The organism is Pseudoalteromonas piscicida, assembly GCF_002208135.1.
Taxonomy (GTDB): Bacteria; Pseudomonadota; Gammaproteobacteria; order Enterobacterales; family Alteromonadaceae; genus Pseudoalteromonas; species Pseudoalteromonas piscicida_A.
This window is the reverse complement of the sequence record NZ_CP021646.1, coordinates 2,340,687-2,398,357: the sequence shown is the minus strand read 5'-3', so window position 1 is coordinate 2,398,357 and position 57,671 is coordinate 2,340,687. Positions and strand designations below refer to the sequence as shown.

Sequence of the window (57,671 nt, the reverse complement as noted above, 5' to 3'; positions counted from 1 at the left end):
GGCTTTATTTCTCAAGGTCAGATCTTGTCTCTCCCTATGGTGATTGCAGGCGCTATCCTTATGGTGTGGGCATATAAGCGAGAAGGTAGCAACCCATCTACCGGGCAAGTTAAAAGTTAAAGAGTAGCGAACAATGAAGCAATATTTAGAACTGATGCGCCATGTGCGTGATAATGGTACAAAAAAAGAAGACCGCACGGGCACCGGCACAGTGAGTGTTTTTGGATACCAGATGCGCTTCAATTTGCAAGAAGGCTTCCCGCTTGTAACGACGAAAAAGTGTCATCTACGCTCGATTATTCACGAGCTACTTTGGTTCTTGCAAGGCGATACTAACATCAAATACCTAAAGGAAAATGGTGTTAGTATTTGGGATGGCTGGGCAACGGATGAGGGGGACTTAGGCCCGGTTTATGGTAGCCAGTGGCGTTCTTGGACAGGGCCAAATGGTGAGGTGATTGACCAAATCAGCGATGTTGTTGAGCAAATCAAAACCAACCCTGACTCTCGCCGTTTAATTGTGAGTGCATGGAACCCTGCACTTTTGCCAGACACGAGCTATTCACCGAAAGAAAACGCAGCGATGGGCAAACAAGCGTTGCCACCTTGCCACACGTTATTCCAATTTTATGTACTAGATGGCAAGCTCTCTTGCCAGCTTTATCAACGAAGTGCGGATATTTTCTTGGGGGTACCCTTTAACATCGCAAGCTATGCGCTGTTAACAATGATGATTGCTCAAGTTTGCGACTTAGAAGTGGGTGATTTCGTGCATACCTTTGGCGATGCCCATTTGTACTTAAACCATATGGAACAAGTTGAAGAGCAGTTAAGCCGCGAGCCATTTGCTAAGCCGCAAATGCAGATCAATCCTCAAGTAAAAGACATCTTTGGTTTTAAGTTTGAAGACTTTGAGTTGGTGAATTATGAATGTCACCCGCATATCAAGGCACCAGTCGCTATTTAGGAGCAGTCATGAAAGCCGTTATTCCAGTGGCGGGTCTTGGCACTCGCATGTTACCCGCGACTAAGGCCATTCCAAAAGAAATGCTACCAATTGTCGATAAGCCTTTGATCCAGTATGTTGTAGATGAAGCTGCGGCGGCGGGCGTCAAAGAAATCGTGCTGGTTACCCATTCGAGTAAAAACTCAATTGAAAACCACTTCGATAAGAGCTTTGAGCTGGAAGCAACACTGGAAAAGCGGGTTAAGCGTCAGCTTCTTGAAGACGTGCAATCTATATGTCCCAAAGGGGTTACGCTGATCCATGTACGCCAAGGTGAGGCTCGTGGCCTTGGCCATGCCATCAATTGTGCAGCGCCTGTGATTGGTGATGAGCCCTTTGTGGTTATGTTGCCTGATGTGCTAGTCGATGAGGCCGCATGTGACTTAACAAAAGATAATCTTGCTGACATGATCGCGCGTTTTAAAGCTTCTGGTAATAGCCAAGTGATGGTAGAAGCGGTGGCACCTGAGCTAGTCTCTCAGTTTGGTATTGTGGATTTTGGGGGGGGCAGCACTCGCGCAAGGAGAATCAAGTGCGATGCGGTCTATCGTCGAAAAGCCAGAACAACAAAGTGCGCCTTCAAACTTAGCCGTTGTTGGTCGTTACGTGTTAAACAAATCTATTTGGCCACTTTTGGCAAAAACACCGCTAGGTGCTGGTGGCGAAATTCAATTGACTGATGCTATTGCGATGTTGATGGAGCGAGAGCAAGTGGATGCATACTCATTACGTGGAAAAAGTCATGATTGCGGGAGCAAAATCGGCTATTTAAAAGCGATAGTTGAACATGCGATGCGAAGAGAAGAATATTCGACTGAGCTTGCTTCCCTTATCGATTTAATTACTAAAAGGTAATTACATAAAGTTAAATGTACGGATATTTGCGGTAAAAGCATTTGGCTATTCGGCATGACTTATGTACCATAGCAGACAAATGGAATTTTTTTTAACTTATTGTGAATATTAAGCTTTTTTTACTTTTTGTGGTTGGCATCGTCATTGTTTTGAGTGGTTGTAGTCATTCAGCTCAGCAGCCCTCACAATTAACCGAGCAGCAGCTCGAAAGTATTGAGCGATTGAGCTTGTTAGAACAGGATCTCTCAAACCTGCTTACTTTGTTAGAGTCTCAAGCTAACGTCGATAATATTCAAGCAGTACCGAATACTGGTGTAGAGGTTAAGCGTTATTCCGCCAGTAAACAAAAAGCTAATCAAACGACTGGAATTCAACTGAAATTATTTCCAGTATCTATCAATTCCGGGCCTCAGGTCGAGCAGCATCAAGCGTTATTAGCGGCGGTAAAGCAAAGGTTTCCCACTATATTCTTAGGAGCTGAGTTTCAAATACAAGCGTTTGAAATGCGAGACTGGGCGACAGTTTCTGGATTAAGATCAATTCCAGAAGCAAAAATTTATTGTAGACTATTTTCTATCCAAAGCATTGATTGTAGAAGATTAATGCTTTAATTTTTACTAAAGTTTTCCCATTTGGGAACGATAAAGAATAAGTCACCAAAAAAACGGTATTGCGGTGATGATAAAAATGACTCCTAAAGGAATTTAAAGATGAAAACACTGATTAAATCTGCGCTTATCGCAAGTTCTATATCCGCTGCTTTACTTACCTCTTCAGTAATTGCTAAAGATACTGCTCGCCTTGAAGTAAAAGTTGAAGTTAAAAATTTATTTTCAGCTGAAGCCGGTGACCCACTTGATTTTGGTATCATTCGAGTACAGGGGGATGCAGCTGATGTCGCTACGATGAAAATTGAGGCGGATCCAACACTGACTGACCCTGAAATTAAGAATACTGGTGATGCAGTAATAAACCTCATTAGTACGGGGGGAGCTGGCTCTATCAATATCACAGATGCAGCGCCAAATACTGAGTTAACGATTACGGTTCCGGCTGCAACTACGGTGGATAGCGTAGGTAATGCTTCATTTGATTTAAAGGATTTTGAATTTTATGTGGTAAGCGGTGCACAACCCAATAGCGAAGTGACAAACAACAAGTTTAGAGTTGATGCAAATGGTGCTGCAACGCTTTCTGTTGGTGCAACACTAAGTACGAAAGCCCTTTCAGGGACAGATACGTACGGTGGCGGTGTATACACCAGCAAAGTTGATATCGAAATCGCATACTAAAACATGTGGCGCTACATTGTACTGGCATTACTTTTTGTCAGTCACTTTGTCAAAGCTCAAGACATATCAGTAGTCAAGAAACTGAGCTTTGGCACGATTGCGATTATTGATCAAAATAGTGCCGGTACAGTGACAATAGAGCCTAATGTTCGGCCACAAACGTCAAGCAATATTCTATTTGTAGAGTTTGGTCATGCGGCAGAAATCCTTTTGACCGATTTTCCCCACAACCGCCAAATTAGTGTCCAATCTACAGTGTACAACGACTGGTTTGGTTATTGGAATCTTGGCGCATCCGATGCGTTTCAATTGATAGAGCTGTATCACGAGAAGGCGATTTACACGGATAGTGTCGGGTCTGGTGAGTTTAAAGTCGGTGGTCAATTGCGTTTTGCTGGTAATGGTAAGTCCCTATCGGATGGGGTGCAAACTTTAAATGTTGAAATAACTTTGTCTTACTAAATTATGAATAAATTAATATTAACGCTGCTTTTGTTTTGTTGCTGTAAAGTAAGCGCCAACTTAATGATCACCCCAACACGCGTTGCTTTCGAAGAGCGTCAGAGAATTGAAAGAGTTACTATCATTAATAATGGTGATGTGACCAAATCTTATCGACTTGAATTTCAAGAGAAGCTAGCACTTAAAGAAGGTGGTTACGCCAATTTTGCCGAGCAAAATATGAACCCTATGGCAGCGAGTCATTTCATCCGTATTTCACCTAGACAAGTAACATTAGGGCCAGGTGAGCGTCAGGTGATAAAGCTGGCCGTGCGGAGAAAGGCAAATATGGAACAAGGAGAGTATCGCTCACACCTGCTCTTTAGGGAGCTGCCGAATAATAAAGGTAACCTGAAAGAAGGTATCAATATTGACGTGCTGATGAGCTATAGCATTCCGGTTATGCTGCGAGTTGGCGATGCGAACCCGCAAATACGGCTTGAAGATGTCACTGTACGCGACGCAAAAGGTGGTCGTCAGGCAATAACGGTACTACTTAATCGAACAGGGAAATATAGTAGTTTTGGCGAACTATCCGCTTATTGGCAGGGTAAAAATGACGCTAAACCAGTGCGGATCGGCGTGCTGAATAAGTTTGCTGTATATCCAGAGCTTAATCAAAGAAGTGTAGAGTTCTTGGTAGACCCAGCAATTAAACTTAGCCCATCAGGTAAGGTCCTAATAAAGTATGTGGGTGATGAGGAATACACTGACCGCACTTTTGTAGATGACTCGGTATCCTTGTAGTTTGGTGTAAGCGAACTTGATGAGAGCATCGGCTATTTGGCGCACGTTACTAATAGGAGCACTATGCCTTCAGCCCGCTTTGGCATTGCAGGCTGATGCATTACAACAGCTGTTAGAACGGGTTGAACGCGTTAAAGCAAAACTTGCTATACAGCAAAGAGGGCGGGTTGTATCTCGAGTTGATGTTGGTACAGAGCTATTCTTATCCGCCTATAAAGGAAATTTATACTTAGGTGAAGTAATCGCGGTGACGTCAGAACAAGGCGTCAATGTGGAACTCTTGAGCTTGTTTTCTGCCTTGGGATTTGTGGTGTCAGAAGATGTATCGGGGAACTTTGGCGGCTGGTTCTTCACGCCCGAAAACACCTTTAGTCTTAACGCCAAGTCGCATCTAGTTGAGAGCAAGGGGCAGCGAACGCAATTGAGTGATAGAGAAATTCAGGTCATTAATGGCGAGGTGTTTCTCGCCGATTATATCGTTGCGACTTTATTCGATGTTAGTCTGTTTACCGATATACAGGATTTATCGTTGACCGTTAAGAGTAAGCAAATTCTGCCAATAGAAGCACAGCAACAGCGATTAGGAAGGGAGGTTGTTAGGTTTGACCGTAATGCCAGCGCAACATTACCGTGGCGACCAAGTCCCTATCAAAGCATCGGTAAACCAGTGTTGGACGCTCAGATAAATACGCAAATGACTGAAGACAATCGTCAGACATCTTATTCTCTTATTGGCTCACAAGACATCGCCTATTGGCAAGCCCAGTACTTTATTGCGGGTAGAGAAGGAGATGTCATTAATCGCTCACGCATGTCCCTCAACCGTGCTTCAAAAAAGGCTGATGTTTTACCATTTGGGAATTTTACCAAGGTGTCGCTCGGTGATGTCCAGAGTGTTCAAGTTGGAGTCGATGCGCTAAATGAAGAAGGGCGAGGAGTGAGCTTCAGTAACGCGCCGTTAGATAAGCGCACTAATCGTCAGCGCATTGTCATCTCAGGTCCTGTTCAGGTAGGGTGGGACGTAGAACTTTATCGAAATGGGTTATTGATTGGACAAGAAAACAATCTCCAATCTGGGCGCTATGAGTTCGAAAATATTGATTTACTATTTGGTGAAAATACCTTTGAACTCGTGATGTATGGAGGGCAAGGTCAAGTATCAAAAGAAGTGCAAACCTATTATGTTGAACAGAGCACTGCAAATGAAGGTGAAGGGTTTTTTGCCGTATCAATTACTGATACGGGCAAAAGTATACTGGGCGACAAGACTGCATTGTCGGGGACGTCAAGCTGGCAAGTAAATGGCCGCTTTGACTACGGACTTACTAAAAATTTTGCGGTGTATGCAGGTTTGCAACATCGTCAAGGTTTGAAAAATAGCGCATCAGAACAATACTTTTCTACCGGGTTTAACACCAATATTAACAAACTACTACTACTGGATGTTGACTATAGTAAGAGCGACGCGGCCCAACATCTCTCTGCAAATACTCGAACCCGTCTACTTGGGCAACAGGTAGGTGCTAAAGTTGAGTTAAAGGAAGATCTAGAGCAGGATGAAAATGCGACCGAGATAAAATTAACGGCGGCAGGAGAGTGGTCTCTTTTTGACGTGGCTAAGGTTTACTATCGTGCTGAATACTTCCATCTTGACAAGGCTAATACTGATACTATAGAGCAAGCATCGTTACTTTTTAGCACGGGTAATTACTGGGGTACTTTCAGTAACCAATTTGTGTGGCAAGAGCCGACCAATCAAGCCAGCGACGTGAGTGGCTACTTGCGGTGGCAGCGCAGGGTTCTTGGTGTGTATAGTCGTTTTACTACTTGGTATGACATAAAACCTTCCAATGAAATTACAGCAGCAGAGCTTGAGTTGAGCAAAGAGCTAAGTCCTGAGCTTGATCTTGGCGTTACCTTATACAAAGACTTTGCTGCCGATTACTATAAAACCGAACTTGGATTGAGCTGGAACCATGATAAGTTTAGGTTGTTAACAGACTTGCAATACGATAACGATGATAACTGGCAAGTGGGTCTATCTGGCCAAGTGAGTATTGGAGCGGGCGAAACCGTAGATCAAATTTTCTTAACAGGAAAACGCTTGTCGCAGTTTGGCTCTTTGATGGTTCGTACTTTTATCGACCAGAATAACAATGGCTATCTTGATGATGGGGAGTTACCGCTAAAAGGGGTAACCATAAAAGCATTGCAAAACTTTGCACAAGGTAAAACTGACGACGATGGTGTAGCACTGCTACCCGCAATGGTAAATTACAAACGAACAGATATTATTGTTGACAAAGATACAATCCCCGAACCCTTTTTAGTTCCCGCTAACGATGGCTTTTCATTCACTCCAAGGCCCGGTTATATTGAATATGTTGAAATACCATTTGTAAACTCGTCGGAAATTGAAGGTGTTGTTGAAATCAATGAGGGTACTGAACACCGACCTGCAGGCTTCACAACAGTCAGTTTACTTGATGAAAAGGGTAACGAAGTCGCGCGCACTCAGACGGCATATGACGGCTACTATGTATTTACTGGTTTGAAGCCAGGGACTTATCGTACAGCGATAAGTGATGCGAAAAGGCTCGCGGTAGCCAGTACTCAGCAGATAGAAGTGGAGTTAAGTGCAGAGGGAGACTTGCTGCTTGATGTAAATCACGAATTACAGCGACAGCATGCAACCACGCAAGAGTTTGCTGTAGTTGGACGCTTCAATACGCTAACTATATTAAAAGTATACGCGGCGATTTTGGCTAAGCGTTATCCTACGTTATTACGCGACAGTTTTGGGTATGCGCAAAAAGAAGGCGACGCCACCTATTTACTTATCTTAAGAAATGACGCCACGCAAAATGCGGCAAATATTTGCCAAAACCTACTTCCCTTCAAAGTTTCTTGCGCGGTGGAAGCCTTAACTATTTATGAAAGAGAAAAAAATGCAATCAATTAAGTGGCACCTCACTATGCTCAGTTTCGTTGCGTTAAGTGGTTGCCAAGCAACTGCGAGCAAGAGTCAACTTGACACATTACAAATGAAGAAGCAGCTATCTTTACTGGAGCAACAGGTAAGTACCTTACAACAAGAAGTAGAGCAGCTAAGAGCGCTAAAACAGCAGGTTGCTAAGTTTGAAGAAGTGCAGGAAGATCTTGATGTTATTGCGATGCAGCTATCAAGTTCACTTGCAAAACAAAAGGACGCGGAGCTTTTAGCAAAGCAGCCCGAACAAGTAAAAGCGCGAGAAACAAAATTCGTAGAGGAACAAGATAAGCAGGAGGAAGTGGCTGAATTTGCAATTCAATTGGCCTCTACAACGGAGTATGTCAAGCTTAGGCAGACCTATGAACAGCTTAAGGATAAGCTACCGCTAGACTTTGCTAAAAGCGAAGTGAATATCGAACAAGTAGATATTCAAAGTACGAAATACTACCGACTAAAATTAGGTGCATTCACAGATAAAGCCTCTGCATATCAAGGCTGCCAGCAACTTAAGCGTGCAGGTTTAAGCTGCTTAGTTAGTCACTACACCAGTCATCGACTTTAAAACTTGGTGCGTATTTTGCATTTTATCCGATAAGTTTATCGTGGGCGTGGTGAAATGAAATATCTAGCACTCATAGTGATTGTGTTGTTGGTAGGGTGTACAAGCAGTCAACAGGTTGGGAAAAGAGAAGCGACCCAGCAGCAAGAAATCTTACCTGATTTAGATGGGTTTGGCGCTCAGTTAGCCGCGGAGCTCGGGCAGTATGTACGTCCCTTCAAGCCGAATTCAACGCTTGCTGTGACGAGTTTTTTTAAGGCTAATCAGCTGTATGATACCATTGATGGGCAAGGTTCTGGCTTGAGCGTGGCCTTGCAAGAATCCCTCATGACCCATTTAAGTCAAATGGGGGCCGATGTTGTGGAATATCGACTCAGGAACGCTTTATCTTTACAAAGTTCTGCCGATAGTATGTTAAGCCGGGAGTTAAATAAGCTGAATCAGCGCCAGAAAATTGACCTTGTGGTGGTCGGCACAATCGTAGAAAGTCGAGATACCTATTTGGTCAATGCGAGGCTGGTTGATACGTTACATAATCGCGCGGTTTCAGCTGCATCAATCAGTATTCCTAAAGCTGCGATGTGGGGGACGGAGCGTGTCACAAATCGCGACGGTCAAATTATACGAAGCCAATATTAGTGGAGATGAGAGTAATGAAAAAAGTATTAAGTTTGGTTTTGCCTCTTTCATTGATGGTTGGCTGTGCTCAGAGTCACTTTTTTGCGGTGGATAATGCTCAGGCTGAGCCCGTGCGCAATGGCTTTGAGAAATCTTCGATGTATCAAAGTAACCCAAACGGTATGAAGCAATTTTCTGTTTCTCAGCAAATGGCCGGTAAGAATGTCACTCACTATGTTCAAAGCATTATGCAAGACATGGTAGCAAACTTGAAACACGTGAATGAGAAAACACCGGTAGCGGTGACAAGTTTTGTATTTTTAGATAAAGAATTTGATAAAGGCTCCTTGCTGGGTAACCAATTGGCTGAAAGCTTTATCCATGAGCTTCATGCATTTGGGATCCCCGTTGTGGACTTTAAAACAACAGATTATATCCGGGTGACACCTGAAGGCGATTTTATTTTTAGCCGTGATTTTTTAGAGCTATCTGACAACCATCCTTTTTTATACGTGCTAGGTGGTACTTTGGTTAATCACCAAGGCGGAGTTATGGTCAATGCCAGAGTGGTTGGACTTAGAAGTAAAAGTGTCGTGGGCTCTGCTCAAGGCTTTTTGCCACAAAACGTAGTCAATGCCCTACAAGATGGTGCGGCATACGATGGCATTCGTATAGAGCGCGCGAACTAATTCGGAGGCGATGATGAAAAATGTAGTGCTATTCGCGACGACACTTGCATTACTCGGTGGCTGTGAAATGACAAAACAGACGGCTCCTGAATCTACAGAAACGCAGCAATCCGACATGGAAATATTATATGCCATGATGGAAGAGCAAGAACGTAATGAAGATTTACAAGCGGCGGTAACGCAAGATATTGGCTTCGTTAGCTATCGTCATCGCAAAGAAATTGCGAATTACGCCAATCAAATTGCGTTGGAATTGTCAGATACGGTATTGGGGCAAAAGCCGGAGTCGATAGCGGTCGCTAGTTTTGTTAACTTTAATGAATCGCTAAGGGATACTAATCAGCTAGGAAACCAATTGGCTGAGTCTTTAATGCATCAAATGCAAAAGCTGGGCTATCAAGCGCTAGACTTTAAAGCGCTAGGAAAAATAGAAGTGACATCCAGTGGCGATTTGACTTTTTCTCGTAACGCAAGTCGCTTGAAAAACGTGCAATCACCCAGCCATTTGCTGACAGGCACTATGGTTTACCGTCCACGAGGCGTGGAGGTGAATGCAAGGTTGCTAGAGTTTAACACCAATTTAGTGATCGCGAGCACGGTGGTGACCATCCCGTATTTTATTCTTGATGATCAGGCAACCGCTTCAAGGTAATACTTCAAATAGCACTTTTTAGAAGAGAATAGCGTTTAGATTTTATTAAAAGCGAAGCGCTATCCTATTTCTTACTCAAACCTCAAGCGAAGTAACTGATAGCGCAGTAGTGGGGCCTAACTGCTGCGTATTCGCCTACGGATTTACGCCATTTATTACCACAAATAATTTGACTATTAATCTTTAAAAGTTCATTAAGATCAGTATACTAAAGCGAAGTCACTGGGATGCAGTACGAAAGCGAACCAACAACTCCAGACTTAAGTTATGCAGACCCCGCTAACGAAGGCTAAAAAGGCGTTCGTAACTGACTTTAGAGATTGTCCCCATAGTTTAATGGATAAAACAAGGCCCTCCTAAGGCTTAGATGTAGGTTCGATTCCTACTGGGGACGCCATTTACATTCACCACAGCGTGGAATTACCAAAGTAAATGGGCGGCACAAGCATGGTTTAGAGTGCGTAGTCGTCGAAAACCTTGCCTTTACCACAGGCAGGCTCAGCACTTACAGTGCAAACTCATTTTCATTGTCTATTTGAATTTCAACCAAATCATTAATTTGCACATTGTGCAGTGGGCGATTGCTGATGTTTACCGCAATGGCATTTTGTGCATTCACCTGGATCACTTGCAGCTTATTAATAGTTTTAATTTGGTGCATAAATATTTTACCATCGACGTTAGTCAACGGATTACTATGCGCTACATTGAGGATCTGGCCATTCTTTAAGCCATGCATGCGACCCAAATTAATAACGACTTGTTCATCATTGATATGTAGGATTTTACCATTGGTTGGTAAGCAGGCGACCGCTGCGTTTAAATCTGTTGCGATTTGTGTCAGCGTGGTTTGGATCTCATCAGCATAATCTGTCTGCCAAAAGCGCTCACTGTACACATCAATTAATTTGGTCTTCTTAAAAGGCCAAACGCCTTGAGTTGCATACTGCTTTTGCCATACTCTTTCATGAGAAAGGGCATCAAATAGTGCAAAGTCTACCTTAAAGCTTCTTAAGTATTTATCGCTTTGCCAAAATGCGAGGTCATTATTGAGTTTATCTACACTAGCAATATCAGTAATTTGACTCAGTAATACGAATTGACTGTTAGTATTGGCCGTTATGGTCTCGATTAACTGTTCATTATAATCAAAACGCTGACTGAAAAAGCGGTTAACGTCTATGGTCTGTGCGAAGTAGGGAATGGGTTCTAAGTTCAACTTCTGTTCAGACATTGTTTGGTACAAGCGCTCGCTCACCGCTTTATTTATGTCAAAAATTTGACCTAATGTTGCTTGATGTTTATTTTTTAACTGGCTCTGTGTCACTGCAATCTGTTTGCTGTAGGCACTGGTTGGGCACTGACCACTCTGTGGCGTAATATCGATATGTAGTGTCACTTGCCATGAGTCATCGACTTTTGCTTCAGCAACCACGTTAGCGCTTTGGATTTCGGCATTTGAGCGGATTTTAAGTTGATCTTGAGTGAGCACACCATCGGTGACTGTTTGTACACTACTCACAGAAGCGCCAGAAAACAGCAATGCTTGTGTAATGGCGTCGTTTACGGCTTTTCTTTTGGCTTTTTGATGGTCGCCATTTTTAACGTCAGCCATGCCGGTAACTTCAAACCATTCAGCATAAGCTGGATGAGTTAAGGTGATACACAACAGTGTTAGACTGGTCGCGAATTGCTTTTTCATGTTTAAATGCCCAGATCAAAAACTACTCTTTAACTCAGCAATACCTGTGCCAAATTTTGGCAAGGTTCGTGCATAATCATCCATTATGAAAGTTAATTTTATTTCTTGCCAATACTCAATGAAACCACAATAACCCTTGCGAGATTAAGATGCAGGGGAAGTGCTAAGTTTTGATTGGTATATATTGTAGCGGAGTGGGGTGAAATGCGTATCACTAATTCTATCAGTGCAGTTGTTATGGTTTGCTCGCTGGCGGGGCTCAGCGGCTGTTCAAGCCTTGTTGATAAGCACATTGAATATGAGACAGTGCAACCGGAAACTTTTCCTGTTTTACGGGCTGTGGGGTATGCGCCTTTGAGTGCTCAGCCTGGTAAAACTGCGGGTGAGAAGCAGCTAATGGCAATTAAAGTCTCAAAATTAGAAGCGTATCGTGAATTGGCTGAGCAACTGTATGGCCAGAATTTGACATCCACTATCACGGTCAAAGGGCTATTGCGCAAAACGACGGTCTTAAGAGTCGAGTAAATGGACTAGTTCGTGGGGCTAAGGTGTTGAAAAGCTATGCTGTCGGCGATACTTACGCGACGGAATTAGAGCTTGATATGAAACGCGTTTATGATTTGTATGTTACCCAAGTCAAGCCGCAGAAAATTAAGAAAATATCTTATAGCTTTAAGTAAGCAGTCTTATATATTGCTCTTCTAATGCGCTTCACGTTTTAATTTTTCAATTGTGCTGTAGAGCTGCAAGGCCGGTGTATTTTGTTTATGCTTCGATGCTAAAACAGTACTAGTGTGGCTATGCTACGCCTTTAGGTTACGTACTAACTCACTGTCGCTACTTTTCACACTACCATCTTGACCATATGTAACAGAAGTCGGTGCTCCAATTAAGATCCCTTTTAGCTCCCGTGTGCTTACGTTGGCCTGATGAGCCGTTTTAGCATTGATTTCATTTTTGGTTTGGCATTCACTGAGCAGTGCTCGTACTTTAGCAACGAGTGAGATTACTTCATCGTGCTCAAAAATATGAGAATCAGTTTTTGCTAATTCACTATCGATCTTTTGCAGTTTTGAAATGAGAGTTAGCTTTTCGCGAGCGATTTCTTTTAAATTGTCGCCACGCCGAGACGCAAGCTCGTCAAGCTCACGCGCCAGAAGCTGGGTCATCGCTTCTAGCGTTGAGATTTGTTCTGAAAGTTTGTGGTGGCAAAGCCGAACCAAATCATCCATATATTTCGAACTCAAATGCAGCTATGTTTTTGGCGAGTTTTTCCGCGTCAACCTGATACTTACCTTCTGCAATCGCTTTTTTCAGTTCTTCGACTTTCTTGTCATCAAAGCCTGATGATTGCTGTGCTTTTTCATTGACTGTTTTCAGCTGTTGTGCTTGCGGAGTCAGACTGACTGAGTCCGCAGCTGCTTTAGGCGTAGCTGGTGATTTAACTGATGCACTATTCGCATCATTTCTTTGCAATTCAGCCTTCTGTTGCTTAACATTATTAGCAACGGATGTAGACTGATTCTGACCGTTAACTTGATTAACCATGATTGTAGACCCAATAAAATTATACTCTCAGCCTTGTTATCGGCGTTTAGTAGTATTACTTTAGCAAATTTTTTATAGATTCACCTCTACTGTTTCCACTTCTATTACTCTAGCACGTAAGGTTTTGCCAGAGCGAGAGTTTTTAATATTAATAAGTTCACCACGATTACCATCTTGTTGCGCTTCTCCTTGAGTTTTGATCACAAGCCCGCCTGATTTCGCGATAATTATCACGGTGTCGCCTTTGCAGACCATGCAAATATGGGCTTGAGTAAAGGCTTGACCCTCTCTTATATTACGTTTGCTTCTGCTGCCTATTAATATTGACTTATCCTCTATATAGGAAACTCTTCTAAAACGTTTCGGCTGATACTCTATTTTCACATCTTCATCCTGAATAACACGGCCTTTTTCTAGCATGGTCGCGCTTACTAAAATGGGGTAGAGGTGGTCGATACGCACATGAACGTATTGAGTCCAGCTGAGAGTGTCGTTGCATCTCACTTGGACGGTCACTTGAGTATCAAAAGGCGGAGTCATCGCTGTACTATATTGCAGCGGCGATTGACAATCCCTTGCTGGAATTCTTGAGTCAAGTGGTATAGCGGTGATCGACAGCTGACTATCAGGATCTTGTTCAACATTCGGTTCAACAAACGCGATTGCGCTTTGTTCTAAAGTTTTGTTGTCATATTGCTGACAATAACCATAGTCAACGCCTATAAAATAAGCGAACAAACAAAAAAACTGAATGTAATGGGTTTTTTTTAACAAACTCATGATGTTTCGACTATGCTTATGGGGTGAAACAAGGTATAAAGATTCTGCTTTAATAACTGCACCTAATCAAGGGTGGTAAACCATATCAGAGTCGAAGCAAAGATCGTTCCGATTAGCGGTTTATACAGTAGGAGATTGAAATGGCAGGTATTTTAGACTCGGTTAACCAACGTACACAGCTGGTTGGGCAAAACCGTCTCGAGCTATTACTTTTTCGACTTCAAGGTCGACAGCGCTTCGGCATTAACGTTTTCAAAGTCCGAGAAGTGCTTCAATGCCCAGCATTGACAAGCATGCCCAAGTCAAATCCTCTTATCCGGGGGTTGCTCATATTCGAGGCCAGACTATCTCTGTAATAGATATGTCACTTGCGGTTGGTGGACCCCCAATTCAAGATATTCGCAATTGTTTTATTGTGATTGCGGAATACAATCGCTCAGTTCAAGGTTTTCTAGTCAGTGCAGTAGAGCGTATAGTGAATATGAACTGGGAAAAAATAATGCCCCCACCATCTGGTGCGGGTCGATATTCCTATTTGACAGCGGTCACCGAAATTGAAAACGAGTTAGTTGAAATTTTAGACGTAGAAAAAATCCTCAATGAGATTTGCCCGATCAACACAGAAGTCAGTGCTGACATTGTCTCTGACGGTGAAATGCAAAAAGATTTAGGTGAGCGTATTGTCTTTATCGCGGATGATTCTGCAGTTGCTCGCAATCAGGTCAAGCGTGCATTGGAGCCATTGGGAGTTCAGACTGAGCTTGCGAAGAACGGCAAAGAAGCATTAATTAGGCTTCGTGAAATAGCCGAAATGGACTGTCAAAATAATGTCACCGAGCGAGTAGGGCTGTTGATTTCTGACGTTGAAATGCCGGAAATGGATGGCTATACGCTAACGGCTGAAATAAAAGCTGATCCAAAATTAGCGCCATTGCATGTGATACTCCATACTTCACTGAGTGGTGTATTTAATCAGGCCATGATTGAGAAAGTTGGCGCTGACGATTTTATTGCTAAGTTTAACCCAGATGAATTAGCCGCAGCGGTTAAGAAATGGGTTCATTGTGATTAAAGCTGGTGGTAGCACTTGGAAAATAAGCATTTAGAGCAAAAAGAGTACGATCAATTTAGAACTTTTTTGGAGCAACAGTGCGGGATCGTGCTGGGTGACAACAAGTTATATTTGGTTAAAAGTCGATTAGCTCCTCTGATGGCTCGCTTTGGTGTAGAAACTCTATCGTCTTTAGTTTCTAAAACGCTTAGTCCCCATGAGCGGCAATTGCGTGCCGCTGTGGTGGATGCGATGACAACGAATGAAACACTGTGGTTCAGGGATACCTATCCGTTCGAGTTGATTAAGTCGAAAATCTTACCAGAGTTTAAAGACTTAAGACGGCCAGTTAAGATTTGGTCGGCGGCAAGCTCATCAGGACAGGAGCCGTACTCAATCGCGATGTCTGCGAGCGAGTATGTGAGTAAAAGCCCCGGTGCGCTAAAAATGGGTGTGCAGATCGTCGGTACAGACATTTCTAACACAATGCTTGATATGTGTAAAAATGCTGAATATGACGCGCTGGCATTGGCGCGGGGGTTATCTCCTGAGCGCAGAAAGAAATTTTTTATGGATAGTGGTAATGGAATGGCCAAGGTAGTTGAACCTATTCGTAAAATGGTCAGCTTTAGACACTTAAACCTGTTGGATTCTTATGCACTGATGGGTAAGTTTGATGTTATTTTCTGCCGTAATGTCCTGATTTACTTTTCGCCTGAAGTGAAAGCCAAAATAATTTCGCAATTTGCTCAGTCGTTAAATCCTAATGGTTATTTGTTTTTAGGGGCGTCAGAGTCGATGGCGGGTTTAAGTGACGACTTTAATATGATCCGTTGTAATCCAGGGATCATCTATCAGAAAAAGACCTAAAACTAACAAATAGCGGCAGGGATGGTCGCTATAGCTAGCATCGGCTATTTGTAACGGAACTTCCAGTAACTATTTCTAGTCTTATAACTGCGAATTGCTTCAGCCAAGCCGCCAATTATTCAGACACTTCCTCTTATTTACTTCTTCCTCAATATTGACTCAAGTTTAATTATTCCAAAAGTGAAATTTAACACATTGAAATTTAAGGTATAAATCAAGTTTAAAAACTGGCCTAAAGATTGCTTTGTCATACTGAAGTCAAATTTTTGGAGTCAGACAATGGCAATTAGTTTCGATAAAGCGTTGGGTGTACATCAGCATACCATGCTGATCCGTTCTCAGCGTGCTGAAATGCTAGCGAGTAACATCGCAAACGCAGACACTCCAGGATATAAAGCAAAAGATATCGACTTTGCGAGTGCATTAAAAGCGGCAAAGTCATCACAGCGAAGCGGCAATGATATGGTCAGAACGGATGCCAAACACCTCAGTGGTGGCACTAAGATGAGCAACTCTTCAGAACTATATCGTACGCCAAATCAAGCAGATACAGGTGATGGTAACTCAGTGGATATACAAGTGGAACGGAACTTGTATGTACAGAATGCATTAGAGTACCAAGCCAGTTTGCAATTTCTTGGTGGTAAGTTCAGTGGTCTTAAGAAGGCACTCGGCGGGCAAGGGGCATAATTATGAGTTTATATAACGTTTTCGATATCGCGGGTTCAGGAATGAGTGCACAGAATGTGCGACTGAATACCACCGCAAGTAATATCTCAAACGCAAACTCAGTGAGCTCTAGTCAGGATACTGTGTATCGCGCTAGACACCCTGTATTTGCCGCTGAACTTTCCAAAGCTGCAGCTTCCCAGAACAATGTTGCGGGATCTTCAGTAGGAGTAAAAGTCTTAGGTGTGGTTGAGAGCGATAAGCCGCTTCAAGTTGAGTACAACCCAAACCACCCAAGTGCTGACGCAAATGGCTACATTTATAAACCGAATGTGAATGTGGTAGAGGAGATGGCAAACATGATTTCTGCTTCTCGCTCTTACCAAACCAATGTTCAAGTTGCAGACGCTGCAAAGCAAATGCTTAGTAAAACATTGCAACTAGGCCAGCGCTAAATTGGGAGTAACAGCTGATGAGTAATAATGTAAATGCCACTTCTTCAACGGGTGTAGATTCACTCTACTGGGATAGGCAAAAACAGGCCGAGGAGAAAAAGCCCAGAGATGAGCTATCGCAAGAAGATTTCTTCTCGCTGCTTACTCAACAGCTCTCTTTCCAAGATCCAAGTAAGCCTGCGGACAACGATCAAATGATCGCGCAGATGACCAGCTTTACCATGGCCGAGGGGATCTCAAAGCTCAATGAGAACTTTGATTCGCTAGCTGCATCAATGACTTCTAACTCGGCGCTTCAAGCATCAACGTTGATTGGTAAAAAAGCATTACTTGAATCAACGACGTTAGAACATGGCGACGATGCACTTACCAAAGGTTCTGTGATTGTACAGGAACCAGTTCAGAATCTATCTGTGGGTATCTATGATGAATCAGGAGCGCTTGTCAAGACGCTCGAATTTGGTGAGCAAAGTGTAGGTGCCGTACGTTTCGATTGGGATGGTAAAAATAAAGATGGTGAGATGATGCCTCCTGGTGAATACACCATAAAAGCGGAAGGCATGATTGAAGGTGAATATCAGACTTTACCTTCGGCCACATTCAGAAATATAGACAGTGTTAATGTTAATGGTGCTAACGGCATCGTCATTAATACCAAAGAAGGCGCGGTGCGCTTAACTGATATTGCTGAAATAGCATAGTAGTTTTAAAGAATTAACCTTAAGAACTTAGAGGTGAGAGTATGAGTTTCAATATAGCACTGACAGGTATTGCCGCCGCGCAAAAAGACTTGGACGTAACAGCAAACAACATTGCTAACGTGAATACGACGGGGTTTAAAGAATCTCGCGCAGAGTTTGCTGATGTTTATGCATCTTCGGTTTTTAGCTCTGGCAAAACGAAAAATGGTGATGGTGTACAAACTACGATGGTAGCGCAGCAGTTTCACCAAGGGTCATTAAAGTTCACGCAAAACTCGCTAGACTTGGCGATTGAGGGCGAAGGCTATTTTGCCATGTCAAACTCTCTTCAGTCGCAGGATTTTACGTATTCTCGCGCTGGTGCATTTAAACTAAATAAAGATAACTTTATTGTGAATGCTAAGGGCGACTACTTGCAAGGTTTTCCGGTCGATCCATCGACGGGTGATACCACTTCTTTGAGTTTAAGTACGACATCACCAGTTCAAATTCCTGATGCATCGGGCTCGCCTCGAGCAACGTCGCAAATCTATACCTCGTTTAATCTAGACGCGACGGCGCAACCACCCACAATCGCTTTTGATCCTGAACAACGAGCTTCATATAACTCAAGAACGGCGATTACGGTATACGATTCATTGGGTGAATCACATACACTGCAGTTATTCTTCAGAAAAACGGCGGATAATGAATGGTCAACTTATGCAACAATGGACGACAAGCCATTTAACCACAATGCACAGCAAATTGATCCAGCTGCAACACCACCTGTTCCTTATACACCCGTGAGTGTATTCCGTTTTGACGCAAGTGGTATTCCTTCGCAAACTGCGGACGATCCATCAGCTTCACCACTAACATTTAGTAACAACGCTGGAACAACTTTTAATCCACTTAGTTTAGCTGGTCCTCAAGATACGACAGACCCAACTATTGGTATGTCAAACTTGCTAGACAACGGCGCAACCTTCCCGAATGATATTGTTGTTAACTGGCGTGATGAAGCAAACACTGCTCAGAAGTTACCGACACAATATTCATCAGGTCGATTTGAAGTAAAAGCACTGGAGCAAGACGGTGCAACCGTTGGCCGCTTGGCTGGTATTGATATTGGTACTGATGGTAAAGTAGTGGCTTCATATACTAACGGCGACTCGACTTTCTTAGGGCAAGTGGCACTAGTACGCTTCCCAAATTCTCAAGGCCTTCAGGCGATTGGTAATACTGAGTGGAAGAAAAGCCTATCTTCTGGTGAGCCACTTGCGGGCGAGCCAAACACTGGTACGCTTGGTGGTATTAGTTCATCGGCGTTAGAGCAATCTAACGTTAACCTGACGAACGAGTTAGTTGACCTTATCAGTGCTCAACGTAACTTCCAGGCGAACTCTCGAGCGCTTGAGGTTAACTCAACATTACAACAAAATATATTGCAGATCCGATAATATATTATGCCCTCCAAAGGCTGCTTCCAAAGGCAGCCTTTTTTATGTCCGTCAAAAACATCTCATCACTTTGGCACTGTGCTTGCATTAACTAGATTAAGTTTGAATTTTATAGGTCATCGTCATGGATAAAATGGTGTATATCGCAATGTCAGGCGCTAAGCAAAGCTTACGTGGTGTGGCACTTAAGGCGAATAACCTTGCTAATGCCAACACGACTGGCTTCAAAGCAGATTTTGCTCAAGCGCGCTCAATGCAAGCATTCGGTGAAGGGTTGCCCTCACGGGTTTTTGCTATGCAAGAACGCCCAGGAACCAATATGACCGGCGGTGCAATCGTTGAAACTGGCCGTGAGCTTGATATTGCAGTCGATGACAAGTCGTGGATCAGCGTCGTTGATGACTCCGGCGAAGAAGCTTATACCAAAGTCGGCACCCTTAACATTCGTAATGACGGTGCGTTAGTCACAGCTCACGGGCGTCAACTTATTGGCGAAGGTGGACCTATTGTTTTACCTATTCCCGTTGATAAAGTGGTGTTTAGTGACGATGGCTCTATTCAAGTGCGTCCACAAGGCGCTCCCGCTAATTTTCTCGAAGTGGTTGATAGGCTAAAAATTATTGAAGCAGATAATAGTAAGCTACAAAAAGGCAACGACGGCCTATTTAGACCAAGAGAGGACAAGTTAGAAGATGGGATCTGTGGCTTTTGTGAAATATCTCCAACTGCAAAAGTGATGAGTGGCTTCTTAGAGATGTCCAACGTCAATCCTGTTCACGAGATGGTGGATATGATCAACCATCAAAGACAATTTGAAATGCAAATTAAGCTGATGAAAACAGCTGAAGAAATAGATGAGCGACACACTTCGCTCCTACGCATAGTTTAAGAGTGAGGTAGAGATTATGAATCCGGCATTGTGGATAAGTAAAACAGGCTTAGATGCTCAGCAAACTGATATTTCAGTTATTTCGAACAACTTGGCGAACGCCAGTACCGTCGGCTACAAAAAGAGTCGGGCGATATTCGAAGACTTACTGTATCAAAATATCAACCAACCCGGTGGTCGCAGCTCTCAAGATACAGAATTACCGTCTGGTTTGATGCTTGGTGCTGGTGCCAAAGTGGTTGCCAACCAAAAGAACTTCTCTCAAGGTAATATGTTAAGTACCGAAAACTCTTTGGATTGGATGATCCAAGGTCCGGGCTTTTTTGAGATTCAGATGCCAGATGGCACAACCGCTTACTCAAGAAACGGTCAGTTCACGACAGATGAAGAAGGTCGGATCGTTACTTCAGGTGCAGGTTTCCCTGTGTTACCTGAAATGAATGTGCCCGACGATGCACAGTCAATCACTATTTCTCAAGATGGCGAAGTATCGGTGCGCGTTGCAGGACAAGCGGATAATGTAGTGATTGGACAACTGACGATCAGTGACTTTATTAATCCATCAGGTCTTGAGCCGATTGGACAAAACCTGTACACAGAAACAGCGGTAAGTGGTGCACCGGTACAAGGTAATCCAAGCGTTGAAGGGTTAGGTAAGATTGTGCAAGGCGCACTTGAGACGTCAAATGTTAATGTGACCGAAGAGCTTGTAAATCTAATTGAGACACAGCGCGTGTATGAAATGAACTCAAAAGTGATTTCAACGGTAGATCAGATGCTGAGCTACATTAACCAACAGCTGTAATTGGGTAGGGGGTATTATGCGTGCATTATATTTAGCCATCGTAACGGTCGCTGCATTATCTGGATGTAGTACAACACAAAATAAAAATGTGGTGCGTGACGATCCGTATTATGCACCTATCTATCCTGAGGATAATCAAGCTCAAATGGTGGCAACAGGATCATTGTTTAATACTCAGTTTTCCAATGACCTTTATGCTGACAAAAAAGCGTTAAGAGTCGGTGATATTATTACCATCGTACTCAGAGAAACGACTCAAGCGACCAAAGCTGCGAATTCTCAACTTGATAAATCTAGTGATGCTAGTCTTGATCCGGTTATCGGTCTTGGTGGCAATGCTATCAATATAGGAAAGGAAGCAATACAGTTTGGTGCAAAGTCGAGTTCGTCATTTTCGGGTGATGCTCAAGCAAATCAGTCAAATAGTTTATTCGGGAATATATCGGTCAATGTCACCCGAGTACTGCCTAACGGTAATTTAGTGATCCGTGGTGAAAAGTGGTTAACCCTTAATACTGGCGAGGAATTTATTCGCTTAGAAGGGTTAGTAAGACCTCAGGATGTAACGGCAGATAATACCGTTGAGTCCAATCGAGTGGCAAATGCTAGGATTCAATACTCAGGTAAAGGCGACCAACAAGAAGTGCAAAGTGCAGGTTGGTTAACGAGTTTCTTCATGAGCGCGCTGATGCCGTTTTAAGGTGCTGAAAATGAATAATATGCTTAAGAATATTTTGCTTATCGGTGCGGCCATTACCTTGGTTGGTTTTTCTTCTTTGGTTTCTGCTGAGCGAGTTAAAGATGTCAGTATGGTTGAAGGTGTTCGTTCAAACCAACTGGTTGGCTACGGCCTAGTTGTAGGCTTGCCTGGTACCGGTGAGCAAACCAGATTTACCGAGCAAAGCTTTAAAGCGATGTTGAATAGCTTTGGGATCACAATGCCCGCAAGCTTAAAGCCAAAAATTAAAAATGTTGCGGCTGTAGCGGTTCACGCAGATCTGCCACCTTTTGTTAAACCCGGCCAAACCATTGACGTTACCGTTTCATCTATTGGTAGTGCTGGTAGTTTACGAGGCGGTACTTTACTTCAGACCTTTCTTAAAGGGGTCGATGGTAACGTATATGCAATCGCGCAAGGAAGTTTGATTGTTGGTGGCTTGGGCGCTGATGGTGCCGACGGGAGTCGAGTTGTGATCAATACGCCGACTGTTGGTCGTGTGGCAAACGGCGCGACAGTGGAGCGAGCGGTACCGAGTCCATTTACTCAGGGTGATTACATTACCTTTAACCTGAATAGACCAGATTTTACTACCGCAAAACGCTTGGCCGATACTATCAATGGACTTGTTGGACCAAACAGTGCTAAACCTATGGATGCAGCCTCAGTTCGAGTAATTGCACCAAGAGATCCATCTCAGCGCGTTGCGTATTTATCTACGTTAGAGAATCTTGAATTTAAACCAGCGGATACCGCTGCGAAGATCATCGTTAACTCGCGCACTGGCACGATTGTTATCGGTAAAAATGTGAAGCTACAGCCTGCGGCAATTACTCATGGCGGCCTTACCGTAACAATTGCTGAGCAGCAAAATGTGTCACAACCTAATGCGCTGGCGAATGGCGAAACAGCAGTGACGCAGCAGAGTATTATCGATGTAAATCAGGATGACTCTCGAGCGTTTGTGTTTGACCCCGGCGTGAGCCTTGATGACTTGGTTAGGGCAATCAACCAAGTTGGCGCAGCACCTGGCGATTTAATGGCGATCCTTGAAGCGCTAAAAGAAGCTGGTGCGATAAATGGTCAATTAGTCGTCATTTGATGTTTCATTATTAATCAACTAGTTAGCCCTACAATTGTGGGGCTTTTTTTTGGCTCGGATTTTGCATTTCTATTTGTATAGTTATTAACGTCAAACAGTGCTGAGTGTATGAACACCGACCAATTGAAAAATCAAAGCTTTTTTGACCTAGGAAACCTTGATTCGATCCGTAAAGAGGCGCTTAAAGGTGCTGGAGATCAAGGTGCCTCAGATCAGGCATTGAAGAAGGCGGCACAACAGTTTGAGTCTATTTTTACGCAAATGTTGTTACAAAGCATGCGTAAAGCGAATGAGGCGCTAGAGGATAAAGACAGTCCGTTTAACTCTAGCGGTGTCAAATTTTTTGAAGAAATGCATGATCAGCAACTTTCGATGCACCTGTCTGAGCAGGGCAGCTTAGGTCTTGCCGATCTAATTGTGCAGCAGTTGTCTCCTAATTCTGAAAAGTATAAGCCTGCCTCAGTAATGAGAGCTGACGGCGATATTTCCGTTAAAAGACAGGCGACAGCGAATGAGAGTGTGAATAAACCCGAACCGAAGGCTGTCGATGTTAAGGCTGATATCTCAAGCGATGAACAAACAGGCTTTGGCTCTCCTGAGGAATTCGTCGACAGAATTTGGGAATACGCTCAAACCGCTGCGAAAAAGCTAGGCCTGAACCCTGCGGTAATGGTTGCACAAGCTGCACTGGAAACCGGTTGGGGTAAACACATCATCAGCAAAAAAGATGGTAGTAGCAGTTTTAATCTATTCAATATCAAAGCGGATAGCCGCTGGAGTGGTGAAAGCGCCAGAAAATCGACACTTGAATTTGAGCAAGGGTTACCGGTGCAAAAGCAAGCCGATTTCCGTGCTTATAAGTCGCTAGAACAAAGCTTTGATGATTATGTCAGTTTCCTAAAAGGTAATCCGAGATACGAGCAAGCCTTAAATAAGGCTGGTGATAGTCATGCTTATTTAAGTGAGCTTCAAAATGCAGGCTACGCGACCGATCCGAATTATGCCAACAAAATTAAGTCAGTTTTAAAGCGTATTGATGTATCCGATTTCTTATCCAATGCGCTAACAAAGGGAGTCAGATGAGATGTCATTTGATCTATTAAATATTGGTGCAGCAGGGGTTAGGGCTAACTCCGAGTTACTACAAACCACCAGTAAAAACATCGCTAACCTAAATACCAAAGGGTATATCCGTGAACGGACTGAACACGGAACAATGATAGGTGGCATGGTTGGTCGTGGTGAAACGGTGCGTTTGATCAACCAATTTGCGCAGCAGCAATTAAATCGTGATATTTCTAATCAATCTTACTATGAGCAGTTTGTCACTGAGGCAAGCCGCGTTGATACGTTGTTTGCACAAGACTCAAACAGTCTGAGCAAGAGTATCAACTCGATGTTTAACAATTTACAAAGCGCGATTAACTTGCCTTCATCGACGACTAACCGCTCTTTATTTATGACAGGCGCTCAAGGCCTTGTTAACCAAATGGATAGGCTGTCAGGGATTGTTGTTGATCAAAATAGTATTGTGAATGAGCAATTGGATATTTTCTCGGAAGAAGCCAATAACCTGGTTCAAAAAATAAGCGAGTTGAATAAACAAGTAGCGAGTAAGTCGGCACTCAATCTGAACAATGTAGATCATAGTGTGCTTAACGAGCGTGATCAAGCAATTAAAGAGCTCGCTGAACTTGTAGATATAGAAACACTCGACGGTGAAAATGGCGAGAAGCTCGTATTTTTAGGCACAGGCGACGCGCTTGTGATGCAAGGTGGTGCTTTTAATTTATTCGCGATGAAAGGCAACCCAGATCCTAATCATAAAGAACTAATTCTAGACATTAAAGATAAAAATGTTGTGCAACTTGAGTTAGACAGCGGCAGCTTGAAAGGCAAAATCGGCGGGTTGTTGGCATTTAGAGATGAAGTGTTGATCCCAGCACAAAACCAATTAGGTCAAATTGGCCTCGCATTGGCTGATGCTTTTAATCAGCAAAATAGATTGGGCATGGATTTAGATGGCAACATTGGTGGAGATATATTCAAAATTCCTACTGTGGGTGGCTTTGCTTACACTGAAAATACAGGCACCGCAGCGCTTACGGCAACACTCGAGCCCGGGCGCGGCAATGAGTTGCCAGCTGCGGATTTCCAAGTCACTTATACCAGTGCAACAACCGTTGAGATAACAGCTGTAGATGCCAAGGGTAATCCTATCGGTACGCCTACAACTGGTAATATCGCTGGTGGAGTTATCACGGGAACGGGCGATTATTTTGGCTTACAAATGAACGTAACTGGCAGTGGTGCAACGGGCGATAGATTTCTGGTGAAATTAAACCAGCAGGCTGCAACCGGGTTGGAGCTTGCAACCCAAAGACCAGAAGCACTTGCATTAGCGTCACCAATCCGTACTGAAAAATCGGCAGACAATAATGGTACGGCAATCATCTCAGCCGGGGTTGTCAATGATACCGATCCCGCGACTAGTGCCTTTACAGCCGGAACACCGCCAACGTTGAACGATGGTCCTTATACTTTGACTAAAACAGCCAATGCTAACGAATATACGTTAACCAGTAATTCAGGCACAACGCATACCTTTACGGCTCCTGCAGATGGCAAAGATATTCTTTCTGGAGTGGGAGCGGCACCTGCACCTTTTGACAATCTTGGTTTCACTTTCGATATCGAAGGTACACCGAACACCGGTGATAGTTTTGAGATTAGTTTTAACACAGGTGGCTTTGATGACAACCGTAATGGTGCGGCGCTTGATGGCCTGAAATCGTCGGATTTAGTTAGACAAAATGTAGAGTCGACGGGTAGTACCGAAAGCCATAAAACCTTCAATGAAGCATATGCCGATATTGTCACAGGTGTAGGGGTTATTACCAATCAAGCAAAAACCAACGGCGCGGCATTTGAAGCGCTGGCTAATCAGTCAAGCGCATGGTTTGAGTCTCTATCGGGCGTAAACCTAGATGAAGAGGCGGCCAACTTGTTACGTTTTCAACAGTCTTACTCGGCTTCGGCTCAAGTTATTTCGGCAGCAAGAACTGTGTTCGATACCTTATTAAGTGCAGCGAGGTAATTATGCGTTTATCTCAAAACCAAATTTTTAACTCTAATCTCAATTCTATTTTGCGTAATCAGCAGGACGTGAATAAAGCAACACAGCAGCTGAACACGCAAAAGCGGGTATTGAGTGCTTCTGATGATGCTTCAGCGACTGCTAGAGCCATGCTTTTTGACGACAGGATCCAAGCAAACGATCAGTTTACTAAGAACCTGACTATGTTGTCTTCGAGATTAGATACTCAAGAATCCGTATTAGAAAATATTAAAACGGCCATTGATAGCGCTTATGCGAAGTCGATACAAGCAGGTAATGGTGGGTTATCCGATGTTGACCGCCAAGCAATTGCAGATGAGTTAGAGTCCATCCAAGATACTATTTTGGATTTGATGAACTCAAAAAGTGAAGATGGTAAGTTTATATTTTCCGGCTACCAAGATAATACGCAAACCTATAGCTTTGATTCAGCCACTGGAAAGTATGTATATAACGGTGACCAAGGACAGCATAAAATAAAAGTCTCTGAAGGGGTCGAGATACGTTCCAGTGATAACGGCTTTGATGTATTTGAAAGTGCGGAGAAGCGACTGAATATTACGTCAAATACAGGTGTGGTTTCTGGTGGTATCACTTCTGCATCGGTTTATGTAGATGAGCAAGCTGTGTTTGATAAGTTTCATAAAGCGAATTACAACGCCGATCCAAGTGCGCCTGCAGGTGCAAACACCTTTGACTTAGTAGTGACAGCGGGTACGCCAAATACTTACCAGCTTGAGCAGGGGGAACGGTTATTTCAACAGGTAGCTTTGAAGGTAATTCGGTCAAAGTAGCAGGTATGGAATTTAAATATGAGGGTGCCGGTTCTGGTCAAATCAGTTTTGATTTAGAAAAGCCCCAGAAGGAAAACATTCTAAATACATTAGAATCTATGATTACGTCATTAAGAGACCCCAGTATTACGGGCGATGATTACAAACAGGTACTTGCAGATGGGATCTCTGGACTAGACAATGCCAAAATCAAGATATCACAAGGGCAAGCAGGACTCGGCGGCAGGTTAAATGCTGCAAAGCTTGTATCTGATGCAAATTCAGACTTGGACGTTGATAACAAAGCGAATAAAGCGGCTTTAATTGAAGTCGACTTTTATTCTGCGATTTCAGAACTCACCAAGCACGAAACTGCGCTGCAGGCCTCTCAGGCAACATTTGGCCGCCTAACTAACCTTTCTCTATTAGACTATATTCGTTAAAAGACGGCCTTTACGGGCCGTTTACTCTCACACCGCTCTAAACTCAACTTTTCCTCGTAACAAGCTGAATAATAATACAGTTTTATATAATTACCTGACCGTAACCTAGGTGCGTCAAAACTTTGCCATATTTGTTTGAGCAATAATAAAAGCATATAGAAATCATGACGATAATTTTTTTTTAAAAAAAATACTAAAGGAAATTTTTTGCCGACCGATAACTTAATTAACCAAGCCGGAGAGTGAAAAACATTCAAAGGTTGGAAAAGAATCTAAGTTTGAGAGTGAAAGACTCGATTTAAAGTGGGAGAACCATCATGGCACTTTATGTAAATACTAACGTAAGTTCATTGAACGCACAAAGACAATTAATGCAATCTGGTAACGCACTAGATACATCATTCAAACGTCTATCATCAGGTTTTCGTATCAACAGCGCTGCTGATGATGCTGCAGGTCTACAAATTTCTGACCGTTTGAGCTCACAAATCAATGGTCTAAACCAGGGTAACCGAAACGCGAACGACGGCATTTCACTAGCGCAAACAGCAGAAGGTGCGATGGATGAAGTAACATCAATGTTCCAGCGTATTCGTACACTGGCACAACAAGCATCAAACGGCTCAAATACAGACGAAGATCGTTTGGCGATTCAAGAAGAGATTCGTTCACTATCTGAGGAAGTAAACCGAGTCGCTGCTGACACGACCTTTGGTGGTCAAAACTTACTGGATGGCAGTTACTCAGCAAACTTTCAGGTAGGTGCTGATGCGGTACAAACTATCGGTTTCAGTATGCAGAATGTTGCCGGTACAGCGAATGATATGCAGGCAAACGGCGGTTTTACACTGTCAGGTATCGCGGGTATCGCAAGTGGGGTAACAGGTGTAGCACTCAGTGCAACAACAGGAACTATCAGTACAAATATTGGTACTGAAGCTGACGCAAAAGTATTCTCAGATGTATTCACAGCTGGCGGCATCTCAGTATCTTCGCAAGCGAATGCTCAGGCTGTACTAGCTGGTATGGATAACTTGATTGCGGTAGTTGATAAGAAACGTGCAGAGTTAGGTGCGGTTCAAAACCGATTCCAATCAACAATTCGTAACCAAGCAAATATCTCTGAGAACTTGTCGGCTGCGAAATCACGTATCAAAGATACTGACTTCGCTCAGGAAACTGCAAGCTTAACAAAAATGCAAATCCTTCAACAGGCTAGCCAAACAATTCTAAGTCAGGCTAACCAACGTCCTCAGGCTGCTTTAAGTCTTCTAGGATAACAGTTGGAAGGTAAAGGTGCCTAAGCCGAATGGGGTATTTGCTTAGGCACCGAATTGGATGATAAAGCGGAGGTGCTTAAATCCAATAGCGTTCATTAAAACAATGAACACGTTAATTAAAGCATTAAGTATGCCAACTTTATGCTAAAAAAATGACACTCACTCTCAAATTTATCTAAAGAGGCCATCTGGCCTCTTTTTATTTCCTTACTCTTTGAGCTGAAGCCTCTCGAACCATCAAAAAGTAGCGGCTAGATGCCGAAATGCTAGATAGTCGTTTCTCGATAAACAAAGTATTTAATACCTAGTTTTAAGTTCCCTGTGTTATTTAATCATAGCTTTGGATTTTTGGCCTGCTATTTGCTTGCTACTAGTTACAGTAAATTCTGGCGTCAAAGTGGCAATTGGTTGCCTTAGTTGGTTGAATACCCGATGCATAAGTGCCGCTTTGTCATTTAACTATCTATCAATTAGATATTGATTTGACAAAAAGAGAGTGAATTATGGCTTTATATGTAAATACAAATGTTAGTGCTATTAATGCACAGAGACAGCTAACTAACTCGGGCAATGAACTAGATACATCTTTCAAACGTCTGTCATCTGGTATGCGTATTAATAGTGCTGCTGACGATGCGGCCGGGTTACAAATCTCCGATCGATTACAATCTCAAATTTTAGGTTTAACCCAAGGAAACCGAAACGCCAATGATGGAATTTCATTGGCTCAGACCGCTGAAGGGGCAATGGATGAAATCACTTCTATGTTCCAACGTATCCGTACCCTATCTCAACAGGCAGCGAATGGTTCTAACACTGATGAAGATCGCTTAGCCATTCAAGAAGAAATTAGACAGTTAGCCTCTGAGGTTAATAGGGTAGCGTCTGATACCACTTTTGGTGGACAGAACTTACTTGACGGTTCTTATGCTGCTAATTTCCAAGTTGGTGGTGATGCAGTTCAAACTATTGGATTTAGCATGCAATATGTCGGTGCGACAGCAAATAGTTTGGCTGACAATGGTGGCTTTACACTTTCTGGGATCGCAGGTGTAGCGAGCGGTGTTTCTGGGGCAGCATTAAGTGCAACAACTGCTACGATTAGTACAAATATTGGTACTGAGGCTGATGCCAAAGTGTTCTCAAATGTTTTTACAGCAGGAGGGATCTCGGTTTCTTCACAGGCCAATGCACAAGCCGTTATGGCAGGTATGGATGCGCTGATTGCGGTAGTTGATAAAAAGCGTGCAGAGTTAGGTGCTGTACAAAACAGATTCCAGTCAACAATACGTAACCAAGCCAATATTTCTGAAAACTTGTCGGCAGCAAAATCGCGAATTAAAGATGCTGACTTTGCACTAGAAACAGCGAAATTAACTAAAAATCAGATATTACAACAAGCAAGTCAGACGATTCTCGGCCAGGCAAATCAGCGTCCACAAGCGGCACTGAGCCTACTTCAGGGCTAGAAATGAATAAAAAATAAAAAAATTACAAATAAAGCTCAAGCTTTCGCTTTAGCAGCCGATAGCAGAATTAGAGAACTATAAATTTAGGACTCTTATTCATCGTTGGTAGCAGGGTAGGGGTATCCCGCTCCAGCGAGTTATGTTGATAAAGCGGAGGCTATTATGGCTTTATATGTAAATACCAATGTGAGTTCATTGAACGCACAACGGCAACTAAATAAATCCTCAGGTGCGTTAGATACTTCCTTTCAACGCTTGTCGTCAGGTTTGCGCATTAACAGCGCAAAAGATGATGCTGCAGGTATGCAAATCACAAACCGTCTAAATGGTCAGATCAATGGTCTGAATCAAGGTATGAGAAACGCCAACGACGGCATTTCATTAGCGCAAACAGCCGAAGGTGCACTGGATGAAACTACTCAGATGTTCCAGCGCATTAGAACGCTTGCTCAGCAGGCTTCGAACGGTTCGAACACGGATGAAGATAGGCTTGCACTACAAGAGGAAATTCGTTCATTAGCTGAAGAAGTAAACCGTGTCGCTGCGGATACTACATTCGGTGGTCAAAACTTGCTTGATGGCAGTTATGATGCGAACTTCCAAGTCGGTGCTGATGCAGTTCAAACCATCGGCTTTAGTATGCAAAACGTGGCAGGTACTGCAAACGATTTGCAAGCGGATGGTGGCTTCACACTGTCTGGTATTGCAGGCATCGCAAGTGGTGTAACTGGTGTGGCACTCAGTGCAACTACAGGTACGATTAGTACCACGATTGGTACCGAAGCAGATGCGAAAGTTTTCTCAGATGTATTCACAGCAGCTGGTATTTCTGTATCTTCGCAAGCGAATGCTCAGGCTGTATTAGCTGGTATGGATAACTTGATTGCGGTAGTTGATAAGAAACGTGCAGAGCTGGGTGCGGTTCAAAACCGATTCCAGTCAACTATTCGTAACCAATCGAATGTTGCTGAAAACTTAACAGCTGCACGTTCTCGGATCCAAGATACAGACTTCGCGCAAGAGACTGCAAACTTGACTAAGATGCAGATTTTGCAACAAGCAAGTAGTTCTATCTTGAGCCAAGCGAATCAAAGACCGCAAGTAGCTTTATCGCTACTAGGTTAATTGATTAGTATTGTAGCGTCAGGTTTGTGAATAATTCTCAAACTTGGCGTATACTTTACTGTAAAAGGTTCGGAGGTGTGTTGTGAAAGAAGTTCAAGCGTCTACACCAAATGGATTCGTCAATCATACAAAACCAGAAGAATTAATTAGGACGGCATCTTCTGCTGAGACGACTCGTGCAGTTGAATCGGCTACCAAAACAGAATCTAGTACGAAGCAAAGCGAGGAACAAGGTTCTGAAAAGCCTGACTTGGTGGAAGAAATTAAAAGCAACTTAGAAAAGCTGAATCAGTTTATTCCTGTTACAGCAACTAATTTGTCTTTCGAATTTGACGAACGTGGAGATCCCCCTGTTGTAAAGGTGATCGATACGAACAATGACGAAGTAATACGGGAAATTCCTTCCGAGGAGTTTCGGGAAATGGCTAAAGCTCTCGAAGAGTTTGCCGATAAGGTGTCAAGTAGAGGATTGCTGTTTGATAAAACAGCTTAATATTGGGTTGGAGGTTGTATGCCATTAATTACATCAGCGGGTATAGGCTCGGGGCTTGACTTAGAAAGCATCATTAAAGCGACAATTGATGCTGAAAATGTTCCTAAGTTACAAGCATTTGCCAAAAAAGAAGACTCTTTAAAAGTGGAGTTATCTGCGGTTGGTGAGTTAAAGTCAGCAATCTCTAAACTCAAAGATACGATGGCGAAGCTTGCAGATCCTGAGAACTTTGGTAAGCGAGTAGCAAACATTACCCAACCTAGTGGCGGAGATATAATCAGCGTTACTCCAACATCAGATATATCCGTAGGAAACTTTAAAGTTGCCGTCAAACAATTGGCAGAGGGTAGCCGAATTATTTCAGCAGACGACGCATTTGCATCGACTGATGCGGTCGTAAGTGCATCCGGAGGGACACTTTCGTTTGGAGCTGGGCCAGATAAGTCATTTGATTTAGATGTTACAGCGGGAATGACGCTTGCTGAGCTTAGAGACGCAATAAATTCTTCCGAATCTAATTTCGGGGTAACCGCGAATATCGTGAATACAGGTAATGTTGGTTCTAAGCTCGTACTTACTTCTAATGTCACTGGCGACAATAACGACTTAACGATAACTTCGGATACTGCAGAGCTTGATGCAATAAGCACAACTGCATCTGGTGGTGGTGCTGCTGGAATGACAACAGTTCAAGCCGCGCAGAACGCAATCATTACTGTCGATGGCCTAGAAGTGACGAGTGATAGCAACACATTCAAGGATGCGGTGCAAGACATGACGATTAGAGCCCTTGAAGTTAGTGAAGGTAACGATACTGATGGTTATGCGACAGCTAAATTAAATATTGATTACGATCGTGAATCTATTAGCAAAATGATTGACGAGTTTATTGCAAATTATAATAATTTGATTGGCACTATTGGTCTTCACACTCGAGTTGGTAGACCGTTAAACGGTGACTCCTCAATGAGGACATTGAGCGACCAGATGATATCGACTCTATCGTCAGAGCTTACAGACGCAGGTCCATTTGGTTCCATTTTTGATATTGGCCTAGGCGTTAAAAAAGATGGATATCTTGAAAAATCTTCACTGGTAAGAAGTCTTAATGAAGCTATGGACGATAACTACGATGATATTGGCAAGGCTTTTGCAGGTGATAACGGTGTAGCTAAACAACTTGAAGAGTTGCTAGGTAATTACGTCGATTCTAAAGGCATATTGAAGCAACGTGAGACGAGCTTAAATAGCCAGTTAGATGATTTAGAAGATGACGTCCTGAATCATGAATATCGAATGAAATCGATGGAAGAAGGGTTACGTCAAAAATATGCTGGTCTAGACGTGTTGATTGCTCAAATGCAACAAACACAGTCCTATTTAGGTGCTCAATTAGCAAATTTACCTGGCTTCACTAAATCTAAGTAAACCAAGAGGCATGTGATATGTATAACGCCCGAGTCAAAAATTACCAAAGAGAAGCATTGAAAACGAGAGTTGCAGGTGCAGACCGCTATGAAATAATTCAAATGTTGATGGCTGGTGCCGTTGAAAAAATGGTACTTGCAAAGGTATCTATTGAAAAGCGTCACCTCGAAGCCAAAGCAGAACATATTTCTAAGGCTTCAGCCATCATTGAAGCACTTCGTGGAAGCTTAGACTTTGAAGTTGGTGGCGAGGTAACAGAGAATCTGTATGCCCTCTATTCATACATGTTAGACAGGTTGTTAGATGCTAGCATGCAAAATGATCCTGCTATAATTGATGAAGTATCGAATTTGCTGAAGGAAATCAAGTCTGCTTGGGACGCGATTCCAATTGATGTACGTAAGCAGACACTGGATGCTAACGGCGCGGATGCTAATGTCGGCTGAGTTAACTCACATAGAAGCAACCCTTAATAAGCTGGATGCTGCTTGTCAGGCAGGTGAGTTGGAAGAGGCTCAATGTCTTTTCATTCAGATAGACAAACAGCTCCGGACAACATTAACAGCTGAAGTGTTAGCTGATTCAGAACAAGCTCAACACTCGGCTTTAGTCATATTCAATCAAATCCAATCAATAATGAGCCAGTTGCAGCAGGAAAAAAGCGCTGTTGCAAAAGAACTATCACAAGTTATTGGCAATAAAAAAAAGATCAAAGCGTATAAAAATATTTAATACGACACTGGCAAATGTATGAACAAAGACCCCTTATCACAACAATTAGAGTCTCTGAGTGAGCAACTTTCGGATACCGCTGCTCATCAGGCTAAAGAAGCCAAGTTTGCTGAAGAAGCTAACGAACGTTTTAATCAAAATGTAAAAAGTTTCGAAAAATATTTCCCCAGTATTGCACAGACCATCAAGGAGTATCATGTTCGTGAAGACTTTTGTCTGCACGTGACTGCATCAGGGCATGGTAACTTTATTCCAAAGGGCTGCACAGCGCCTATTTATTCTCAGTCACCGATAGAACAAACTCAAACTCAAGTTGAAAAGCAGCTCAGTAAACCTGTACTAAGCCTTACTGATTATACCGGCTACGGTCAAAATCAAGAAGATGATCGCCTACATGTCCGTTATATGACCGAACTGACTAACTTGATGGTTGATATTCGAAACCAAGGCGAAGAAAAATTAACTCATTTACCTGAACATTTCCCAACAGCAATTATTTTTGGTATTGGTTTGGGGTATCACATCCCATTATTGTTTGAACGGACTCAGTTTGATTATACTTTCCTAATTGAGCCCGACTTTGAACAGTTTTTTGCGAGCCTATTTTGTACCGACTGGTACCAGATTATTTCAGATATTGACGAGCAGGGTGGATGCTTATTTTTTCACTTGGGCGTTGACCATAGTACGTTTATCCGAGACATTGAAAAAATAGCTGAAGATGTTGGCGCATTTGCTCTAGTTAGAAGCTTTTGTTATCAGCACACACCAGATGCACGATTGAATGTGCTTATTCAACAATGGGCGAAGGATTATTTCCGCTTTCAATTTGGGCACGGATTTTATAATGACGCCGTGACAGGGTTAGCACACAGCATTCATCATGTTAGAAACAAAGCGGCATGGCTTACCAAGGCGAGCACAAACTTAAATAAAGACACACCTGTTTTCATTATAGGCAATGGCCCTTCATTAGATGAAGCTGAAGATTTTATTAAGCGCAATCACAAAAAAGCAATTGTAATTGCTGCAGGCACTTCGATCGCCACTTTGTACAGGAAGGGGATCCCAGTTGATTTCCACGTTTTAGTAGAAAGGCCATATTCAAATTACAAAATCTTTGGTGATATTGTTCCACCAGAGGTTTATCAAAATACCAATCTAATCGGGTTAAGCACCTTATACCCAGATACAAATAAAAGATACAAATGGGCTGGCATCGCTGCAAAAGGCTCTGAGGCTGGTACTTCGATGATGGACATTATCGCATTGCGTTATATGTCACAGACTTTGCCAAAAATCCCGTATAGTAATCCAGTTGTTGCAAATACCGCTTTATCATTTGCCTTGTATTTAGGGTTTAGAAATGTGTACCTATTTGGCGTTGATAATGGAAAAGACCCAAGAGGCGCTCATCACAGTAAAGACAGTATTTACAGGCCTAGTAATGACGATGATGAATCGTTGGGGTTGGGCCACTTAGAGATACAAGGCCACACTTTAGACGGTAATCTCGGTGGCATCGTTGTATCAAACGATCTATTTATGATCGCTCATGCCCAACTAGAAAAGCTGCTTAATTATTATGACGTCAATACATGTTTAAATATCGGGAGCGGCGCTAAAATTGAAAAGGCTCTACCAGTAAAAGCAGATGACTTACTCGATATTGAAGCAGATTATGATATTACTGAAACTGTAGAATTAATTAAGTCTGATTGCTTTAACGTATTTAATCTTGATGATGTAAGTGACGAATTTATTGCACTAGATAGCCTTAATGAACTTGTTTTGCATATTTGTGAGATAGCGTCAGAACCCGTGAAGTCTAGGCAAGAAGCAGCGGATCAGCTAAGACGTCAATCACGCTATTTGTTTGCATATCGAGACTCTATTCTGGGACACCTATTTCACTTGGTAAAAGGGTCGCTACTGTATTATCACTGTCCGATGATAACCTTACTTTATACATACGAAGATGAAACTTTTTGTTTAGCACAATATGAAAGGCTGAATCAGCTTTGGATGAGTTATATCAAGGAAATTTATACTCATTTTTGTGATCATTACACTGAAAAATGTGATCTAGGAAAGGAGTTGTAGTAGTGCACTACGAAGAAAGTGAGCAATTTTACAGTGACCTTTATGACGAGTTGTTTCCAATCTTAAGGTCTATCACAGGGCCTGGGCTCAGACAAAGTTACGACATCTTTGGACGATATATGCCATTGGAGCGACTATCTATTCCAACTGGCACTGCTTTATTTGACTGGCAGGTCCCTCAGGAGTGGCAATGTGATGAGGCTTACTTGGTGGGCCCTGACGGCGAACGTATTGCTGACATAAAACGGCTTAACCTTGAAGTTGTTAATTATTCTGAGCCAGTAGATAAGATCTTAACGCTAGAAGAACTCCAGCCTCACCTGTATAGCCTACCTGAATTACCAGAAGCAGTTCCCTATGTTACGAGTTACTATAAAAAGCGTTGGGGATTTTGCCTGAGCCAAACACGTAGAGATGAACTAAAGGCTGGTCAGTATCGAGCTGTAATTAAAAGTAAATTTGTGGACGGCCATTTAGATATCGAGCACACGCTGCTTGCAGGGCAATCTAAACAGGAAGTGCTACTTAGTTCTTATTTATGCCACCCCTCTATGGCGAACAATGAGCTTAGTGGTCCTCTGGTGTTGCTTGGGCTTTATCATCGAATAAAACAGTGGCCAAAGCGCCGCTACTCATACCGTTTTGCGCTTCACCCCGAGACCATTGGAAGTTTGGGGATGTTACATGTAATGCAAAATCATTTCCGCCAAAACTTAGTTTCAGGGCTTGTACTGAATTGCTTGGGCGGAAGTCCACGGGAGCTAGTGTTTAAGCACAGTCGAAATGATAACGGTTTACTAGATAAGCTGCTTTATCATCTTAGCGAAGAAGGATATGGCCATAGCAATATTCCGTTCACACCACTGAGTGGCTCTGATGAGCGTCAGTATAATGCCCCTGGGTTTCAGTTCCCCGTATGTTGTGTAAGCCGCAGTTTTCACACGGGCTATAAGGAATACCACACATCATTAGATGACAAAGAATATATGGGGATCAAGCCGTTATTAGATAGCATAGACAAACTGGAAAAGATTTTCCTAGCCTTTGAGCAAAGTGCGCGGTTTGAAAACACGCATCCTTATGGTGAGCCCAATTTGGGTAGTCGTGATTTATACCCGACTCTCAGCTTTTTTAGTGAAGAGCGAACCCGCCAACTGGATGAACTAAATCATATCAAGATGCTACTTTGCTACAGCGACGGGGAACATGACACGATAGATATTGCACGTAAGTACAATCAACCGGTTACGGAGTTTGCAAATGCAATCAATAAACTTGAGGGACATGCGCTGCTAAAAATGTTATCTCCTAATAGGGAGGAGTCATGATGGCAAATAGTCAAGCGGTAGTCGTTGGGGGAGGTATATGTGGTCTGGTCGCAGCTTTACTGTTAAAGCAACGCTTTACCAATGTGGTACTGATTGAACAGGCAGAAACCGTTGGTGGTTTGTTTTGTTCCGTGAAAGATAGCTCTGGTGCTGCTTACGATATGGGTTCGCATATACCTAATGCTACTGGAATAGAAGAGCTTGATAAGATTTTGTTTTCGGATGCCGATAGTGGCTGTTGGAATAAAATATCTAGACTACGCTCAGGAAATTACTTCGGCGGTAGTTGGGATTTGAACAGTCCATTTCCAGATGCGACTAAGTTACCAAAAGAGACTTACTTACGTGGCTGCGGTGAACTGATCAATTGTACAGAACTACCGGATACTGACCTGATTTACGATTATTGTGTAGACTCCTTGGGTATTGTTTTTACTGAAAGTATTGTGCTGCCTATTTTAGAAAAGCTCTATGGTAAGGATGCGCCACTGAAGGAGTTAACAATGGCGGCAGGGCTGTTTGGATTCACACGCATTCTCGCATTACCTGCAGATGTGACTGCGAACCTCAAGCAGTTACCAGCATTTGATGCTAAGCTTGGATACCAGCGTGAATCTGACTTTCAAAAACGTAAGGCGCAAGATAACCTCAGTGAGGTAACCTATTACTATCCAACCACGGGGGAGGGGATTGGTTACTGGGTAACGCAACTGCAACAGCAGGTTGAACAAGCAGGAGTAGAAATCATTACTTCAGAGCGAGTTACACAAATAGTGCATCACAACAGTAAGGTTACCAACTTGGTGTTGGCTAATACTGAACGAGTGTTAAAGTGTGACTTTTTATTCTGGAGTGCTCCACCTTTCATTGCCTTGAGTGCAATGGGGCTGACGCCTTCCAGAGGCCAAGTTACCTTGCGAACTGCACTGATTTTTCATCTAAATTTTGACTGTCCTTTACTAGATAGAGACTCCCATTATCTTTGGGTTTGGGATCCAGACAGCGCTATTTTTCGTTTGACGTTATATCCAAATTTAATTGGTCGAAGCACACATCATCACATATCCGCGGAGATTTTGTGCAGTCCTGATGAAGTAAGCTCCTTTACACAAGCAGAGGTTATCGAGCAACTCAAGGAGATGGGGATTGTCGATCCAGAAGCGAAGCTTGTAAGCGGTCATATTCAAGTGATCAATAACACTTTTCCAGTTCCAACAACAGAGTTTCAGGCCGTTAATCAGCAGAATTACGAGACATTAACAAACTGCGTCGACAACGTCGTTGTCTCGGGTCGTTTCAGTGGAAAATGCTGGCGTCAGGCTGAGGTATTGATTGAGGCTTATGAGTCAATTATGCGGGTAGCCGACGCGAGTTAAGCGTCGGCCTGCGTTAGCCAAGCCTAATATGAAAATATGGTTCGATATTGCCACCGAAACTCAGCTTGAACCAGCCCCTCTGCGGACTGTTAATCCCCTCTAAATCCAATCGCGAAATGCCTTTTTGCGCTAGTAGCGGGAAGGCTTGCCATAAAACAGCCGTCCCAGTATGGCTATCGCGCATGTCTGGGTGGTTTGCTCCGTAAAAATAGTAAGCTGTATCTTGATGAATTAAATAGGTCGCAAAACTACCGATTTTTTGATCCTGAGTTTGTGCTTGATACATACATAGTAGCCCCTGTTCAGCTAAGCTTTTTATTCTTAGTGCTAGTGACGACAATTGCTTACCATCGACCTCAATTCCCTGACGCGCCATGGTCAACCCGTAATATTGAGCGAACAAATCAAAGTCTTGTGACGGCTGGAGTGTTACTCCTTTTTTAATGCCATAGCGTATCTCCTGACGCCTTGATACTGAGCTATTGCTGTAGTTATTAGACTGTTCAAGTTCTACCTCTGTGGTGCTAAATTCATCGAGTTCAAGTATGGAAGTATAGCGCGGCACAGCTGCAAACATAGGGCCGTCATTATGATAGTTGACCCATAGGAAAGCACGGATGTCTTTGATTTTTGGATGTAGCTTCAGATTCACGTGAGTGTAATGCTCAGCGAGGTACTCAGCGATATACTCTTGCGCAGCAAACAACTCGGAATGGCCCTGGGCACGATTAAGGTGACTGATATTGCGATGCGCTATGCCGTCATGGATAACATCATGGTGGCCGATGACCTGAGTTTCGCTTTCATCTACGATCAGTAGCACAGCGGCTATTTTTTCTTTGCCTTTACAGCAATAATAGGCGTGATACTTCACACCCAGCAGCGCAATAAACTGGCTATGAATAAATGGACTACCATGGGGAGATGTGGCGATAAAGCTGTCCCAGTGATGGTCCAGCTCACAACGCTCAAGAGTAAACTTATTCTTCATGAGCTGGCTTTTTCAGTACCATACTCCAAGCAGCATGTACTCCATCGCTGCCGTACTCGCTAGACTGAGCGTGACTGAGTGACACAATTTCAAATCGCGATACTAGCTGGTGGATGAGGTCTGCGTTAAAGAAATTGACGTTTCCAACACCTGCAAATGGTCCCCAAGTGTAGCCTGTTTTAGTATATTCATCGACCGACTCAGGCGCTTTAGCATAATCAGAGTGCTCAGTGCTAAACCAGTCAGTGATCAGTAATACACCGCCAGGCTTAAGCTTATCGTAAGCCTCATCTAGGTAGCGCTGAATGCTACTGGCTGGATTGTGTACGGATGCGCCCCGGTCGACGATTAAGTCGAACTGTGTTTGAAAGGGCCAGGGTTGTGTAAAGTCACCCACATACAGATTATTTGAAATGTTAGTGAATCTTTGTTTCAGCTCACCAATAATGAAATCGCTGCCATCAATACCATAAACGTTGGGACAATAACTTAGAAAAAAGGGAAAGTTTGCGCCAGCACCACATCCGACTTCCAAAATAGTAAAGTCTGGATTGCCCTCGCGTAGCTTAGTGTTGCGCAGAGCTCCGCTCACAATTTCGCTCCATGGCCAAACGGACATGTGCTGATTACTACGGTAAAGTTGATCCCAGTTTTGACAAAATGACATAAATTATAAATCCTTAGACTTAGATTATTCTTTTAAGTTAAGCAAAGTTTGCGCCATTATAACAGTGGCATTGCCTGACTTGCGGCAATCTTTTGCGCTTCTGAGTAGCTTTCTGGTGTACCAATATCAATGTAATGCTCATCGACCAGCCAGCCTTGTAACTTACCAATCATACTAGGCACTACATCCAGACTGAGCTCATAGGGCCGATCCGCTTCTAGGTGCGAGAAGTAACGTTCATAGACTTCAGGTGAAAATATAAAGAGGGCGCCACTGGCAAGGTTGCCAGGAGGGTGTTCGACCTTTTCATGAAACTCCTGAATAACTTGATTTTCATCCAATTTAACAATACCACAGCTACGTGGCGTCGGGCTTTCGAACAAAAGTAAAGTAGCATCGGTCTGCGTCTGGCGTTGTTTATGTGCCTCAAGCATGCCCGCTAACGAGCTTTGACAGTAGTTATCAGCATGGATCACCATACATGTTTCTCTGTGCCAGAAATTTCGGTTGCGTACCAGTGTTCCTGCCGTGCCCATCAATTCAGGTTCGTAACTCAGGATAATGCGGTCATGATACGGGCTGGCGGCTACAAAGGCTTCAACCTGTTCACTAAAATAATGCATATTAATGAGGATCTCTTCGACCCCAAGCTGAACGAGTTTGTCTAGCCATAAACCCAGCAGGGGCTCTCCATTGATTGGAACAAGGCACTTTGGCAGAGTATCAGTGATTGGCCGCAGGCGGGTGCCAAGGCCCGCGGCAAGTAGAATGGCTTTCATAAACTATTTGAATGAGTCCTCGATAGCTTTTTCAAGTGTATCTCGATTTAGTGGCGTATTGCCAATGGATCCTACTTGGCAAGCAGCTGCAAGGCTGCCAAGGAAGCATGCTTGCCAAATAGGAGCACCAGTACACAATGCGAGCGAACAGGTTGCCAGAAAGCAGTCTCCCGCGCCTGCAGGGTCTACAGGATGTTTATTTATGGCCGGGAGCTTGTCATTTTCCCAAACTGTAAAGTTTTCTGAGGGTAAATGAATAAGCAAACCCTCCTCAGCTAATGTAATTATAACATTCTGAGATCGTGATTTTTTAGCCAATTTCTGAGCAAGAATGACCAATCCGTCATCAGGGTTATTGAGTGCGACTCTTACCTCACGTTCTGTAGGTGTGATAAGGTCCATATTCAGATACCTTGAAATATCTCCAACCTGAGAAGATGTTTGACTATCAGCAACAATTTTTACGCCGTAACGTTTACTAAGCTTTGTCAAATTATCGACAAGCGTTTGCGGCAATAACCCGTAATTAAAGTCAGAGAAAACCAGCAAATGGAGTTCAGGCATTATTTCTTCTACTTTTTTTAGGATCTTTGCCTGAAGCTCCTGTGAAATTTTATGTTGTCTCACATTATTCACTCGGAGCAACGTTTTTGAGCCTGCTCTATAACGCGTTTTTAAAGGAGTAGGGCGACTATTATCAGTATATAAACAAGCATCTAGTTTATAGCTATCAATATGTTCTTTAACATGGTTTGCTGCTTCATCATCACCTAACACAGAAATGAGGTTCACTCTGCCTGCGCCGATTGCCTTGATATGTCCTGCAGTTATTGCTGCACCACCCAAAAATGTATCTGTTTTATTTGGTGTCATGACGATGGTTGGATCTTCTTGAGATAAACCAACGGCTGTACCTTGAACATATTCATCAACAATAACTTCACCTATTACCAGCACATTCAGGTTTCGCATCGCATTGAGCGTTTTGTATATGTCACGTTTTCGAATGTGGTGCCTGCCCATAAATGCTTTGACTTCGTCAAAGTCAAAGTTGTTCTTAATAGGTGTTGAACGCTGAATGAAGTGTTCAGCGTTTGATTCAAATTCACCTGAACCAAAAATGAGTTTCCCGCCATAGGATTTAAGTGCGTGAAGTTCTGGGTTTTCTTTCTCTTCGAACTCTTTGCCTTTGACGACTATATCTGGGCTGTGTTTTTCTATGAGTATGCAGGCCGAGTCTGTGGTCAGAAAAGCCTCATTAACACATTCGAGAGATTTCACCATCTCTAATCTATGCGTCTCGCTAACCCTACTTTCGACTTCCATTGCTTGGTCGCTATTCACGGCAACAATCAGAAAGTCTCCGCACTCTTTTGCAAATTTAAGCAATCTAATGTGGCCAGGGTGGAGAACGTCAAAGTTTCCCTGAACTAAGACTGTTTTACTCATAAATTACTGCTCTACCTTTTTTAGTAAGTAAACATGGGCGTTATCTTTGTTTAACTGCAATTCGGGAAAAGTCTCATCAATTAGATGTAAGTCACTGGACACGTGTTGCAAGGTCTTTACTGCGAATAGCAATGTTATGAGGTTTTCACTGCGTTGCCCGCTTTGTGGGATGTATTTTGCAATCAGATCGCCACCGTTGCTGAGGCAAGACAGCACCGCATTGAGTATATCTTGTCCCGCTTGATAGAGTAGCTCAGCATCTTCAATGTAAATTAAGTCAAATGTCTTCTTAGGCAATCTTTCAAGCATATACTCATCATGCAAACTCAGTGAGTGCTCGGTTTCGGTGTTTGCAAGCGTAATAAAACCGGGTGCTAACGAATCTCGATGTTGCGAAATAATCAAACCATACGCACTTCTGAGCCAGGGACTGCTACGATAATGGCACAAAGGGGCTGTAAATCTCAGCAACGCGTTGTCTGTGGGGGGCTCATACTCTTGGAAATGGTTACTTCAAGTAGAGTACGAGTACCACATGAGCCTCTGACACCTCGATGTGTGACAAGAGAATTATTAAACAGTAAGAAAGTACCAGCCTCACCCTCAATTGTATTTATTTCGCCTGCCGGGTCAATAAACTGCGTAGTACCTGTTGTCATTGAAGGTGGGGTCAGATAGAAGAGTATCTTATATATATTTTCATTGTAGCCATCTAAATGAAAGACTTCCGACCCCACGAGTTCTTCAGATAAATTGAACTGCTTTACCTTGACTGACTCTGTCTGCCAGTGACTCTTTAATTGTTGGCTGACTTCTGAATAGACAGATTTCAGGGCGTCAAGCACACGGGCTTCGAGCGCTGAATTTTCTTTGCGGTAGCTGACAGATTTAATTGTGTTTTTGACTTCATCACTGGAAATGTTCTTGTTACTGACGTAACCAAAAGTTGAGCGTTGGTCTATATCATAATTAAAACGTTGATCTATCGCATCGATGATTTGCTTACTCTGCTCGGCAGTGATAGACGAAACGTAGAATTTTGTTTTTGCAAAATCACTCTCTGGCTTTGTGTGATTAGAATATGCTGCAGAACAAAGGTCACTATACTCATTCCACGACCTTTCTAATGTATCACTGCCTCGTAAGTCCAGAATGTTTGAAGCTGAAAAATATGAGTTATTTACAATTTTATTGGTAATCTCTTCAATAAAGCCAAGTGAAGCGATGACAATTTTGGCATTTGTGGCTGTGGTATTTTCATCTAAACTGTTCAAGTTTAATGTTTCAGATATCGACTCCGTGTTTGGCGCCAGATCTAATACTGCCTGAGGTGGTATACACTTTTGTTCCTGAACATAATTTAAGATTATCCGTGCACAGCTCCCTGAGCCATACAGATAATATGGCATATGTTCCAAATTATGGCGTTTGTAGAGTTGATGAAACGCATTAACCACATCCATAAGGTTACCCTTCTAAATCTATGACGGCTCTGACTACCTGATTATTTTCCAAGTCATTCAAAGCATTATTGATTTCACTCAAGGTATATTGGTGTGAAATAAAAACCTCCATAGGAAAATCCAGCTCTTGAATAATGCGTCCTATTTTGACTAGATCTCTGTCTGGGTTGGAACCGCCTCCCCAGGAACCCTCAATTCTTTTGCCACAGATGAGGGCATGAGGATCAAGTTGGATTTTCTCCCCGTTAGGTGGGTGAGAGGCAAAAATACACTTACCGGCGTTATGAATTAATTCAAATGCCATTTCAATTGAGCTGGTGTGTCCTGCACACTCGATTGCAAAGTCAAAACCTTGCGGAAAATTGGCAGCAATTTCACTTTGTATGTCATCATGAAGTACATACCCATGGTCTGCACCCAGTGCCATTGCAATCCTGACTTTTTCGGGGTTTGTGTCAATTACAACCACATGCTTCGGTCTAAAGTGCTTAAGCATTAGCAGAGCACTCAAACCAATTCCTCCCAGACCAATTAAAAGGACTGTTTGTTCGTGGCTTGGTTGTACTTGGTTAAGCACAATGCCGGCGCCGGTAGGCAGGGCACATCCGAGTAACACGGCCATGTCATCATTTATGTCACCGGGGCATTGTGTGATCCGGTTTTCTGACACGACAGTGTATTCTGAAAAAGTGGTCACTGGTCCACCATTGATCGTTTCGCCGTCTTGTGATGAGAAAACAGTACCTCCGGCATCAATGCCACTGCCTTTTAACCAACCCAGAATAACCCGATCCCCGACTTTTACTTTTGCGACACCTGGTCCGGTTGCGACGATATTGCCGACGCCTTCATGACCTAGCAGGTGGGGAAGGTACTTATCTTCTCCCCGGTGTCCTCTTGCTTCCATCAGCTGGCTTCTGCACAGTCCTGCGCGGGTCAATTTTACAAGGACTTGTCCGGTTCGAAGCTCGGGCACTTTTAATTTTTTTATCTGTAAGTCTTTATTTAGCTCAGTTAATACGGCAGCGTTAAAATGGTCTGGAATAATGTTATTCATCGTTCAGCTCAGAGACAAAGTGGGTTAGCGAAGTAAGCATATTTGGTACTACCAAGTAAGGAAGACTAAGTTCAAGCCGTGAGTTATCAAGAGAGAGATCAAAATCTCTGTCGGATTTTTGCTGGAACAGTCGAAGTCTGGCCTGCGTTGAACTGACGGATTCAATCAGCTTAATGACATCTGCGATGTTCATTTCCTGGCCTGTTGAAACGTTATAGGTGCCACTTTTGTTATTAGTAAGTAAGCTATAGGCGGCACTGGCTATCAGGGTGACCGGTACAAAATCTCTCTTGCTTTGCCCGTTATTGGTTAACGTGATTTCAGCGCCTGATTTGACTGAATGAAACAAACGATATATCAAGCTGCTGGTATCACCCACACCACCAAAAACGCCGGAAAACCGCATAATAGATAGCCTACATTGGTGTGCCAGATTAATTCTCAGCATATGTTCGGCAAAGACCTTAAAAGCACCATACTCATTTTTAGGCTCCAAAGGGGCGATCTCTTGTGCTTGGCTACCATAGTGGCCATAAACGTCGGCGGCACTGAGGTAGACTACTCGCTTGGGTGTGGTGTTTTGTAATGCTTTGAGTATGGTCTGCAGCTGAATAATGTTCTGCTGGCAGCTATCTGTGTCATTCGCCACGGTACGGGTGATAGCTGAGCAGATTATTAAGTTGTCGCAGTCCCTCAGGTGCTCAACGAGATCTGCAACACCTTGGTGCTGGTTTTCAAGATCAACGTCCTTGCGACTAAGTGCGGTAACGGCCATACCTTGCTCAGCCAGTGTGGCTGCAATATTGCGGCCGATATAGCCGCTACCGCCTAAAATCAGTGTTCTATCCATGTGTATCCTCTATAACGTTAACGAGTCTATGATATTGAGATAGGGTCTGGGTCTTATCCAGCCACACCGATTACACCCCTCCACCAGGTGTTTTGACAGCGCGGCTTTGAACTCGGTAAAGACTTCACCGGTCACGATGTCATGTAAAGAGGTGGTCTTTACATTTCCCATACTTACTGCAATACATGGGAAAAGGTTGCCGTCAACGTTGATATGAACACTGGACCAGGGGAATTTACACGCCTGAAAATCTTTAGGTCGAAAGCGTTCGCTATTAATATAAGTCACCCTCGGGATCGGTTCAGAAGAGCTAAGATCACATATTTTAGGGTGAACAAAGGCATTACAGGCACTGTTTTGATTGTACTGTCGGACTAACTCAAGCTGCTCGAGAATAACGTCAAAGTGGGTGTATGTCGGTGCGTGAGATGTTGCATACATTTCTATCATCTCATGCATCTTATCAGAATGCTGAAGATGGCTGCCTTTCAAAAACTGGAAGGCGTGTGTATTAGCGCCAAGTACTTCAACGCAATACTTGTGGATTGCAAGCAGATCATGAGCATTTTTGTCCAGAACAACTGTTTTGATATCGAGTACACACTCGCTGTTCAACTCCGCTTTTCGTTTGTGAAAATAGCGGATCTGTTCAAGCAACTTTTCCCACTGTCGAGGCTTCACATCTCGATTCAGGTTACCTATGTCATCTATCGAAATAGAGAGCACTTTAAAGCTAGGTTTACTTAAGATGAAGTCAATTTTCTTTTCAGACAGTAATAGTCCATTTGTGATCATGTTGCAATCGTGCTTTTTGGCGACTTCATCCACGATGACTTCGAAGTCTTTAAATGCTAAGGGCTCGCCACCTGTGAAAGTCACACGCGCATACTCAGGCAATTGTGCAACTACGTTAAGCCAGTCTTGTGTTGTCATAGCGTCGTCACGTCTGTCCCTGTCTTGAAAGCAAAAGCTGCAGTCCAGATTACACAGATTCGTTAAAACAAATACATACCGATGCGGCATCGTCAGTTCACCACTGAAGATTTTATCGGTGATAGCTTCATGCTTATTGTGAAAAGAAGACATAGTGTTGCACCCTCTATAGCGTGCCGTTTAGTAAATTAAACGGGTAATAAATTTGCTTTGGTTTAAGCTCATTACTGAGCCTGGCCAGCATTCTTTTCGCATTTAATCGAGAAGAAAATGCGCTGAGCATGACAGCGGCGTCGGATATGTTGTCAAGACACTCAGTTGATACAATGGGCGTTGTCGAGTTTAAATAGTACTGGCCATTGCGATTAGGGTTGTCATCAAAAACCTTACTAATAGCAGCAAGTTTATTTGGGAAATGATACTTGATGACTGGCAGCATTAGCGCGGCGCCATAACCATATACAGGGAACTTTGTTGCAGCAGCTTCTAATGCTATTTCGCAAGCTTGCATCTGACTATTAAAAACACGGAGACTAGTCGAAACGGTTGCCAATGATATCGGCGGGTTTGTTACTTTTTCTGCGGCAGGCTGATTAGTAAAGGCGAAAATTGCGCTGTTCCAATGATCTTCATTAACCGTCCAGTCTATTAATGTACACCCCAGAGACTCTAGCAGCGTATTAAATGAGGCCAGGCTGAAATAGTTAAGATGTTGGTGAAAAACATGATCAAAGTTGTAGTTCTCGATCAACTTATCCCAAATCGGCACTTGAATTAAGAACAGCGAATTCTTACTTGCAACCTCAACCAGCTCCTGAATGAGTGCTTTAGGATCCGTGACATGTTCAATGACGTCTTTGCAGATGACCAGGTCAGGGGATTCGCTAATCTTACAGCTTTCAAAGAATTCACCGTATACGGTGACTTGGTCGTCATTGATCTGCTGTTCATGACCACGTAATATAGGGTCAACACCAATTAACTGATGTGCGAGTGGCTTCAGTTCCTTCAGCAAGTATGCGTCATTGCAGCCAACCTCAAGAACACAATCATACGTCGGCTTGAAGTTGAGAGACTGTAAAAACTGTTTGAAGAATTCAGCCGTTTTTCGGCCTGTATAGCTTTGCGAGCTTCTGAACTCATACCCTGATTTACTCGCATAGAGAAGTGATTGATCCAGGACATGCTGTAACTGGGCATGACCACATTTTTGGCAGTAGTGCAAAGACTGGTCAGTTTCACCGAGTCCTGAGAGGCCGGGCCGGTTGATAAAGACCTCAGTAAGCGGCAGTGCTGGAAGTTCCAGCACTGGTGTGGTGTTGGTGTGGCCACATACTGAGCACGCTGTTCGAGTTTCATACTTAATATTGCGATATTTATTCAGTTCGTGCTCTTGTGACATAACTAAACCTTTTTGTTCTCAATTAGGGTATTTGCATGCATGACGATGTTATCATCCGTTAAACCAGCAACCTGACACAGTTCGTCATATGTGCCGTAATCGTGAATCATGTTGTTAATCGCCATCTGCTTAAATTGTGCTTTGTCACGGCTTGCCCAGTGGCGCATAACTAAGTCATATACACCGCCATGTTGTGAAAGCTCTTCACATACGATCACCGCTTTTGTTTTGGAGATACTCTGAATGACTGTTTCAGCGTCAAACGGTTTAATCGTATGGATATACAACAATTCAACACTATGTCCTTGTGCTTTTAGTGTTGCACAGGCACGAGAAGCTTGTTTTAACTGAGGACCTACGGCTATAAGTGTGATGTCGCTGCCTTGCTCAATGATCACCGCTTTGCCTAATTCTATTTTTCCAGTTAAATCAAATGAGTGTGGGTTTTCAGTCAGTTTGAAGTAATTGATGGAGCCTTGATCATAGCACTGTGAAAACAGAGTCGAAAACTCGTATGCGCTTGCAGGACTTGTCACTACAGTATTGTCCAGCTGGCACATTAGTGACACATCATTGTAGCAGTGATGACTACAACCAAGTTGTGCGTAGTCGAATGCCCCGCCAACCGTGATAAAATTACCAGCAAGTTGCTGGTATGCAAAGTCTAGCTTAATTTGCTCAAAAGACCGCTCTATTAAGAAGGGAGCAATCGTATGTGCTACAGGTATTAGGCCTGTGCTTGCTACACCTGCTGCCATTCCCACAATGGTTGGTTCACAAATGCCCACGTTGTAATAGCGATCAGGGTACTCAGCTGCAAACGGTTTAAGTATGCCATGGCTTATATCTCCTACCATAACAACCAGACGAGGGTCTGAAGCGCCTACAGCCAGCATTTTATCGGCAAATTCTTGTCTCAGGTTACTCATGACAGTGCTTCCATTATTTGATCTAGCTCTTCTTTGGTAGGGATCTTATGGTGCCAGGGGCCATGTCCTTCGGTCATACTTACCCCTTTGCCTTTGATATTTTTGGCAATTAAAACGGTAGGAGCATCATCACTCGATTGTGAAAATGCTTGTTCAATTTGCTGGGGGTCATGCCCGTCAAAAATCACGGTATGCCAACCAAAGCTTTTCCACTTTGCGGGGAGATCATCTTTTGGGCATAGCTGCGCAGCAGACTGATTCCAGTCAACAATGACGGTTAGATTATTCAGGTTGCGGTTTGCTGCAACATGGGCACTTTCCCAGACAGTCCCTTCGTGGCATTCACCATCGCCAACCAAGCAGAAAACTCTGTTACTCTGGCGCTTTATTTTGTTCGCAAGTGCACAACCCACAGCCATAGGCATGCCGTGCCCTAGTGACCCCGTTGACGCTTCTACGAAGGGCACTTTTGTACGGTCTGGGTGACCTCCCAATATACCTCCGAATTGTGAATATTGTTCAAGTGCATTGTCTGGGAGGAGTCCGAGCTTTTCTAGCACAACCCACAGCGCAGCACATCCATGTCCTTTAGACAGGATGAAGTAATCTCGCTCTTCCCACTGGGGATTGCCAGCGTCAAATGACAACACGTCGGTGTAGAGATAGTTGATGATATCGACAATGGAGTAGGAGCTAGGAATATGCCCTTCTTTTGACTTGTAGATGATCTCCGCAATGCGTTTTCTTAGGTCTTGGTTCATAAATTACCCCTCATAAAAGACGCGGCCTTGACCACCATCAACCAGTAAAGAAGTGCCTACACAGAAAGAGGCTTTGTCCGAAACCAAGAAAGCAACTAACTCACTGACTTCTTCCCGTGTACCAAAGCGTTTAATGGCCATACGCTCGTTTAAGTATTTTTCAACATGTTCAGGTCTGGTTTTGCTCGTTTCATCCCAGTATCCGCCTTCAGTGAAGACCGCGCCTGGTAAAATACCAGTCATTATGACGTTATGTTCCGAAACGTATCTGCCAACACTACGGACGTAAGCGTTTAGCGCGGCTTTGGAAGCACAATATTGCGGTGCTCCTTGATTTTCCAAAGAAGCAATAGAAGAGACATGGCAGATCCTGCCCCATTTTTTCTCGATCATGGTATCGATGAAGTGATTGTTAAGTTCAATCGCGTTAAAAAGATTAAAATCAAACACGTTTTTCCAGTCTTGGAGACCTGAGAGCGGATCGGTGACGCCTAAGTTGCCACCCACATTGTTAACGATGATATCAGGTATCAAGCCTTGTTCTTTTAGCTTTTCAGCTAACGCTCTGGCGCCTGACCCATCTTGTAAATTGGCTTCCACAACAAAATTTTTGTTGTTATACAAAGCACCACAGCGCTCTGCGTTTTGTTGTAGTTGTTCGATGTCACGCGCGGCCCAAATAACGTTCACACCTTCTTTTGCAAGTGACTCGGCTATTGATTCACCCAAGCCACGGCTACTGCCGGTGACCAGAGCAAGCTTGTTTGCGATCTTTAAATCCATAATTAAAAAGGCCCTTTAAACCATTCGCCAGGAATATCATGATGTTGTGTAGTTGTAATTCTAGCAATATCCACACCACAATTTCCTGATATTGTTTGAATAAATGAATTAATGTTGGGGTAGTAGTCGGGTGTCAGGCCGTAGCTAGTTGGCTCTGGATAATGTGGCAGGCCAAGGGTGGTGACCGGACATAGCAAGCTCTGAAAGCACTCGCTATAAATTCGATTGGCTATTTCACTGGCTAAAGAGCAAAACGTATGGCCCATATCCGTTACAATACAGCGTCTGGATTTTTTTACAGATTGATACAGTACGTGCCAGTCAATATTGGTCGGTGAGGCGATTTCTATGACTTCACACTGGATACCAAATTGTTGCATATATTTTTGCGCTTGCAGTGCCTCAGACAACATGTAGCTGTTGCTGATAATTGTATAATCTTCACCCTCACGCAAAATACGCGTATGGCGGGGCTGCTCAGTCAGTGGCTGACATTCATCTTCGCTTGCAATTTGGTTATGAAGCCACCTGTGCTCCAGAAAGATAGTTGGGTTATTGTCCATAATGGCGTCATACAGTAACTGTCCGGCATTGTCTGTTAAGCCGGGAACCACCACTTTCAATCCGGGAATGTGTGAAAACCAGGACTGTAAACTTTGCTGATGAGTGGGTCCTTGTCCCCATCCTCGCCCAACAATGAGGCGAATGGTCAAAGGTACCGACATTTGACCATTGAACATGTAGTGCCATTTAGCTGCGTTATTGACCAGTTGATCCATTGCAAGCAGGAAAAAATCGACCCGCTGGTGAGTCATTAAAACACGAGTGCCAGCAATAGCGGCACCGACTCCTATACCTGTCATTGCGTTTTCGGCGGTCGGCATATCGAATACCCGGCTTTGACCAAAAGCCGTCTGTAAGCCCGATGTTGTGCCGAATATTGCTTTTGGATCGTCTATGCCCAATCCCATACATATCATACCAGGATCATTTTGCATTGCTTGATGCTGAGCTTTCTGCAGTTGTGTTGCGAAACTAGTGGAGTTATTTGGCATAGATATACCTCTCGTTATCTATGGGATCCCCAAAAGGGGAGCTTGAAGCAAAATTGAAAGCGGCTTCTATTTCTTGGGTAATTTGTTCAGTAACGCGTGCCTGGAAATGAGAGAAGTCGGAGTCTGAGGATAGCAATTTCTGTAAATTTTTCAGTGGATCATTGGCAAGCCACTCTTCCACTTCGTGCGCCTCACGATAGTTAAGTTCATCGTCAAAGTTTGGCCCACAGTGTTCCCGATGTCGATAGGTAAAGTACTCGACAAGCGCAGGTTTACGTTCTTTCCTGATGAACTCAATCGCTGCCTGGGAAGCTTCAAGTACCCGTTGAGGATCGTTGCCATCCACACTGAAACTTTTGACGCCAATTTCTGCTGCTAACTTGGCAATACTGCGTGAAGCGGGTTGTCTGACGCTTAAAGGACTGTAAACTGAGTACTGATTGTTTTCACAGGCATATAATATGGGTAATGAGCGTACAGTCGCGAAGTTCAACGATTCATAGAAAGCACCTTCTTCGGTCGCTCCATCACCGAAATAACTGATTGTAATCCCATCGCTTTGGCTTAATTGCTGATGTAATGCATTCCCTGTTGCAAGAGGAATGCTGTTTCCGACTATGGCTGTACTGGCTATAAAACCGCAGTCGAGGTCACTCAAGTGCATAGAGCCACCTCGACCAGCTGTACACCCACCGGATTTACCATGCAACTCAGCAATCAATTTGGATAAATCTCCGCCTTTAGCAAGGTAGTGGGCGTGTGCCCGGTGCGAGCTATACGCTTTGTCCCGCGTCGTAAGGTACTGTGAAATAGCAACTGGCACCAATTCTTGACCTATGGATAGGTGCGTTGGGCATCGCATTTTCTGCTCACTATAACGCTCGGCAATAGCCTCTTCTATCTTTCGAATTCTGAGCGTCTGAAAATAGACTTCTTTTAAATCAGGCATGGTTTTATTTACCCTTATCCACAGTAGCTATACAAAACGCAATGGGGCTGTCGCTGATGTGAGCAACATTTCTAAGTGATGCCACTTGTTGCACATCGAGAAAATACTGAGGCATTAATGTTCTTATTTTTTGATAAAACTTGAGTGAAAGAGGACCAGCTTCGTTTATCACTGAGTTACAGCTACTTAGTCGGCCATTGAGTTTGCCAGTCATGAAACACACACCGCTGCTCAGCCTGCCGTACAAATCGATTGCACTAGAATTTTTCACTGTAGAGGCTGAGCTTTGTCTTGTAGACCTTGCAATTGCAAAGTCTGCTTTTTTTAGCAGAGGAGTTAAAGTTATAGGTGCTGCTCGCACTAAGAGAGAAGTAAACAGGTATGAGACTGCATCGCCGAGCGAATAGTCTGGGCTAATTTGAAATTGAATGTGTACTTCTTCAACGTTAGTATCGAACATCTCCGGCGCCTCATTTACGTACTAAGGGATAAACCAGTAGTAATCTCCACTGTAACCTACCTTCTCAAAGAATTTTTTCCATTCATCAACATGCTTGATGGTTTTTGCCGTTAGGTTCCAGGCTTCCATTCTGGCTTTCTCTTGCTCACTACGATAAGCATCAACAGTGATAAAGCTCTGACCACGGCTAACTCGTTCGATTTCCTGGAGTGCCAGCGCACAAGCGTCTTCTTCTAGATTGTGTATAGTGTTGATTGAGATCACAGTGTCGAAACTATTGTCTTCAAAAGGCAAGTCAGATGCACATGCGTTCAAAAGATGGGGTTTAACCTCATCTTTGGCATGTTCAATAGCATAGTCAGAGATATCAATACCCTTAAGCTGGATATCAGGTAAAGCCATCATCAAATCAAATAGCATAAACCCTTTAGCGCACCCTACATCTAGTACGCTGCTGTCATTACTGAGGTTAAAATGTGTTATCAAGTCAGGAATGACAGGTTGCCAAAATCTGGGATGATAGTTAAAGCCACCGTAGCCATGATCGCGCTCACCATCAAAAAACTCTTTGCCAAATTGGCGCGCAATCGCCCTTACGGCCTCACTTTTTGATTCCAATCGCCCAGTTAAGTCTCGTTTTGCTTTTGGGTAATTCTTAAGTAAATCTATTTCTTTTCCCATTGCCATTTCTCTATGGTTTATGCACATAGTCCTTAGGTAGCGTGTTTAAAGTATCCAGGTTGTCTTTTACCCAGCTGATGGTGCGTTCCAGGCCATTCTCAAGTGTGATTGTGTCTTGCCAGCCCAGTTCGCTTTTCAGTTTCTGGCTGTCCAGAAGATAGGCGGCATCTTTGCCTAACCTGTCCTCACTCACCTGGCAGACCTGCTCAAATGGTTTTCCGAGCATTTCGCAAATTTTCATCACAAGCTCTCTGACGCTGATGTTTCGGGTTGTGGAGATGTGATAAATATCTCCGTTTTGTCCGTTTTCGCCAATGGAGTGTGTTGCACTTGATACATCATCCATATGAATGAAGGAGCGGGTAGAGTGTCCGCCGCCGTGCAGCGGCAAGATTTCATTGTTTAAGGCACACATAATCGTTTTAGGGATGATGCGATAAAGCTGTTGGCCTTCACCAAATACATTTGCAGCGCGGGTAAAGACAACAGGGAAATCATACACATCGTTGAAGGTGTGTAGGCTCAGATCTGCGGCAGCTCGAGACACTGCATAAGGCGTACTTGGTTGGTAATGTCTGGACTCAGTAACTAAACCTGAACACGAGCCGTAAACTTCCGGTGTAGATACGTGAACATACCTCTCCAGCCCATCGTACTGTCTGAGCAAGTTATGGAGCTTTATGGTTGATACGGCATTAGTCATGAACCAGTGCTCTGGATACTGCCAGCTTTGCCCAACCATGCTTTGAGCCGCAAAATTGTAGATGTGGCGTATCTTGTACTTCTCAATCAGCGCCATTATTTCTGCCAGGTGGTGATTTAGATCCAATTGATGAAAATTAATTTGATGATCTAAAGAAAGCCACTTGTAGGGGAGCAGTACGGGGTTTGGCTCATTTGAGCGACTGACCGCAATAACCTGTTTTTCTTGCTTAAGCAGGTAAGAGCAAAAAGAGGCACCGGAAAATGAGTTGCTTCCTAAGACTAATACTGGAGACTCGATCATAGTGTACTGTTAGCCTCTTTTATTTTTGAATCTAATGAGAAAAACTGCGCCTGAATGTTCTCAAGTGAATCATTCATCCAAGCATTGATTTGGAATGGGTTATCATTAAAAAAGTGGTTCTTACCTACCTCAAAGAAGTGCTTTTCGTTACTTCTATCAGACAAATTTGGAATGTCGTTGGTTTGAAACCTAAAAATAATTGAGCGAGCACCAGCAAGGTAACTAATGGGATAGAGTGGTCCATTGTCTACGCCCATATTTATGTATGCTTTGTGATACAACGCAAGCCTGATACTAAGGTCAACAGACGCTTCCGGGTAGGTTGGTAAATCGCTATATTTATCGGGCAGTGGCTCACTTACCTTGTAGGTATCTCGGACAATGAGAGGGTAATACTCATTTCTATCCAGAGACAAGGCAAAATCTAGCCAGGCATTTACATTGCTATTTCTGTGTTCTGCATTTGACCAGTATTCACGTAAGGTGATGGTTATCAGCTTTTTGTCACCTACCTGATGGCGAATATAATCTGTCACAATAGCACTCGCTTGCTTAGGCGGTATCAGGTTACTGAGTTTGATTTTGTCGTTGACATAGGATTTCAAAATAGTGAAATCCCCCGCTAACTGACGAGGGTTATTGAAATAATTATCTGGATACGTACAAACATTCAGCTTTTTATAAAAGTCTACACAACTTTTCGAGAAAGGTTGATCGATACCGATACAAGCAGGTAAACAGGAAAACATAGGTTTAACGAGCTTTTCAACTCGCCAGTTAGCATCTTGTTTGTCGTGGAACACATTGACTTCGGTCGTATTTTCACAGCGACTGGGCAGAATAACAAACTGAATGAATTTTTTGTTTTGTTTTTGTCTTTCAATTTCAGCAAGTACCACAAAAGTTGTGACGTCAAAACACGGTAAATTGTAAGACAAGTCATAGAAAGCAAATAATGTGGAGTTCACATCTGCTTTGTCAGCGAGTAGCTCCGCGCACGGGACCAGCTGACCACTGGTATGGTTAAAAAAGAATGATTGCTCAATGGAAATACCGATATTTTGCAGAGAATTCAAAATGTCGAGGATAAACTCCGAACAAATTACCACTCTGAGGTCTTGTTTGTTTTCAAACTCAGATAATGCTTGCAGGGAGATAGCTGTCTCCCCCATGAATTCTTCTCCACCAGATGTACACGCATAGATGTTGTCGTCATTGTTAAACTCTGATCGAACAAACATGTCGGTAGAGGCTGTAATACCATAAACTACAGTAGACATTTATTCTCCTGCTTTTAATTCTTCGTGTAAGGCCTTCATTAAAATGTGACCCAGCACCACCTGGGTGTCTTCCGATATCTGCATGTCCTGAATAGCAAAGTGAAATACTTGGTCGACCAGTAGTTTGGCGTTACCGCCATCAAACCCGAGTATTCCGACAGTATGCATACCCAAAGTCTGAGCTTGCTCGATGGCGCGAATAATGTTGCCTGAATTGCCACTGCCTGACAGCACCAGTAATACGTCTTGTGCCGATGCTTTGACCTTGAGTTGGTGTGCAAAAATATTGTCGTAGCCAATGTCGTTACCAAGGCATGTCAACACTGAACTGTTTGCTGTCAATGCTTCCACTTTCAGGGCATCTCCCTGAGGGTGGACACCAAATGTAAAGTCATTTGCAAGGTGGATAGCATTTGCGGCTGAACCGCCATTGCCACACAAATACAAGGTACCGCCCTTGGCTTTCATATCCAGTAAAGTGCTGACCAGCTGCTTGACTGCATTACCGTCAAGATTGCTTAATACTTTGTGCAATGTCTCAACGTAGCTTTCAGTTAACGACACGATGGGGTCAATTGATGGTAACGGAGTGATGATACTTTGTTGCTTAGTCATAATACTTCTCGCTGCATCCACTTAAGGTTATAGAAGCGATCTTCATTTTTTAACTGGCCTCTGCGATAGGCGTCAATCAGTTCTTCAATCGCAGTGGCGACATTTTTAGTGGGCTTAAATCCAGTCGCCAACAATTTATCCGAGTTGATGCGGTAACACCTTGGATCGTTCGATGGCGTCACTTCAACGTCGCAATCGATCCGAGCCTTTACCATATTGGCGATGTCCATAATGGAGATGTTTTCAAATCCTGCATTGAACACACCACTGGTTTTTTCGGGATGTTCCAACATATAAATATACAGGTCAGTAATATCATCGATATGGATATTTGGCCGCACCTGTGCGCCACCAAAGACCGTAATCTTGCCATTCTCTAGTGCTTGCATCGTCAACATGTTGACAGATACGTCCAGGCGTTGGCGAGGAGATAAACCACAAACGGTGGCGGGTCGGACAATTTGAACGGTCATGTCATCTGCGTAGCTAAGTAGTACTCTTTCAGCGACCATTTTTGTCTTGTTATACTCGGAAATGGGCTCCAACGTTAAGTCTTCAGTAACCTGATCTTCGTCTTTTACACCGTAAACACTGCCTGACGAGGCATATATAAATTGCTTGATACCAGCACGTTTCGCTTTGTCAGCCAGCTGCATTGTGGCGAGCGCACTGACCTCCCAAGTTAACTTAGGGTTTAAATCTCCACAAGGATCGTTAGCAATAGAAGCTAAGTGAATGATGCTGTCAACAGTTGAGAGGTCTATATTTTCAGTTTGTCTAACATCGCTTTTAATTACGGTGAGATTCTCATGTGAAGTCAAGAAATTCCCAAACCATTGGGTGTCCAGCGCGATAACTCGATATCCTTTAGCCAGCAACTTAGGAACAAGCACCGTTCCTTTGTAGCCGGTAGCACCAGTAACTAATACGGTTTTTTTATTCATTTTTCTCTCTTTTTGAATACGTTAATCACCAGGCATGATCTTGCTGAAGCAAAAATTGCGCCTAAATATTCATGCACAATTGACTTATTCTGTGCTAGACAGTTTTCTGTTCAACATGCTTGTTTATATCGGCTAGGTGGGGGTGATTCTTTAATGTTTCCAATAATTCGCTGTAACTAAAGTTAAGGTTGTTGTTAAATTGCAGGTAAATTGCTTGAATAGCGGTGTAGTCATCTGGTTCATCCAGTGTCAGGCGATAGTGGCTATTATCTTCTCCAGCGCTGATAGTGTGGCTATTGATGGTGT

At 43.3% G+C, this 57,671-nt stretch carries 58 protein-coding genes, 1 tRNA gene and 4 pseudogenes (2 of these 63 cut by a window edge); 37 read left to right on the top strand and 26 right to left on the bottom strand.

What is annotated here, in order from left to right; genetic code table 11:
* From lgt to B1L02_RS11195, 13 genes and pseudogenes are all read left to right on the top strand, one after another.
* Positions 1-120, top strand: the end of a protein-coding gene (gene lgt, locus B1L02_RS11255) for a prolipoprotein diacylglyceryl transferase (protein ID WP_088531084.1). Its footprint begins 693 nt before the window's first position; 120 of the gene's 813 nt are visible here — the last part of the coding sequence; its start codon lies beyond the left edge, outside the window; the stop codon is at positions 118-120.
* 13 nt (positions 121-133) lie between these two features.
* Positions 134-967 (top strand): thymidylate synthase, encoded by an 834-nt coding sequence (locus B1L02_RS11250; protein WP_088531083.1) that lies wholly within the window; start codon positions 134-136, stop codon positions 965-967.
* 8 nt (positions 968-975) lie between these two features.
* A pseudogene (gene galU, locus B1L02_RS11245) lies at positions 976-1,861 on the top strand (UTP--glucose-1-phosphate uridylyltransferase GalU).
* A 101-nt stretch (positions 1,862-1,962) separates the two neighbouring features.
* Positions 1,963-2,472, top strand: a complete 510-nt coding sequence (locus B1L02_RS11240) for a hypothetical protein (RefSeq protein WP_088531082.1) — start codon at positions 1,963-1,965, stop codon at positions 2,470-2,472.
* 99 nt (positions 2,473-2,571) lie between these two features.
* Positions 2,572-3,153: a DUF4402 domain-containing protein gene (locus B1L02_RS11235; protein WP_088531081.1), complete on the top strand. Its 582-nt coding sequence runs from the start codon at positions 2,572-2,574 to the stop codon at positions 3,151-3,153.
* Positions 3,154-3,156: 3 nt separating this feature from the next.
* Positions 3,157-3,615, top strand: coding sequence for a DUF4402 domain-containing protein (locus B1L02_RS11230; protein ID WP_223192034.1), 459 nt, complete (start codon positions 3,157-3,159; stop codon positions 3,613-3,615).
* Between the two features lie 63 nt (positions 3,616-3,678).
* A complete protein-coding gene (locus B1L02_RS11225) occupies positions 3,679-4,401 on the top strand; it encodes a fimbria/pilus periplasmic chaperone (RefSeq protein WP_088531080.1) in 723 nt (240 codons plus the stop codon).
* 19 nt (positions 4,402-4,420) lie between these two features.
* On the top strand, positions 4,421-7,363 hold the full coding sequence (locus tag B1L02_RS11220; protein WP_223192035.1) for an SdrD B-like domain-containing protein: 2,943 nt from the start codon (positions 4,421-4,423) through the stop codon (positions 7,361-7,363).
* Positions 7,350-7,955 carry an SPOR domain-containing protein gene (locus tag B1L02_RS11215; protein ID WP_088531079.1) on the top strand — a complete coding sequence of 202 codons (606 nt, stop codon included), beginning with the start codon at positions 7,350-7,352 and terminating at the stop codon, positions 7,953-7,955. Before B1L02_RS11220 ends, B1L02_RS11215 begins: the two co-directional genes overlap by 14 nt.
* A 54-nt stretch (positions 7,956-8,009) precedes the next feature.
* Complete coding sequence (locus B1L02_RS11210; protein ID WP_088531078.1) at positions 8,010-8,591, top strand: FlgO family outer membrane protein; 582 nt, start codon at positions 8,010-8,012, stop codon at positions 8,589-8,591.
* Between the two features lie 14 nt (positions 8,592-8,605).
* On the top strand, positions 8,606-9,259 hold the full coding sequence (locus B1L02_RS11205) for a FlgO family outer membrane protein (protein ID WP_088531077.1): 654 nt from the start codon (positions 8,606-8,608) through the stop codon (positions 9,257-9,259).
* 10 nt (positions 9,260-9,269) lie between these two features.
* Positions 9,270-9,911: a FlgO family outer membrane protein gene (locus B1L02_RS11200; protein WP_223192036.1), complete on the top strand. Its 642-nt coding sequence runs from the start codon at positions 9,270-9,272 to the stop codon at positions 9,909-9,911.
* Between the two features lie 322 nt (positions 9,912-10,233).
* Positions 10,234-10,308, top strand: a tRNA-Arg gene (locus B1L02_RS11195).
* A gap of 108 nt (positions 10,309-10,416) precedes the next feature.
* Here B1L02_RS11195 and B1L02_RS11190 read toward each other — a convergent pair.
* Complete coding sequence (locus B1L02_RS11190; RefSeq protein WP_088531075.1) at positions 10,417-11,613, bottom strand: flagellar assembly protein T N-terminal domain-containing protein; 1,197 nt, start codon at positions 11,611-11,613, stop codon at positions 10,417-10,419.
* A gap of 204 nt (positions 11,614-11,817) precedes the next feature.
* On the opposite strand from B1L02_RS11190, the pseudogene B1L02_RS11185 reads away from it, so the two are divergent.
* A pseudogene (locus B1L02_RS11185) lies at positions 11,818-12,293 on the top strand (LPP20 family lipoprotein).
* A 123-nt stretch (positions 12,294-12,416) separates the two neighbouring features.
* Here B1L02_RS11185 and flgN read toward each other — a convergent pair.
* The 3 genes from flgN to flgA form a co-directional block, all read right to left on the bottom strand.
* Positions 12,417-12,845, bottom strand: a complete 429-nt coding sequence (gene flgN, locus B1L02_RS11180) for a flagellar protein FlgN (RefSeq protein WP_088531074.1) — start codon at positions 12,843-12,845, stop codon at positions 12,417-12,419.
* Positions 12,838-13,161 carry a flagellar biosynthesis anti-sigma factor FlgM gene (flgM, locus tag B1L02_RS11175; protein ID WP_010369298.1) on the bottom strand — a complete coding sequence of 108 codons (324 nt, stop codon included), beginning with the start codon at positions 13,159-13,161 and terminating at the stop codon, positions 12,838-12,840. The genes flgN and flgM overlap by 8 nt, the downstream gene beginning before the upstream one ends.
* 72 nt (positions 13,162-13,233) lie before the next feature.
* Complete coding sequence (flgA, locus tag B1L02_RS11170; protein ID WP_088531073.1) at positions 13,234-13,941, bottom strand: flagellar basal body P-ring formation chaperone FlgA; 708 nt, start codon at positions 13,939-13,941, stop codon at positions 13,234-13,236.
* A 140-nt stretch (positions 13,942-14,081) separates the two neighbouring features.
* Here flgA and B1L02_RS11165 point away from each other — a divergent pair.
* From B1L02_RS11165 to B1L02_RS11055, 23 genes and pseudogenes are all read left to right on the top strand, one after another.
* Positions 14,082-15,013: pseudogene (locus B1L02_RS11165) on the top strand (chemotaxis protein CheV).
* Positions 15,014-15,028: 15 nt separating this feature from the next.
* Positions 15,029-15,862: a CheR family methyltransferase gene (locus B1L02_RS11160; protein WP_088531072.1), complete on the top strand. Its 834-nt coding sequence runs from the start codon at positions 15,029-15,031 to the stop codon at positions 15,860-15,862.
* A 279-nt stretch (positions 15,863-16,141) separates the two neighbouring features.
* On the top strand, positions 16,142-16,552 hold the full coding sequence (gene flgB, locus B1L02_RS11155; protein WP_088531071.1) for a flagellar basal body rod protein FlgB: 411 nt from the start codon (positions 16,142-16,144) through the stop codon (positions 16,550-16,552).
* 2 nt (positions 16,553-16,554) lie between these two features.
* Positions 16,555-16,986, top strand: a complete 432-nt coding sequence (gene flgC / locus B1L02_RS11150; RefSeq protein ID WP_010369286.1) for a flagellar basal body rod protein FlgC — start codon at positions 16,555-16,557, stop codon at positions 16,984-16,986.
* Positions 16,987-17,003: 17 nt separating this feature from the next.
* A complete protein-coding gene (locus B1L02_RS11145; RefSeq protein ID WP_010369284.1) occupies positions 17,004-17,687 on the top strand; it encodes a flagellar hook assembly protein FlgD in 684 nt (227 codons plus the stop codon).
* Positions 17,688-17,728: 41 nt separating this feature from the next.
* The gene (gene flgE, locus B1L02_RS11140; protein WP_088531070.1) at positions 17,729-19,129 is read left to right on the top strand and encodes a flagellar hook protein FlgE; all 1,401 of its coding nucleotides are present in this window, start codon (positions 17,729-17,731) and stop codon (positions 19,127-19,129) included.
* 124 nt (positions 19,130-19,253) lie between these two features.
* Positions 19,254-20,018 (top strand): flagellar basal body rod protein FlgF, encoded by a 765-nt coding sequence (locus tag B1L02_RS11135; protein ID WP_088531069.1) that lies wholly within the window; start codon positions 19,254-19,256, stop codon positions 20,016-20,018.
* A gap of 16 nt (positions 20,019-20,034) precedes the next feature.
* On the top strand, positions 20,035-20,823 hold the full coding sequence (flgG, locus tag B1L02_RS11130; RefSeq protein WP_088531068.1) for a flagellar basal-body rod protein FlgG: 789 nt from the start codon (positions 20,035-20,037) through the stop codon (positions 20,821-20,823).
* A 16-nt stretch (positions 20,824-20,839) separates the two neighbouring features.
* Complete coding sequence (flgH, locus tag B1L02_RS11125; RefSeq protein ID WP_088531067.1) at positions 20,840-21,523, top strand: flagellar basal body L-ring protein FlgH; 684 nt, start codon at positions 20,840-20,842, stop codon at positions 21,521-21,523.
* Positions 21,524-21,542: 19 nt separating this feature from the next.
* A complete protein-coding gene (locus B1L02_RS11120) occupies positions 21,543-22,643 on the top strand; it encodes a flagellar basal body P-ring protein FlgI (RefSeq protein WP_223192076.1) in 1,101 nt (366 codons plus the stop codon).
* Between the two features lie 108 nt (positions 22,644-22,751).
* Positions 22,752-23,726, top strand: coding sequence for a flagellar assembly peptidoglycan hydrolase FlgJ (gene flgJ, locus B1L02_RS11115; protein WP_088531066.1), 975 nt, complete (start codon positions 22,752-22,754; stop codon positions 23,724-23,726).
* A gap of 1 nt (position 23,727) precedes the next feature.
* Positions 23,728-25,740 carry a flagellar hook-associated protein FlgK gene (gene flgK / locus B1L02_RS11110; RefSeq protein ID WP_088531065.1) on the top strand — a complete coding sequence of 671 codons (2,013 nt, stop codon included), beginning with the start codon at positions 23,728-23,730 and terminating at the stop codon, positions 25,738-25,740.
* 2 nt (positions 25,741-25,742) lie between these two features.
* Positions 25,743-26,977: pseudogene (flgL, locus tag B1L02_RS11105) on the top strand (flagellar hook-associated protein FlgL).
* A 317-nt stretch (positions 26,978-27,294) separates the two neighbouring features.
* A complete protein-coding gene (locus B1L02_RS11100; RefSeq protein ID WP_088531064.1) occupies positions 27,295-28,257 on the top strand; it encodes a flagellin in 963 nt (320 codons plus the stop codon).
* A 503-nt stretch (positions 28,258-28,760) separates the two neighbouring features.
* Complete coding sequence (locus B1L02_RS11095) at positions 28,761-29,726, top strand: flagellin (RefSeq protein WP_010369253.1); 966 nt, start codon at positions 28,761-28,763, stop codon at positions 29,724-29,726.
* Between the two features lie 162 nt (positions 29,727-29,888).
* Positions 29,889-30,851: a flagellin gene (locus tag B1L02_RS11090; protein WP_088531063.1), complete on the top strand. Its 963-nt coding sequence runs from the start codon at positions 29,889-29,891 to the stop codon at positions 30,849-30,851.
* An 82-nt stretch (positions 30,852-30,933) separates the two neighbouring features.
* Positions 30,934-31,344 carry a flagellar protein FlaG gene (locus tag B1L02_RS11085; RefSeq protein ID WP_088531062.1) on the top strand — a complete coding sequence of 137 codons (411 nt, stop codon included), beginning with the start codon at positions 30,934-30,936 and terminating at the stop codon, positions 31,342-31,344.
* 18 nt (positions 31,345-31,362) lie between these two features.
* Positions 31,363-32,772, top strand: coding sequence for a flagellar filament capping protein FliD (gene fliD, locus B1L02_RS11080; protein ID WP_088531061.1), 1,410 nt, complete (start codon positions 31,363-31,365; stop codon positions 32,770-32,772).
* Between the two features lie 17 nt (positions 32,773-32,789).
* On the top strand, positions 32,790-33,218 hold the full coding sequence (gene fliS / locus B1L02_RS11075; RefSeq protein ID WP_088531060.1) for a flagellar export chaperone FliS: 429 nt from the start codon (positions 32,790-32,792) through the stop codon (positions 33,216-33,218).
* Positions 33,208-33,504: a hypothetical protein gene (locus tag B1L02_RS11070; protein WP_088531059.1), complete on the top strand. Its 297-nt coding sequence runs from the start codon at positions 33,208-33,210 to the stop codon at positions 33,502-33,504. The genes fliS and B1L02_RS11070 overlap by 11 nt, the downstream gene beginning before the upstream one ends.
* Positions 33,505-33,522: 18 nt before the next feature.
* The gene (locus tag B1L02_RS11065; protein WP_088531058.1) at positions 33,523-35,607 is read left to right on the top strand and encodes a 6-hydroxymethylpterin diphosphokinase MptE-like protein; all 2,085 of its coding nucleotides are present in this window, start codon (positions 33,523-33,525) and stop codon (positions 35,605-35,607) included.
* 2 nt (positions 35,608-35,609) lie between these two features.
* Positions 35,610-36,935 carry a DUF4910 domain-containing protein gene (locus B1L02_RS11060; protein WP_088531057.1) on the top strand — a complete coding sequence of 442 codons (1,326 nt, stop codon included), beginning with the start codon at positions 35,610-35,612 and terminating at the stop codon, positions 36,933-36,935.
* Positions 36,932-38,311, top strand: coding sequence for an NAD(P)-binding protein (locus tag B1L02_RS11055; RefSeq protein ID WP_223192037.1), 1,380 nt, complete (start codon positions 36,932-36,934; stop codon positions 38,309-38,311). Before B1L02_RS11060 ends, B1L02_RS11055 begins: the two co-directional genes overlap by 4 nt.
* 13 nt (positions 38,312-38,324) lie before the next feature.
* On the opposite strand, the gene B1L02_RS11050 is transcribed toward B1L02_RS11055, so the two are convergent.
* From B1L02_RS11050 to B1L02_RS10945, 22 genes are all read right to left on the bottom strand, one after another.
* Positions 38,325-39,302: a GNAT family N-acetyltransferase gene (locus B1L02_RS11050; protein ID WP_088531055.1), complete on the bottom strand. Its 978-nt coding sequence runs from the start codon at positions 39,300-39,302 to the stop codon at positions 38,325-38,327.
* Positions 39,292-39,969 (bottom strand): class I SAM-dependent methyltransferase, encoded by a 678-nt coding sequence (locus tag B1L02_RS11045; protein WP_088531054.1) that lies wholly within the window; start codon positions 39,967-39,969, stop codon positions 39,292-39,294. The genes B1L02_RS11050 and B1L02_RS11045 overlap by 11 nt, the downstream gene beginning before the upstream one ends.
* A 56-nt stretch (positions 39,970-40,025) precedes the next feature.
* Positions 40,026-40,748, bottom strand: coding sequence for a nucleotidyltransferase family protein (locus B1L02_RS11040; RefSeq protein ID WP_088531053.1), 723 nt, complete (start codon positions 40,746-40,748; stop codon positions 40,026-40,028).
* Positions 40,749-40,751: 3 nt separating this feature from the next.
* Complete coding sequence (locus tag B1L02_RS11035; protein WP_088531052.1) at positions 40,752-42,197, bottom strand: PfkB family carbohydrate kinase; 1,446 nt, start codon at positions 42,195-42,197, stop codon at positions 40,752-40,754.
* Positions 42,198-42,200: 3 nt separating this feature from the next.
* Positions 42,201-42,602, bottom strand: coding sequence for a hypothetical protein (locus tag B1L02_RS11030; RefSeq protein ID WP_088531051.1), 402 nt, complete (start codon positions 42,600-42,602; stop codon positions 42,201-42,203).
* Positions 42,603-42,661: 59 nt separating this feature from the next.
* Positions 42,662-43,660: a hypothetical protein gene (locus tag B1L02_RS11025; RefSeq protein WP_088531050.1), complete on the bottom strand. Its 999-nt coding sequence runs from the start codon at positions 43,658-43,660 to the stop codon at positions 42,662-42,664.
* A gap of 4 nt (positions 43,661-43,664) precedes the next feature.
* The gene (locus B1L02_RS11020) at positions 43,665-44,717 is read right to left on the bottom strand and encodes a zinc-binding dehydrogenase (RefSeq protein ID WP_197696987.1); all 1,053 of its coding nucleotides are present in this window, start codon (positions 44,715-44,717) and stop codon (positions 43,665-43,667) included.
* Positions 44,710-45,567, bottom strand: a complete 858-nt coding sequence (locus tag B1L02_RS11015) for an NAD-dependent epimerase/dehydratase family protein (protein WP_088531049.1) — start codon at positions 45,565-45,567, stop codon at positions 44,710-44,712. Before B1L02_RS11015 ends, B1L02_RS11020 begins: the two co-directional genes overlap by 8 nt.
* A gap of 9 nt (positions 45,568-45,576) precedes the next feature.
* Positions 45,577-46,653, bottom strand: a complete 1,077-nt coding sequence (locus B1L02_RS11010; protein ID WP_088531048.1) for a radical SAM protein — start codon at positions 46,651-46,653, stop codon at positions 45,577-45,579.
* Between the two features lie 13 nt (positions 46,654-46,666).
* The gene (locus tag B1L02_RS11005; RefSeq protein WP_088531047.1) at positions 46,667-47,902 is read right to left on the bottom strand and encodes a class I SAM-dependent methyltransferase; all 1,236 of its coding nucleotides are present in this window, start codon (positions 47,900-47,902) and stop codon (positions 46,667-46,669) included.
* A gap of 2 nt (positions 47,903-47,904) precedes the next feature.
* The gene (locus B1L02_RS11000) at positions 47,905-48,831 is read right to left on the bottom strand and encodes a transketolase family protein (RefSeq protein ID WP_088531046.1); all 927 of its coding nucleotides are present in this window, start codon (positions 48,829-48,831) and stop codon (positions 47,905-47,907) included.
* Positions 48,828-49,592 (bottom strand): transketolase, encoded by a 765-nt coding sequence (locus B1L02_RS10995; protein ID WP_088531045.1) that lies wholly within the window; start codon positions 49,590-49,592, stop codon positions 48,828-48,830. Before B1L02_RS10995 ends, B1L02_RS11000 begins: the two co-directional genes overlap by 4 nt.
* A 3-nt stretch (positions 49,593-49,595) precedes the next feature.
* A complete protein-coding gene (locus tag B1L02_RS10990) occupies positions 49,596-50,375 on the bottom strand; it encodes an SDR family NAD(P)-dependent oxidoreductase (protein ID WP_088531044.1) in 780 nt (259 codons plus the stop codon).
* 2 nt (positions 50,376-50,377) lie between these two features.
* Positions 50,378-51,430, bottom strand: coding sequence for an alpha-ketoacid dehydrogenase subunit beta (locus B1L02_RS10985; RefSeq protein ID WP_088531043.1), 1,053 nt, complete (start codon positions 51,428-51,430; stop codon positions 50,378-50,380).
* Complete coding sequence (locus B1L02_RS10980; RefSeq protein ID WP_088531042.1) at positions 51,420-52,379, bottom strand: thiamine pyrophosphate-dependent dehydrogenase E1 component subunit alpha; 960 nt, start codon at positions 52,377-52,379, stop codon at positions 51,420-51,422. The genes B1L02_RS10985 and B1L02_RS10980 overlap by 11 nt, the downstream gene beginning before the upstream one ends.
* A 4-nt stretch (positions 52,380-52,383) precedes the next feature.
* Positions 52,384-52,839: a hypothetical protein gene (locus B1L02_RS10975; RefSeq protein WP_088531041.1), complete on the bottom strand. Its 456-nt coding sequence runs from the start codon at positions 52,837-52,839 to the stop codon at positions 52,384-52,386.
* A 21-nt stretch (positions 52,840-52,860) separates the two neighbouring features.
* Positions 52,861-53,520 (bottom strand): class I SAM-dependent methyltransferase, encoded by a 660-nt coding sequence (locus B1L02_RS10970; protein ID WP_088531040.1) that lies wholly within the window; start codon positions 53,518-53,520, stop codon positions 52,861-52,863.
* A gap of 10 nt (positions 53,521-53,530) precedes the next feature.
* Positions 53,531-54,526 (bottom strand): GDP-mannose 4,6-dehydratase, encoded by a 996-nt coding sequence (locus B1L02_RS10965; protein ID WP_088531039.1) that lies wholly within the window; start codon positions 54,524-54,526, stop codon positions 53,531-53,533.
* On the bottom strand, positions 54,523-55,806 hold the full coding sequence (locus tag B1L02_RS10960) for a hypothetical protein (RefSeq protein ID WP_088531038.1): 1,284 nt from the start codon (positions 55,804-55,806) through the stop codon (positions 54,523-54,525). Before B1L02_RS10960 ends, B1L02_RS10965 begins: the two co-directional genes overlap by 4 nt.
* A complete protein-coding gene (locus B1L02_RS10955; RefSeq protein ID WP_088531037.1) occupies positions 55,807-56,421 on the bottom strand; it encodes an SIS domain-containing protein in 615 nt (204 codons plus the stop codon).
* Complete coding sequence (locus B1L02_RS10950) at positions 56,418-57,365, bottom strand: NAD-dependent epimerase/dehydratase family protein (RefSeq protein WP_010369189.1); 948 nt, start codon at positions 57,363-57,365, stop codon at positions 56,418-56,420. Before B1L02_RS10950 ends, B1L02_RS10955 begins: the two co-directional genes overlap by 4 nt.
* A 94-nt stretch (positions 57,366-57,459) precedes the next feature.
* Positions 57,460-57,671, bottom strand: the 3' portion of a protein-coding gene (locus tag B1L02_RS10945) for a cytidylyltransferase domain-containing protein (RefSeq protein WP_371374091.1). The gene runs 493 nt beyond the window's last position; 212 of the gene's 705 nt are visible here — the last part of the coding sequence; the start codon falls outside the window, past its right edge; the stop codon is at positions 57,460-57,462.

Excerpts from the sequence above, each read along its gene's own strand:
- B1L02_RS11250 (WP_088531083.1), top strand. The coding sequence starts at position 134 with ATGAAGCAATATTTAGAACTGATGCGCCATGTGCGTGATAATGGTACA.
- B1L02_RS11235 (WP_088531081.1), top strand. The coding sequence starts at position 2,572 with ATGAAAACACTGATTAAATCTGCGCTTATCGCAAGTTCTATATCCGCT.
- B1L02_RS11230 (WP_223192034.1), top strand. The coding sequence starts at position 3,157 with ATGTGGCGCTACATTGTACTGGCATTACTTTTTGTCAGTCACTTTGTC.
- B1L02_RS11225 (WP_088531080.1), top strand. The coding sequence starts at position 3,679 with ATGATCACCCCAACACGCGTTGCTTTCGAAGAGCGTCAGAGAATTGAA.
- B1L02_RS11220 (WP_223192035.1), top strand. The coding sequence starts at position 4,421 with ATGAGAGCATCGGCTATTTGGCGCACGTTACTAATAGGAGCACTATGC.
- B1L02_RS11215 (WP_088531079.1), top strand. The coding sequence starts at position 7,350 with ATGCAATCAATTAAGTGGCACCTCACTATGCTCAGTTTCGTTGCGTTA.
- B1L02_RS11210 (WP_088531078.1), top strand. The coding sequence starts at position 8,010 with ATGAAATATCTAGCACTCATAGTGATTGTGTTGTTGGTAGGGTGTACA.
- B1L02_RS11205 (WP_088531077.1), top strand. The coding sequence starts at position 8,606 with ATGAAAAAAGTATTAAGTTTGGTTTTGCCTCTTTCATTGATGGTTGGC.
- B1L02_RS11200 (WP_223192036.1), top strand. The coding sequence starts at position 9,270 with ATGATGAAAAATGTAGTGCTATTCGCGACGACACTTGCATTACTCGGT.
- B1L02_RS11190 (WP_088531075.1), bottom strand. The coding sequence starts at position 11,613 with ATGAAAAAGCAATTCGCGACCAGTCTAACACTGTTGTGTATCACCTTA.
- flgN (WP_088531074.1), bottom strand. The coding sequence starts at position 12,845 with ATGGATGATTTGGTTCGGCTTTGCCACCACAAACTTTCAGAACAAATC.
- flgM (WP_010369298.1), bottom strand. The coding sequence starts at position 13,161 with ATGGTTAATCAAGTTAACGGTCAGAATCAGTCTACATCCGTTGCTAAT.
- flgA (WP_088531073.1), bottom strand. The coding sequence starts at position 13,941 with ATGAGTTTGTTAAAAAAAACCCATTACATTCAGTTTTTTTGTTTGTTC.
- flgB (WP_088531071.1), top strand. The coding sequence starts at position 16,142 with ATGGCAATTAGTTTCGATAAAGCGTTGGGTGTACATCAGCATACCATG.
- flgC (WP_010369286.1), top strand. The coding sequence starts at position 16,555 with ATGAGTTTATATAACGTTTTCGATATCGCGGGTTCAGGAATGAGTGCA.
- B1L02_RS11145 (WP_010369284.1), top strand. The coding sequence starts at position 17,004 with ATGAGTAATAATGTAAATGCCACTTCTTCAACGGGTGTAGATTCACTC.
- flgE (WP_088531070.1), top strand. The coding sequence starts at position 17,729 with ATGAGTTTCAATATAGCACTGACAGGTATTGCCGCCGCGCAAAAAGAC.
- B1L02_RS11135 (WP_088531069.1), top strand. The coding sequence starts at position 19,254 with ATGGATAAAATGGTGTATATCGCAATGTCAGGCGCTAAGCAAAGCTTA.
- flgG (WP_088531068.1), top strand. The coding sequence starts at position 20,035 with ATGAATCCGGCATTGTGGATAAGTAAAACAGGCTTAGATGCTCAGCAA.
- flgH (WP_088531067.1), top strand. The coding sequence starts at position 20,840 with ATGCGTGCATTATATTTAGCCATCGTAACGGTCGCTGCATTATCTGGA.
- B1L02_RS11120 (WP_223192076.1), top strand. The coding sequence starts at position 21,543 with ATGCTTAAGAATATTTTGCTTATCGGTGCGGCCATTACCTTGGTTGGT.
- flgJ (WP_088531066.1), top strand. The coding sequence starts at position 22,752 with ATGAACACCGACCAATTGAAAAATCAAAGCTTTTTTGACCTAGGAAAC.
- flgK (WP_088531065.1), top strand. The coding sequence starts at position 23,728 with ATGTCATTTGATCTATTAAATATTGGTGCAGCAGGGGTTAGGGCTAAC.
- B1L02_RS11100 (WP_088531064.1), top strand. The coding sequence starts at position 27,295 with ATGGCACTTTATGTAAATACTAACGTAAGTTCATTGAACGCACAAAGA.
- B1L02_RS11095 (WP_010369253.1), top strand. The coding sequence starts at position 28,761 with ATGGCTTTATATGTAAATACAAATGTTAGTGCTATTAATGCACAGAGA.
- B1L02_RS11090 (WP_088531063.1), top strand. The coding sequence starts at position 29,889 with ATGGCTTTATATGTAAATACCAATGTGAGTTCATTGAACGCACAACGG.
- fliD (WP_088531061.1), top strand. The coding sequence starts at position 31,363 with ATGCCATTAATTACATCAGCGGGTATAGGCTCGGGGCTTGACTTAGAA.
- fliS (WP_088531060.1), top strand. The coding sequence starts at position 32,790 with ATGTATAACGCCCGAGTCAAAAATTACCAAAGAGAAGCATTGAAAACG.
- B1L02_RS11070 (WP_088531059.1), top strand. The coding sequence starts at position 33,208 with ATGTCGGCTGAGTTAACTCACATAGAAGCAACCCTTAATAAGCTGGAT.
- B1L02_RS11065 (WP_088531058.1), top strand. The coding sequence starts at position 33,523 with ATGAACAAAGACCCCTTATCACAACAATTAGAGTCTCTGAGTGAGCAA.
- B1L02_RS11055 (WP_223192037.1), top strand. The coding sequence starts at position 36,932 with ATGATGGCAAATAGTCAAGCGGTAGTCGTTGGGGGAGGTATATGTGGT.
- B1L02_RS11050 (WP_088531055.1), bottom strand. The coding sequence starts at position 39,302 with ATGAAGAATAAGTTTACTCTTGAGCGTTGTGAGCTGGACCATCACTGG.
- B1L02_RS11045 (WP_088531054.1), bottom strand. The coding sequence starts at position 39,969 with ATGTCATTTTGTCAAAACTGGGATCAACTTTACCGTAGTAATCAGCAC.
- B1L02_RS11040 (WP_088531053.1), bottom strand. The coding sequence starts at position 40,748 with ATGAAAGCCATTCTACTTGCCGCGGGCCTTGGCACCCGCCTGCGGCCA.
- B1L02_RS11035 (WP_088531052.1), bottom strand. The coding sequence starts at position 42,197 with ATGAGTAAAACAGTCTTAGTTCAGGGAAACTTTGACGTTCTCCACCCT.
- B1L02_RS11025 (WP_088531050.1), bottom strand. The coding sequence starts at position 43,660 with ATGGATGTGGTTAATGCGTTTCATCAACTCTACAAACGCCATAATTTG.
- B1L02_RS11020 (WP_197696987.1), bottom strand. The coding sequence starts at position 44,717 with ATGAATAACATTATTCCAGACCATTTTAACGCTGCCGTATTAACTGAG.
- B1L02_RS11015 (WP_088531049.1), bottom strand. The coding sequence starts at position 45,567 with ATGGATAGAACACTGATTTTAGGCGGTAGCGGCTATATCGGCCGCAAT.
- B1L02_RS11010 (WP_088531048.1), bottom strand. The coding sequence starts at position 46,653 with ATGTCTTCTTTTCACAATAAGCATGAAGCTATCACCGATAAAATCTTC.
- B1L02_RS11005 (WP_088531047.1), bottom strand. The coding sequence starts at position 47,902 with ATGTCACAAGAGCACGAACTGAATAAATATCGCAATATTAAGTATGAA.
- B1L02_RS11000 (WP_088531046.1), bottom strand. The coding sequence starts at position 48,831 with ATGAGTAACCTGAGACAAGAATTTGCCGATAAAATGCTGGCTGTAGGC.
- B1L02_RS10995 (WP_088531045.1), bottom strand. The coding sequence starts at position 49,592 with ATGAACCAAGACCTAAGAAAACGCATTGCGGAGATCATCTACAAGTCA.
- B1L02_RS10990 (WP_088531044.1), bottom strand. The coding sequence starts at position 50,375 with ATGGATTTAAAGATCGCAAACAAGCTTGCTCTGGTCACCGGCAGTAGC.
- B1L02_RS10985 (WP_088531043.1), bottom strand. The coding sequence starts at position 51,430 with ATGCCAAATAACTCCACTAGTTTCGCAACACAACTGCAGAAAGCTCAG.
- B1L02_RS10980 (WP_088531042.1), bottom strand. The coding sequence starts at position 52,379 with ATGCCTGATTTAAAAGAAGTCTATTTTCAGACGCTCAGAATTCGAAAG.
- B1L02_RS10975 (WP_088531041.1), bottom strand. The coding sequence starts at position 52,839 with ATGTTCGATACTAACGTTGAAGAAGTACACATTCAATTTCAAATTAGC.
- B1L02_RS10970 (WP_088531040.1), bottom strand. The coding sequence starts at position 53,520 with ATGGGAAAAGAAATAGATTTACTTAAGAATTACCCAAAAGCAAAACGA.
- B1L02_RS10965 (WP_088531039.1), bottom strand. The coding sequence starts at position 54,526 with ATGATCGAGTCTCCAGTATTAGTCTTAGGAAGCAACTCATTTTCCGGT.
- B1L02_RS10960 (WP_088531038.1), bottom strand. The coding sequence starts at position 55,806 with ATGTCTACTGTAGTTTATGGTATTACAGCCTCTACCGACATGTTTGTT.
- B1L02_RS10955 (WP_088531037.1), bottom strand. The coding sequence starts at position 56,421 with ATGACTAAGCAACAAAGTATCATCACTCCGTTACCATCAATTGACCCC.
- B1L02_RS10950 (WP_010369189.1), bottom strand. The coding sequence starts at position 57,365 with ATGAATAAAAAAACCGTATTAGTTACTGGTGCTACCGGCTACAAAGGA.